This window comes from Mesotoga sp., assembly GCF_035363035.1.
Classification (GTDB): Bacteria; Thermotogota; Thermotogae; order Petrotogales; family Kosmotogaceae; genus Mesotoga.
Genome location: NZ_DAOSEH010000005.1, coordinates 1 through 57,671 on the forward strand (window position 1 = coordinate 1; position 57,671 = coordinate 57,671).

Below are 57,671 nucleotides of genomic sequence, written 5' to 3' on the forward strand. Positions count from 1 at the left end.
TGCTTGCCAGGCAGGGAATAATCGATTCGAAGACCGCCTCGGCACTCAAGAAATCAATGAGTGAATTAGATTCGACTATGAAGATACCCGGAGAGTTCCCCGAAGGGGTCGAAGATCTCTTCTTCTACTACGAGAAGCAACTCGAACTCCTCCTGGGAGAAAAGGCCGGATCGCTTCACACAGCCAGAAGCAGAAACGATATGGATACGACGGTTTTCCGATTGTACGTGAGAAAGTTGACGATCTCGCTCATGAAGCAGATGCTGCTCCTGGCAGGAACCTTGATTGAGAAGATCAAGGCATCCAGAGAACAGTTGCTGGTCCTGTACACCCACGGCCAGCCCGCACAGGTATCGACGCTCGCCCATTACCTCTCGTCTTTCCTGATCGAATTTCTCGAAGGCCTCGACGGGTTGAACGCCTCCATGCGAGTGGTGAATCAGTGTCCTCTGGGAGCCGCGGCGATCACAACGACAGGCTTCAACATAGACAGGCAGCTGGTCTCGGATCTGCTCGGATTCGAAAGGCCGGTCCCGAACTCTTATCAGGCAATCGTTACCTCGCACTGGCTAACCTATCCGTCGATGTGGTTCAAGAGCATTCTCTACGATATAACTCGCCTCATGGCCGACATGGGGCATAAAGCCTCTTGCGAAGTCGGAATGTTCAGCTTTCCCGATGAACTCGTGCAGGTTTCCAGCATAATGCCTCAGAAACGAAACCCGGTTATAATCGAGCATATAAGAATCCAGTCCGGGATGGCCGCCGGCGACTTTCAGGGCCTGATTGACCTCTTCCACAACGTGCCATACCAGGATGTGAACGAAGTGGCCGATGCTCCGGTCACCGTCTTCACCAGAGGCTGCGAAACACTTTCGGGACTTCTGGAGCTGCTGGAAGAGACGCTTCTGAAAGTCTCCGTGGATGAGCGGAGGGTCGACGATATAGCGATCTCCACAGGTACTACAACAACGGAACTGGCCGACGAGCTCGTAAGGAGAGAAGCCATCTCTTTCAGGACGGCTCACGGCGTGACGAGCGCTTTCGTTAAATCGGGATACTCTTTCGAAGCCCTCCGCGGAAAGTTTTCTGAACTGGTGGGAAGAGCCCTTGATATGAGCGATTCCGAACTCAGAAATGTTCTCTCTCCCCGGCATTTCGTACAGGTACGTAACATCCCTGGAGGACCCTCTGTTTCCGCGATGGAAAGTGTTATAAATTTGATGGAAGAAAAAGTGAAAATAATCACAGACTCGCTGGACGGACTAGTCAAAAAAATCGTAGAGAGCGAAGAACATCTATCGGTAGAGTTCAACGGTCTGGGTTGACGGGGTGTAACTTTGATTCCGGCAGGAAAAATTATCGAAAGACTCGAAGAGGCTATTTCGAGGGCGAACACGGAGATGGATCCGGCGATCGTCGAGTTGCTCGACCACTACGAAGGACCCTTTTCGAGCGTGTTGAGGGAAAACGCCATCGCCGCAAAAGAAACGGGGCTCCCGATATGTCAGGATACAGGTTTTCTCGAGTTTTTCGTCTTTCAGGGCAACGAAGTCGCTCTGGAAGAACCGATCATCGAAACACTGAATTCGGCAGTCAAAAAGGTTTACAACGACAAACCCTACAGATACTCCATAGTGTCCGATCCCCTTAAGAGGGTAAATACCAGAGACAACACGCCGGTCGTATGCCACCTGTTTCCGGTGAGGGGAGACAGGCTAGAAATCCGCTTTCTCGTTAAGGGAGGGGGAAGCGAGAATCTCTCCCGGCTTTTCATGTTGAATCCCACCGCAACCGTGGACGATCTGGTCCGGACCGTCGTCGAATCGCTCAAGGAGAGTGCGGCCAGAGGTTGTCCACCGTTGAAAGTGGGTATAGGGATCGGCGGGAGTTCGGACAAGGCGATGGTGCTTGCCAAACTCGCTCTCACCAGATCTTTCGACGAGAGACATCATGATAAGGATTACGCGGCCCTGGAAGAAAGAATACTGGGAGAAATCAACGATCTGAAGATTGGCTATCAGGGTCTGGGAACGGGTATAACCGCTTACTCGGTGCACATAGAGACTTATCCCTCGCACATCGCCATAATGCCGGTGGGACTCGCAACGGACTGCTATATCGCAAGAAAGGGGAGAGTAATCCTTGAAGATTGAAGAATTGCGTGCCGGCGACGAACTCCTTTATTCCGGCGAATTACTTCTAATGAGAGACGCCGCTCAGAAACGTCTGAAGATGCTGCTTGAGGAAGGCGAAGAACTACCGGTTTCTCTTGACGGGGCTATAATCTTCTACGCGGGGCCGGCCAAACCGACTAAGGATTCTTTCGGGGCTATTGGACCCACGACTTCGAACAGGATGGATGCATTTCTCGAAATGCTTTATTTGAAAGGCGTTCTGGCAACGGTGGGAAAAGGAAAGAGGGGCCAGCAGGCCGTTTCGCTCTGCAAAGAGTACGGAAGAGCTTACTTCCTGGCTCCCAGCGGCGCCGCCGCCGCTCTGGCCGGGAGAATCTCCAGCATGACGGTTGTGGCTTTCGACGATCTCGGTACGGAAGCTATATTCAGGGTCAGGGTGAAGGACTTTCCGCTCTACGTCGCTATCGATTACCTTGGAAACGATGTTTTCATTAAGAATAGAGGGTGATTGTTTTGAACGAAGAGGCACTGAAACTACACAAAGAATTACGTGGCAAGCTCGAGGTGAAAAGCAGAGTCAGGGTTGATAGCATGAAGGCCATGTCGCTGGCTTACACTCCCGGCGTCGCCGACGTTTGCCGTGTTATCAACGAAAACAATGAGCTGGTCTATGACTACACCAACAAATGGAACTACGTTGCGGTCGTATCGGATGGAACGGCAGTTCTCGGCCTTGGAGATATCGGTCCCGAAGCTGGAATGCCCGTTATGGAAGGCAAAGCCTTGCTCTTCAAGGAGTTCGGTAATGTTGATGCCTTCCCTCTCTGCATAAACGTTCATGAGCCCGATGAAATAATCGCATTCGTTCAGGCCCTCTCTCCAACGTTCGGTGGGGTGAATCTGGAAGACATATCCTCTCCGAAGTGTTTTTATATCGAACAAGAGCTTCAGCGAAGACTCGATATACCGATCTTCCACGACGATCAACATGGAGCGGCTATCGTGGCAACTGCCGCGTTGAGGAACGCTTTGAAAATAGTGGGTAAAAAGATGGAAAATCTGAAGGTCGCGACGGTCGGCATCGGGGCGGCCGGTGGAGCGACGATCAAGATGTTGTTTGCGGCCGGCGTTAGAAACATTGTCGCGGTCGATAGGAACGGTATTCTCAATAAAAACGACCCAAAAACCCTGCTAAACGAGTTTCACCGCGAGATAGTCGAAGAGATCAATCCCGACAACCTTTCCGGTGATCTTGCGAAGGCCGTAAAGGGCGCCGATGTTTTCATCGGCACCTCGGTCGGTGGGATAATCTCTGCCGAAATGATTAAATCCATGGCGCCCGGAGCGATCGTTTTCGCCCTGGCCAATCCCGTACCTGAGATCATGCCCGATCTGGCCAAAGAGGCAGGGGCAAAGATCGTTGCCACTGGCAGATCGGATTTTCCCAACCAGATCAACAACGTCCTGGCCTTCCCCGGTATATTCAGGGGTGCGCTCGATGTGAGATCAAGAGAAATCAACGAATCCATGAAGCTCGCGGCGACCGACGCCCTCGCCGATGCCGTAGGCGACGACAGGCTGTCTGTCGACTACATACTCCCGAAGGCTTTCGAGCCGGGAATAGCGCGCAGAGTAGCGCTCGCCGTTGCAAAAGCCTCCCTGGAGTCTGGCTCGGCAAAGTTGAAGATCTCGCCCGATGATGTCGAAGCGATAGTAGACACAGGATTCAAAAAAGTGGGTTGAATATGATATCAAAAAAGAGGCTGCTCGCATGGCGGCCTCTTTTTTGAGACCACAGATTCTGGCTGGCTCTATATAAAGTATAGAACACCAGCGGGTCGTAAATAATTCCGATAAATTTAATCATAATCTTTCATACGAGTAATTTGTCGTGATTCTAAATAAGTGATAATTCAATTGAGAAGATTTGCAATTTGCCAGCCTGGAGGAGATGCGATGAGATACTGGATCAACGTTTCGATTTTTATAGCCGTTTCCGTGACTTTGATGGCACTGGTGAGCGACTGGCACAGGAATAGACCTGTTGAAGTCCCCAAACCGGTCGAGGCAAGACCCTTTGGGGAGTTGCAAGACGGCATTTACACAGGAACAGAAGGATACGCAGTTGTGCAGGTCGAGATCAAAAACGGTACGATACTCTCCGCGAAGGTTCTCCAGAATAAACCAGGAAGCTATTCTAAAAGTGCTGAAACCGTTGTCAACAGAGTTATAGAGGCTCAAAGCCTCGAGGTGGATATGATCACCGGCGCCACGGCTACGAGCAGGGTAATTGTCGATGCCATAAGAAACGCGTTTGATACTGTCGAGTGACCGCCACCCACATCATTCAGGCAATTGAGATGCCGGTTCATAAATACTGAGTATCGGATTGTTCCACTCTCCGGTTATTCTCCATTTTCGGTTCACTTTCGAGAGAGAGAAAGACGTTTGGGCTGACACAGAGTAATCTCTATCGTCGCACCGGAAAGTGAGCGTGAAGCTAGCATAAATAACGGCCTGACCCGATGAAGGCTTTTCAACGCTTTCGACGTCCAGAGAGTAGCTCGAGATCTCTCGTGCTGCCAGGAATTGGTCGTAATAGTACCTGAGATCAATCTTTGTAACGGACCTTCCGGCAGGATTGGCCGTCGTCGAGAGCTCCACGGTTTCAGCGTAAAGCTCCAGAATTCTGTCGACATTTCCCCTCAGCACTTCTTTTTCGAGTGATTTCAAAATCGATTCCGGTCTACCCGCCACATTAAGACATCCGGAAATAGCAAATACCAGCAACGGCAACACAAACAAGAGAGTCTTTTTCAAGACCACACCCCCGAGACTTACGAATCTAATCAATAATACCAGATTTGGCCCTCATCTTTGGCCGGCGATAAACTCTATGGCTAGAAGATACCCTGTAAAGCCCAGCCCGGCGATCGTACCGGTACAAACAGGCGATACAACGCTTCTGTTCCTGAAGGCCTCTCTGGCGTGTATGTTTGAGATGTGTACTTCTATCTTCGGACCGGTGAATATCTCCAGCGCGTCTCTCAATGCGTAGCTGTAATGTGTCAGCGCTCCCGGATTTATGACGAGTGCATCGAAATCCAGTCCATGGATCCTGTCTATCAATTCGCCTTCGTGGTTAGATTGAAAGAACTCACATTCCACTTCTAGATCTAGGGCTCTGGCCTTGATAATGTCTATCAAATCTTCATAAGAGAGACCACCGTAAATGTCGCTCTTCCTTTTTCCGAGCATGTTGAGGTTCGGACCGTTCATGACGAGTATCTTCATACCACCACCGCCAGAAGTTCGTCGAACTTAACCTTCAAAAGTTCATACTTCCCGGGCGATCTCAGGAGCGGTATCTCTATTTCGGCCTCGTCGCAGGCCGTCCCCTTCTTGTCGTTTCTCAACAGGCGTAAGGCTTCCTCAATGGGAAGAGGTGGCAGATCGAGACCGAATATTTCCGAAAGCGTGTCGCATACTTCGTTGTACACAGATTCCTCGACGAGTCCGAGGTTCATGAAATAATACATCTCTCGTTCCAGTCCCCAGGCAACGGCCCTTCCGTGAGACACACCGACTATCGGCTCGTAAAGATGGCCGAGAGTGTGTCCCAGGTTGAGTATTTTTCTGACTCCCTTTTCGTGGACATCTGAAGCCACTATCCTGTCCTTCAGAATTACGGCCTCTTCCATCATCTTGTTCAGGGTAGCGAGATTTCTGCCCTTCAACTTCCCGCATAGAGATCTGAATTGATCGTACCACTGTCCGGTTATCAGGAAGATCTTGAAGGCCTCCACTAGACCCTCCTCAAACCTTCCCGGATCCATCGAAAGCGTTGTCACCGGATCGAGAACCGTTTCGGTTGGAAAATAGAAGTTGCCTATCATATTCTTTCCACCCCGAAAGTTCAATCCGTTCTTTCCGCCTATGGAAGCATCAACCTGAGAGAGAAGAGTCGTGGGAAAGAGAGTCAGGGGAACTCCCCTCTTGAAGGTGGAAGCGGCGAATCCAACCAGATCAGTCACAGTACCTCCCCCGGCGGCCGCAAGAACGTCGCTTCTCGAGAGTCCCCGTTCCATAAGAAAGTCGTAGATCTCGAAAAGCGTGTGAAAACCCTTCGCCTCTTCTCCGTCTTCTATTGGAAAGGCCGATGAGGGAATCCACTCGGAAAAGACCTTGAGTACCCTGTGTGAGACAACTGCGTTCTGCATTCCTCCGATTGCTTTGAACCCCCCGTTGGCAAGGGTCACCGGATGGGTTCCGTTGATTATTCTCTTCTTATCTCCCGGAAATAGCCTCATGCAGATCGATGCAACCGTCTCCCACTTGGAGTAATTCGAAGCTTCTATCGAGGGAAATTGCTCGTACAGTTCTCTCCTCTCTTCCCATATCCTGAAAATCGCTTCCTTTCCTCCCTTCAAGAGAGGCCTGTTAAGTGTGTCAACACGTTTGAAGAGATCGGCCGGTGGTAGTTTCAGGTATAAGGTATTCTCTTCTTTGAGCGTTCTTCGATTCCCCGAATCGAGTACGATACCGCCGCCTGTGGAGACCACTATGCCGTCTTTTCTTACCAGCTCTTTGAGAAGGTTACTTTCTAGTTTCCTGAAAACTTCCTCTCCCTCGCTCTCGAAGATCTTTTCGACAGTCTTTCCGCTCCTGGCTTCTATTTCGCTGTCCATATCCACAAATTCGAGATCGAGAACCGAAGAGAGGATCTTACCGATGGTGCTTTTCCCCGAGCCCATCATTCCAACAAGGAAGACTCTCATTCTCCAACCTCCCTTTCAATAAATCGAAGTTATCGTTTCCGTATTTCTCGAGGATCGACTCGAGAAGCAAAAGGCCGAGCATACTCTCTCCGACGACCGAAGCGGCGGGGACTGCGGTCACGTCGGAACGGACGTACGGAGTTTTCTCAACGTTCATGTTCTTCAGATTGACCGAGTCTATACCGTTTCCAAGCGTAGGAATCGGCTTCACGCTTGCAACTACGACCACTGGCTGGCCGTTGGATATCCCCCCTTCTACCCCGCCGGCATTGTTCGAACGCCTCGCGACTCTCCCATCGCTGACGGTGAAAGGATCGTGGTACTGGCTTCCTGGAAGACTGACATCGGAATTGCCCACAAACACTCCCTTCACCGAGGGGATGGCCATGAAGTACCGTCCGATCTTCGAATCCAGCCTCTCGAAAAGTTCGCCGTATCCACCTATTCCAGGTGGAAGACCGAACGCGCTGACAGCGAAGATTCCTCCCAGAGTGTCACCTCTATCGATCGCCTTTTCTATTTCGGCCACCATCTCACAACTCGCCAGCGGATCGTGGCAGTAGACCGGTGAAGCATCACGCGCCACAACGCAAACACTTTCCGGTATCGAGCAATGAACCTTTCCTATTGCGACGACCGAACCGACGATCTCGATTCCGAGTTTCAACAGCATCTGGGATGCGATCGATCCGATAGAGACCAGCGCAGCCGTCCACCTTGCGCTGCTGCGTTCGGCATAAACCGTCAAATCGTCGAGCCTGTATTTAGTCCATGCGGCATAATCGGCGTGGCCGGGCCGGGGAAGACTTCTCATCTCCATCTCGCTTCTGGGAGCGAGGTTCGCTATCTCGATCAAAACCGGTGCCCCGGTCGTCAGGCCCTTCCAGAGTCCGGACTTCACGATGGCCCTGTCGTGTTCCAGCCCCATTCTCTTTCCCCTTCCGTAGCCGCGCTGTCTCCTCTGGAGGTTCTTGTCTATCTCATCGATCGATACCGGGAAACCGGCTGGCAACCCTTCAACGAGTCCGTACATCGCCGGACCGTGCGAATCTCCACCTACGCTGAACCTCATCCGGTCACCACCTCGAAGGCTCTTTCGAAAACCTTTTCATCGAAGAGTCTCCAGATCTTCAAATTTTCGCAGGCCTGGAAGAAGAGCATAGCCTTTCCGTCAATTACGTTCTCGACTCCGCACTCTCTGGCGACCTTCTGGAGAGGCGTTTCGCTGTAGATCAGATCGTAAACCAGAGAAATTCCCTGTAAATCCTCTCTTCTAAGGTCAAGACGTTCTCCCTTCATTCCGATCGACGTCGCGTTTACGATGCTCTTGCTCTCTCTCACTATAGGCCGAAGAGAATCTATAGAAAAGGTTTTGACCTCGAAATTGCCGTCGTTGAAATCCTCCGCGACCCTTTCCGCCCTGGCCGGACTCCTGTTGAGTATGTTTACACGGTGGACTCCAGATCTCTTGAGGGCGTAAACCACGGCTCTGGAAGCTCCTCCGGCGCCTAGAATCGTTACGGGTTCTTCTATTTCTATATTCCTGAGTGAATGACTGAAGCCTATCCAGTCGGTGTTGTGGCCCGCTCCCTCGAAAATGCAGTTCACGGCACGCAAAGATCTCTCTATCATACTATCGACATGAGCAACGACCGCTTCCTTGAAGGGTATAGTCACGTTGAGACCGTCGTATTCCTTGAGCAAACCGTCAATAACCGATGGGAACTCTCCAGTCTGTATATCCAGGGCTTCGTAAGTAGCATCAATTCTCTTCATTTCGAAGAAACGGGTGTAGATCATTGGCGAGAGGCTGTGTGAGACAGGATGGCCTATTATGCAGAACCTCATCGACACACCTCCGCGATGTCCTGGAAGAATCGCGGATAGGAGATCCTTACCGAATCGGAGCCGGCGATTTCGATCCCTTCCTCGCTGAGGATACCTGCAACTGTGAAGAGCATGGCTATCCTGTGGTCACCGGCCGAATCAACGCTTCCTCCGACAATTCTCTGAGGCCCTTCAACTGAAAAGCCGTCTTCGAACTCCTCAATTCCGATCCCGAGCTTTCCAAAGTTCTCGATGGTCGATGCAATTCTGTCCGACTCTTTTTTCCTGAGTTCTCCCGCTCCCCTGATAACCGTCGATCCGTGTGCGTTTACCCCGGCGAGCGCCAGAAGGGGAATCTCGTCTATCATCGAAGGAACCAGCCCGGCATCGATCTCCAACCCCGTCAATCTGGAAGATTTCGCCACTATTGTACCGCAGGGTTCGGGCGAGGTTTCCTCGACCATCCATTCGATCTCGGCGCCCATCTTCTTCAACGTTCTCAACAAGCCTGTGCGTCTTTCGTTGAGTCCCACGTTTCTGATGGTAATTGAGGCGTCGGGATGGAGAATTGCGAGTACCACGAAGAAAGAGGCCGATGAGACGTCTCCCGGTATCTGGAAAAACACGGGATTCAATTCGCCACGTTCTATGGAAACGGCTCTTCCGTCGATCTTCATCTTTGCTCCCATCGAGACAAGCATTCTCTCTGTATGGTCTCTGCTTGGAGCGGGTTCGATCACCGTGGTTATGCCTTCAGCCTTCATGCCAGCCAGCAGTATCGCGCTCTTCACCTGGGCGCTGGCCACCTGGAGATCGTGGACGCAACCGCGAAGATCCCCGCCTTTTATCGACAGTGGTAACAGGCTGTCGTCGTTCCTTGCGAAAATTGAGGCACCCATCTTTTTAAGAGGCTCTATCACTCTTTTCATAGGCCGTCTGGATAGAGATTCGTCGCCAAAGAGGATATGAAGGCCCGTAGTTCCGGCGAGAAGCCCGGAAATCATTCTCGCTGTCGTTCCGGAATTACCGCAATCAAGAGGTCGAACGGCCTCTCTCCAACGCGCCGGGAGTATCTCCATGCGCTCGAAATCACCGGAGAACCTCGCTCCAATCTCTTTCATAACTTGAAAAGTGCTCAAGGTATCCCCGCTCTCCAGAAGGTTATGGACGACGCTTCGTTCTCCTGCCATTGATGAGAGAATCAGAGCCCTGTGGGATATCGATTTGTCGGGTGGAACCTTTATTTCTGCCCTTATTTTTTTCGCCGGTAGTATCTTCATCTCTTTCCTCCACCATCAGGTCAGTACGAGCTCTCTGGCACTCACGAGGCTCTTCAATTCGCGCATCAGCTTTTCGAATTCTCTGAAATTCAGACTCTGTTTGCTGTCTGACAGAGCGCTCTCCGGTCTGGGATGAACTTCAACCTCTATACCGTCGGCTCCGACGGCCAGAATGGCCCTAGACAGGGGAATGATCAGATCTCTTCGCCCGCTGGCATGGCTCGGGTCGGCAATTATTGGCAGTGGCGATTGCATTTTTATAAGTGGAATCGCCGAGATATCCAGAGTGTTCCTTGTAGATGTTTCGAAGGTTCTTATACCCCTCTCGCATAGGATTATCGACATGTTGCCGCCGTAGGCAATGTATTCGGCCGAAAGAAGAAGCTCTTCTACGGTGTTCATGAACCCCCTCTTCAAAAGCACCGGTTTTCCGCAACTGGCTACCCTCTGAATAAGCTGGAAGTTCTGGGCGTTACGCGCACCTATCTGAAGGATATCGCTCAGCGATGAAACCGCTTCCAGCGTTGTTTCTCCTATCACCTCAGTTACCGTCTTCATTCCATATCTATCGGCCGCCTCTCTAAGAAGCTCGAGTCCCTTTCTGCCAAGTCCCTGAAAAGAATAGGGAGATGTCCTTGGCTTGAAGGCTCCTCCCCTGATAATTCTCACACCCATTTCGGAGAGGAAGGCCGCGCTCTCTTCGATCATCGACCGATCCTCAACCGCGCAAGGACCGGCCATAACAACGAACTTCCCATTTCCTATCGATACATCTCCGACCTCGACATTGAGATCCTCGCCATGGAACTCCCTGGATACTAACTTGAAAGGCTTCAGTACCCGCACCACCTGCTCCACGCATTCTAGCGCTTCAAAACGTTCAACCGAGGTGTACCGGTCGTCCCCGATGATACCTATCACTATCTTCTCCGCTCCTTTTGAGATGTGGCAATTGAGACCCAGACTAGAGGACAACACCTCAACCTTTTTGATCTCTTCCTCACCGCTCCCGTTCCTTAAAATCACTACCATACTTCACCCCGCATTCTAAAAATGAAAGAGGGTCTCCGGATTGGAGACCCTCTCAATCTTTATCCGGAGTAAATGCGAAAGCATCTACCCGGAGAGCTGGCTCACGAGCAGATGCTCATAATATAATAATAGCTGTTTGCATTTATCCAGGAAAAATCGAATATAGACATATACGCACTCCTCATTGAATTAAGTAGATTCTACACTTTTCCTACGGCACGAGTCAAATTTTCCGGCCGATGGATTGTTATCTCTACGAAACGATTGTATTTTGTATTTTACCGCAGTATGCATCCAAGAGATCAATACGCCTTCTCGAGGTCCACGACGTCGATCGGATTACCCGTGAGAAGGTAATGACCGATGCTCTCCACTGTTTCATCCACCATGGCCTGCATGCTCTCTGTGGTCCAGCTCCCGACGTGGGGAGAGATAACGACGTTCGGCAACATGTGAATCGGATATCTTGATGGGAGTGTAACCGGTCTATCGATAGAAGGATAATCATACCAGACATCTATGGCGGCCCCGGCAAGCTTGCCACTCATTAGAGATTCGGCCAGGGCTCTTTCCTCCACCACTTTTCCCCTGCTTATGTTTATTAGATAGGCGCTGCCCATGGCGTCTAGAACTTCCTGATTCACGATTGCGAAGGTTTCGGAGGTCAAAGGCAGAGCCACGAAAACCAGTTCGGCGCCCGTCACGGCTTGTATGATATCGTTCGTGAGAAAGTCTATGCCTGGATAGTCACCCGTCGGCTCTTTTTTAAAACCATTTATTCTGCAGCGGAAAGCTTTGAGGAAAGTGGCAATTTTCTGGCCTATTTGACCGAGACCTAAAATTGCACATTTTCTGCCTATCATTGAAAACCATGTTAATTCTTTACTTGAGGGTCTTCCCAGCCAAACGCCTCTTTCCAGGTTTTTATGGAGCTCTACCACTCTACCCGTAACGGCCATCGCCAGTGCAATGGCCCTTTCTGCAACCACTTCGGCGTTTCCGTGGTTGTTAGCCAGAATTATGGAACGCTTCTTGAGCTCGGTCAGAGGCAGGCCATCAACACCCGTCCAGGGAACGAAAACGGCCTTCAGTTTGACGGCTTTTGCCAGTTCCTCTTTGCCGAGCGAACCTTTAACCAGTACATCTGCCTCGGGTAGCAGTTCCTTCGGATCCTTGTGATCCAAATATGAGACGAAACTGTGTCCGGGGAAGGCCTTCCTTAGTTGATCTAGTTTTCCATCCCAGTATTTGTCAAATTTATTCAAAAATAGTACCAGCATTCAATTTACCTCCTTGAAGAATTATCTGAAGGATTCACAACAAGTAAATACCTTCTCGACTAGCTGGAAGAGGTCCCGGTGATTCGACCGGTATCGGTCAATTACTTCTCGCACTCTCTCAGGTCTTCCCAGCGAATCGGAAAAAATCTTCTCAAAGCCTTCTCGAAGTCCGTTCTGATCCACTTCGATCATTTCCTCAGTAATTCTCTCGCTTCTTTCGCCTGAGGCGTGTCCGGCGCGTTCTTCAATATCCATCTCCATTGCTCGTAAGCTTTATCGTTGTCTCCTTTTTTCACGAAGGCCTCTCCCAGCTTTAAACGGCTGTTCAGCAAAATATCATCAACCACCGTGTCCTGTGAATACAACTGGATGATTTTTTGAAAATCGGCAATCGAGGTATCGAGTTTTCCGAATATTCCGGGAATGTTTATGTACGCGTTAGCCCGTATAACCAGGACCATGATATTATCGCCGTGATACTTGACCGCTCTGTCGAGGTACTCGAACCCTTTGCCGAGATTGGAGAGCTTCCCGAAGGGGTTCCAGTCGTCCCTGGCCCTCAACAGGTGAGAAGATCCAAGATAAGCAGTTGCCAGACCTTCTTCGTCGTCTTTCACCAGCTTTTCGAGAAGTTTTATGGCCTTCAAAACGTGATCTTTGTCTCCCAGCACCCCGGCGTTGTGGTAGGCTATTCCAAGCTCAAGTGAAAGACTCTTGTCTTCGGGATTCCTGGCTACCAGATTCTCGAGGATTTCAATCTCCGTGGCGACACATAAACACGAAAAAAACACTGTTAGAATCAGTACCGTCACTCTCATTTAACGACCTCCAGATAAATTCTATCACGCGACAGGCGAAGGATTCGGTCTTCGAACAACTGTGAGACTCGATCGAATCTTCACCAGGTTACTAATGTTCGCGCTACAAGAATCCATGACCGGTAGGCTCTAAAGATCTGCGAAGAAAACGGCTATTGCCCTGGCCACACCATCCTCGGAATTTGAAGAAGTTACATACTTACTTTCTTCCTTCACGACATCCATGGCGTTGGCCACAGCCACTGGCATTCCCACTCTCCTCATCAGCGGTATATCTGCCAGATGATCGCCTATGAAGATCACCTCAGATGGGGAAACACTATGGTACTCGACGAAACTGTCAAGAGCCTTTCCTTTAGAAATTCCCGGACCGAAAAGCGAGAGGAGCCCCCAACTTTCGCAATCTTTCTTCACCTTCTCCAACAGAGTCTCGTCTTCGATCGAGTTCCAGTAATACTCCATAAAAGCCGTGTCGTCGTTAGTCTTGATAAGCGAATGGCTGAAACCTCCAGGATACTTGATGGATAACTCCTTCAAGATCGACGATAGGATCTCGTGAGGACCCGTAACGTCGATCTGGAGCAGCTCTCTAGCTTCGGCTGCGACATGGAGGTCCTCGATGTATTCAATCCTGTGCGAATAAGCCTTTAAGAAGGGCAAATAGGGATTCATTCTCAGCTCAGCTACTCTGAACCAGTCTGGTGGTTTTATACTCGCCTCTCTCAGAACGATATCGCAACCCCTCACATTTGCCATGTTGATCACTGTGTGCGCCAGATCGGGAAAGACCGTGGTGCGGCCAATAATTTCGCCCTTTCCTGTGATCACTAGCGCTCCGTTTTGAAGAGCGTGCGGGCCTTCTGCGGATATCAAATCGAGGTATCCGCGGGCCATCTCAAAGTCCCTTCCGGTAAAGACACCGACCGGTATTCCCTTGAGTCTGAGACTGTTCAAAGCTTCGAGATTCCCACTTGAGATTTCTTTGTTATCGTTCAGAAGCGTTCCATCCAGATCAAGGATCAGTGCGACGTACCTATTCATTTTTTATCCTCCGTTAGACTCCTTGTCAGAATTCGATTCCCTTTCTCGCCTGAACCCCTCTGGCGTAGTAATGCTTTATCTCTACCATTTCCGTTACCAGATCGGCCCTATCTATGATTTCCTGTGGAGCTTTTCTTCCAGTCAGCACCAGTTCGGTGCCCTCACTTCGCATGTTCATGAGATTTAGAATCTCCGAAGATGAGATCAATCCGAAAAAATGCGCGATGAAGATCTCGTCGAGAATTACCAGGTCGTAAGATCCTCCTGACAGAATATCTTCTGATCTAACGAGACCTTCTCGTGCAAGGCGGAAGTCCTCGGGAGAGGGGGTCTTGTCTATGAAGCAACCGCGCCCAAACTGCTCCAGAACAACGTTCGACATCAATTGAGCGATCTTCATCTCTCCATATTCCATACCCTTTATGAACTGACCTATAAAAACGTGCATACCGCTGGCGGCGGCCCTGAGGGCCATGCCGAAGGCCGCTGTTGTCTTGCCCTTCCCGTTTCCTGTATAGACGTGTACGAATCCCGATTTTACGAATTCCATGCCGACCTCCATAGATTTTATATCGGAAATGCTCAGTGCGATTCTAGCATCCTGCCAAGAAAATGACCCGACCAGGGGAGAAAGATTTCGTTCAAACTCATTACCTCCGAAACTGCACCTTAATTTACCAAGCTGTCATAAACGGTCAAATATTGGGTAACTGTGGGAGGTTATCATTCTGTTGTACCGACCTTGAATTCCGTTCAATTTTCAATTGCCAGGTTGCCCATGAGATTTTATTTTTAATATCATAATGTGAATTATTTCACACCAAACTGGAGGTATGAATATGGCGAAGTATGCTGTAACAAAGTCAATCGATGTAAGAGGAGAAGTCTGTCCCGTACCGGATGTTGAAACGAAAAGAGCTCTCAAGAAGATGAAAGCCGGAGAGATTCTAGAAGTCTGGATCGATTACGCGATGTCGAAAGAGAGAATACCCGAAGCCGTTAAGAATCTCGGTCATGAGATTCTCGAAATCGAAGAAACAGGCACCAGCGAGTGGAAGATCTACATAAAAGTCAAGTGATAGACGGGAGTGAATGACTATGGCTTGGACGGGTCTCTTAGTAGGTGTAGTATTCGGTATCATTCTTCAACGTGGAAGAGTTTGTTTTAACTCGGCTTTCAGAGATATTTTGCTGTTTAAGGACAATTACCTGTGGAAACTGGGATTTCTCGCGGTAGGACTTCAGGCTATTACAGTTCTCTTCGTTGCCCAGATGGGCTGGATAAGGATAGCTCCCCCGACTTTGAACTTTTTTGGTAATATAGTGGGAGCTTATGTTTTCGGTCTTGGTATGGTTCTTGCCGGTGGATGCGCGTCTGGAGTCACGTACAGGGCCGGAGAGGGAATGACCACCGCGATGTTCGGAGCCGTTTTCTACGGTCTAGGCGCACTCGCGATGAGGGGTGGAGTTTTCTCAGGTATAAGGACATGGGCGGCCGGGTTCAACATTACCGTTGCTGGAAACTCCCCGGTTTACTTCGATAAGGTCGGCCCGACACTGGCAACGATATTCAACATTAACCCATGGATACCTGCAGCTATCGTTGCGGCTTTGTTGCTCTGGTACACTCTGGGTACGAAGACCACGGATAGACCGACGAAGTTCAACTGGAAAATGGCCGCGATAGCGCTCGCCATACTTTCGCCTATCGCATGGATAACGAGCGAAGCGGCTGGCAGGAACTATGGTTTCGGGATAACGGGCGGCTGGATATCTATCTTCGATACCTTCATATCCAACCAGCCTCTGAGATGGGATGGCTATGAAATAATCGGTATAATACTCGGTGCCTTGATCGCGTCTCTTCTGGCCAAAGAGTTCAAACTGAGGATGCCGAAAAACCCAAAAACGTATCTTCAGGTCATGGTTGGAGGTATAATGATGGGGGCCGGTGCCAATCTGGCCGGTGGCTGTAACATCGGGCACTTCCTGGCCGGTCTCCCAACACTTGCGATTTCATCCATAGTTGCCAGCATCTTCCTGATTCTCGGTAACTGGACGATGGCGTACATATTGTACAGAAAGTGAGGCGGAAGTTTTGAAGATAACAATACAGGTATTCGTTCCTCCGTACACTTACGAAGATCTGGATACGGCGATCAAGTTAGCGGAAGCGGCCCTGAACAGAGGTCACGATGTAACCATATTCCTGTTCGCCGATTCTATTCTCTCGATAAACGGTTCTGTGAAACCAATCAGAGTCGATAGAAACATTCCGGAGAAACTGAAGACCCTGATAGCCGAAAAAGGTTTGAAGGTGGAGATCTGTGGAATCTGTATGGACTACAGGGGAGTTACCAAGGATATGATAATCCCCGGCTCCAACCCCAGCGGACTGCCCGAGCTTGCGACCCTTATTTATAGCAGCGACAGGTTCGTGAACCTTATGGCATGAGGTGATGGTGATGAAGAAGATACTTTTTGTTGTTTATCAGGCGCCGGGAGGCTCCATATGGGTAAACGAGGCCTTCAGAACTGCGTTCGGGATGTACGGAGAAGATATCGAACCTTCGGTGCTTCTGGTGGAAGAGGCGACTGTCGCACTGTCGAAAAAAGCCCAGCCGGAATGTCTCGGTCTGCTTCCGATATCGATCTGCTTCAGATTCATCAAGAGGTACGAGACCGAGGTTTACGGTATCAAAGAACATGTGGAAAAGTTCAAAATAAAGGATATTGAAGAGAGTTTCAGCGTCAAATTAATCGATGAGAAAGATACAGGCGATTTCCTCCACGACTTTGATAACGTAATTTTTATGTGAGGTGTTTGATATGGCCCTTATTGTAATAAAATACGGCAAAAACAACGTTGCAGAGACTATAAAGTTTAAGGCCGCAAGGAAGGGAGACCGCGTTGTCCTGGTTCAGGACGGCATATTCTGGGCTTTAGACGATATAGAAACCGAGGCCGAGGTTTTCGCGGTTATCGACGATGCGACGGCCAGAGGTTACAGCGCTGAAGAGCTGACCGTTCCCTCGATCACCTACGAGGGGTTTGTAGAGATAATCGAAAAATCTGAAAAAACTATCGGTTAGTTGCCGATTTTGAAATCCGAGAGGTGCTCTTCCTGGAAGGGCACCTTTCTTCGAAAGGTGATAGTGGATTTCTATGATGAATCTCAAGTTACCTGATCTATTCAAAGTCTTCGCCAATCAAACGAGGATAGAAATTGCGACTCTGATCGTTGATAATTGTATGACCGCTTCGGAGATATCGGAAAGACTTCAGACGGATCTTTCCACAATCTATAGACATCTTCAACACATGAAAAAACTGGGAATATTGAACTCAAACTTCTCGAAGGGAGTCGAGAGATTCGACTTCAGTTCTCCCAGGATATACAGATTGCTCGAAGAAGCGATAGCCTTCATCAGCGAAAAGAAGGAGTACAGGTCCCTGGACTGTTCGGAAGGTATTTGTCGTTATTATCTCGGGGAGACGGGTGTAGATGTAAAACCCGATCTTCTTCTCGATATGCGCGGTGAGTCCTGCCCGGTCCCGGATATGCAGACGAAAGTGACTCTCTCAGAGATGGAAGAGGGTAAGGTTCTACTGGTCATAGTGGATTACCCGCTTTCCGGCGAGAGAATTCCCGTATTCGTTCAAAGGGAAGGTCACGAGTTTCTCAAGAAAATCGTCGATGACTACGGCGACATAAAGATTTATATAAGGAGGAAATGAGATGTACGATGCAATCGTTATAGGGGGGGGACCCGGAGGGTACGTCTGTGCCATAAGATTGTCCCAGCTGGGAAAGAAAGTGGCGCTTGTGGAGAAGGAATACCTGGGAGGCACCTGCACAAATTGGGGTTGCATACCGACGAAGGCCATGCTGACCTCGGCCCATTTGTTTTCCGAGATAAAGGATAAGTCGAAGAGACTGGGCGTGGATGTTTCCGATCTCAACTACCGCCTCGATGGAATCATGTCACACATGAACAGGACGGTGACCACTTCACGCAAGGGAATCGAGTTGCTGCTAAAGAAAAACGGTGTCGATTTTTTCAACGATAAAGCTGTTGTTAAAGACCCGCACAATGTACTCCTTGAAAAGAACAACTCCTTGTTGGAGGCAAAAAACATAGTCCTTGCCAACGGTTCCGAACCATCCATGTTCCCTCCATTCAGCAAGGTCGAAGGAATGTGGACGAGCAACGATGTGTTCAAACTGGCGGAGATGCCTTCGAGTCTTGCCATAGTTGGCGGCGGAGTCATCGGAGTTGAGTTCGCCACTTTCTTCAGTACATTCGGAGTCAAAACGACAATTGTCGAGCTGGCCGATCATATTCTGCCCTACGAAGACACTGATGTGGCGGAGGAGATAAGGAAGGTCCTGAAGAAAAAAGGTGTAACCATCCTCGAAAAGACCAAGGTCGTATCCGTCGAGAAGCTCGATAAGGGCTATCTTCTCAATACGACTGGCGACGAGGAGATCACAATCGAGGCCGAAAAGGTTCTGGTCGCGGTAGGCAGGAGAGCCGTTCTCTCCGATGACATAAAGAATCTGGGCTTGGAAATTGTAAGGGGCGTCGTTACGGACAGGCGTATGAAGACGAGCGTACAGGGCGTTTACGCGATCGGCGATATCAGGGCCGGTATCATGCTTGCACACGTTGCAAGTTACGAAGGGATAGTGGCGGCACACAATATAGCTGGTGAAGAGCTGGAAATGGACTATTCCGCCGTTCCTTCGATAATCTTTTCCAGTCCAGAGGTTGCCTCTACCGGCTTGAAGGAGAGCGATCTCAAGGATAGATCCGATGTAGTCGTCTCCAGATTTCCCCTGAGCGCCAACGGACGGGCACGAACGATACTAGAGAGCTCCGGCTTTGTTAAAGTACTGGCCGAGCACGGCACCGGAAGGGTTTTGGGTATGAGTATAGTCTCTCCCTCGGCCACTGATCTGATAATGGAGGCCGTGATCGCCGTGAAGAACGGATTGACCGTTGAACAGCTGGAGAATTCAATCCACCCACATCCGACTCTGTCAGAAACTGTCCTGGGTGCGCTTGAAGGAATAGAGGGCAAGAGTATCCATATATGAGAAGAGGCCGAAAGGCCTCTTCTTAATTTATTCCCAGCTTTTACTCTCAAAACTGGATATACCTGACAGGGCTACTTCCTTATCTGGAAACTCGGTTGTTTCTTTACCTTCATTCCGGGAGTCAATCGTGTAGTACCCCTCAGCGGGAGCGAAAACACAGATCTGAGCGGCCCTGTAATTCCAGAACCTCATACCGCACTTATCGCAGAGACCTATATCTTCGACGTCTCTTTTGAAGTTGACCTCTCTGTTGTACCTCCTGCAGAAGGAGCGGTTTTGTTCATCGGCGAAAAAGTATATCGCCTGAGGTTGACGAGATCCCTCACCCCCTGCAAGTTCTGCTTCCTCGCTATTCAACCATTTCCAGGAAGTTGAGAGAAAACTTTCAAGATTCAAACCCTTCTTTTCCAAAACTTTCACCTCTAATTGTGACACGCAAAACCCAATGAAATGTTATCATGAATATACCAAATACACGAGGGGGAATCATTTTGAAAAAAGCGATACTGATAGTTTTTCTGGCAATTTTCTCAATAACGATCCTGGCCGGCGGATACGTCGCCCAGCTCACCAGGGCTGGCGTAACTCTGTCCGAGGAATTCTGGATATCATCTGAGGAGCTTCAGCAAGCCCTCGAAGCAACGATAGCCAACGCTCGTAGCCAGGGTGTGGAGCTCGATCCTTACTTCGACAATATGTATCTGCCGAGCGAGATCGCTTTGAAGCTCATGCTGGTTTCATATATCGTTGACGAAAAAGTTGTCGATATCTATGCTCTGGAGAACTCGTTGCTGCCAGACGAAAGCGAAGTCGAAAGCGAGACCGACGCTATGCTTTCTCAATATGCATCGAGCCCTGAAATGGTTGCACAGATAGAAGCGATCTACGGGTCGATGGATAATTTCAGAAAGGAGATAAGAAATTACATTTACCAGTCTCTAAAGGCCGTTGTCGTTCAGGATAACATAGCACCATTGAACGAAGAGGCACTGTCGACCTATTTCGAACAAAACAAGGAAAACCTGAAAAACAGCTACGAATATATAAGGCCCAGACATATTCTCTTGAGCGACGAGGCCACCGCGACCGGTCTCAAGAACAGAATCAACGCCGGTGAAATCACTTTCGCCGAGGCAGCCCTTCAGTATTCAATCGATTCCGGTACGGCCGCCAACGGAGGCCAGCTCGGCACTATTCAGAGAGGTCAGACCGTCGCGGAGTTTGAAGAAGCAATACTGACGGCCCCCATAGGCGTACTGTACGGACCGGTTAAGAGTGAATTCGGTTATCATCTCATAATAGTCGAAGAGCGAAAGTCGATCGAATCGTTGAACGATATCGTTTCCGATCCCCAGATCTACAACGATTTTGTTTCCGCTTATCAGAACGATACCTACTACGCCTGGATTGAAAAGTATATAGCAGATAACGCTTTCGACTACGAGATACTCGATCCCGAGCTGCTCCTGTACGATGATTACACAAAGGTCATGAACGATGAGAACGGTGCAACGGCGATGGTTGTGACTCTGGCGACAAAACTCTTCGGACCTTCGGCAACCGAAAATCCGTTGCCGGTGGAGTACGCGGTCTTCATTCAGCTCTCCGATTCTCTGGCCCTGACGGAAAGTCCCAACTACAGGCTGGCGATAGAAAGACTTTACGAGATCGGTGAGAAGCGTGGAATGATAATGGAGTTGATTTTCCAGCTCAAAGGAGATGACCCCGCAGTAGCAACCGATTATTACAACGGCTGGCTTGTCGAGTTAGAGAACATCTTCGCCGATCCTCAGCTCCTTCAAACGCAACTCAGTCAGTATGGGGAGAGTTTCGTTCAGTATGTTTTCAGTACAATAGACCAGATCGACGCGGTTCTCGGCCAGCTTCTGGCCGGTGAAATGAAAGTGGAGACTCGAAAGACCGCTCTCGATGTTCTGCTGAGAAACAACAGTCTGGCTCTCGATCTTAATTATGATCCAGTCTGGCAGAAAGAGAAGCTTACCTCAAGGCTCGCATATCTGAAGGATTATGCGTCCATAGAACCTTCCAGCGATATTCAGTACGAGATAGATAGCATCGCATCTCAACTTGAGGGTTTGGAAACCCAGGATTCAACACCAACTGATACCCAAGAAGCCACATCCACAAATTGACAGGATTAGAATAATTTTATGGCGGGGACCTCGTAAAAAGAGATCCCCGTTTTTATGTAATCTTTACGTATCATCGCTTGACTGAAGAGGGTAAAAAATAGTATAGTTAATCATGCGAAGTAGAATCGATGTGACTGATTGTTTGAGTTCTTACATACTGAATAAGTTCTGGTGGTGGGTTAGCCCCTTTGATGGGGGTTAGCCTTTTGCTATAAAGGTAAACCCATTGAAGGGGCTCTCATGATGAGAGCCCCTTTATTTTTAGGAGGTAAAGGCATGAAAAAGAGAATCGTGGTTAATCTACCTGTCGAGGAACTTCCAAAGAGCTGGTACAACGTGAAGGCCGATCTGCCTTTCAAAATGGATCCGCCGCTCAACCCGATGACGAAGGAGGTAATGAACCCTGCCGATATGACGGCTATCTTTCCAAAAGCCATCGTAGAACAGGAGATAAGTGAAGAGAGGTTTATCGAAATACCGGAACCTGTATTAGATGAATACGCCGTGTACCGTCCCAGCCCATTGATAAGGGCAACTTTTTTAGAGGAGTTTCTTAGAACCCCTGCCAGAATTTACTACAAATACGAGGGCAACTCCCCCACTGGAAGCCACAAAACCAACACCGCCATAGCGCAGGCCTATTTCAACAGGGTCGAGGGGGTCACCGAACTGACGACAGAAACAGGCGCCGGTCAGTGGGGCAGCGCTCTCTCTTATGCCGGAAGAAAGTTTGGATTAACCGTGAGAGTCTTCATGGTAAGGAACAGTTATGAGACCAAGCCTATGAGACAGCATATGATGAGAATGTTCAACGGAACAGTGGAACCGAGTCCAGGAGAAAACACAGAAAGCGGAAGGAACTTCCTCAAGAACGACAAAAACTATCCCGGTTCTCTTGGAATGGCCATAAGCGAAGCCGTAGAAATCGTACTGAATTCCAAAAATAAAAAGTACTCGCTGGGTAGCGTGCTCGATCATGTACTACTCCATCAGACCGTCATAGGACTTGAAGTTGAAAGGCAACTAGAGATTTTGAACGAAAAACCGACCATTATGCTTGGCTGTCATGGTGGGGGTTCAAACTTTGGAGGTTTTGTTCTTCCATTCATTAAAAGAAAGCTTGAGGGAGAGAAAATCGAATTCGTCGCCTGTGAACCGGAGTCCTGTCCCTCTCTCTCAAAGGGCGAGTTCCGGTACGATTATGGTGACAGCGCAGGTTTGACGCCCATGTTAAAAATGTACACACTGGGCAGGGATTTCGTGCCACCGACCATCCACGCCGGAGGACTTAGGTATCACGGAGCGGCCCCCTTAGTCTCCAGATTGGTTAAGGAGAAGATAGTCACACCGGAAAACTTCCCACAGGAAGAAACTTTCAAGGCAGGGATACTCTTCGCGACGATCGAGGGCATAATACCTGCTCCGGAATCATGTCACGCAATTGCCGGAGCGATTAGAAGAGCTATCAGTGCCAGAGAGAGAAGAGAGGAAGAAGTCATCGTCTTCAACCTTAGCGGGAGCGGTTTATTAGATCTCTGGTCATACGCGAATATTATTGAAAGCAACGAAAGACTTCTCGAGCTTGAAGGGGTCAAGGGTTGATCGGAAAAGGATGGGTTTTCTGAATGTATTTTATTCAGAGGATTTGCGCAGCGCAGCCCTTGCAATACTTCTCCATAAGATGTTAGAATATTGATGACATCTGAATTCTAGCCAGGGGGTGTTTACGTGAATAAGAAGGAACTTATCAACGAGCTTTCCACGAGGACCGGTTATACGAAGAAGGTTTCAAGCGATCTGATCGATACCTTCGTCGATATCGTCGGCGATAAGCTCGCTGAGGGAGAAGAGGTCAAGTTAGTCGGTTTTGGCACCTTCGAAGTGGTGGAGAGAAAGCCGCGAAAGGGAGTCAACCCGAGAACAAAAAAGGCAATAAAGATCCCCGGTGCAAAGGTTCCAAAGTTCAGAGCCGGGAAAGAACTCAAGGAAAAAGTGCAATAGTCATAGAAGGTGGAGCTAGTCTCCACCTTTTCTTTCTATCCAGTTCCGAACTTCTTCTACCGCTTTTCTGTTCTTTAGAATCGCGTAAAGATCTTCTTCCGAGGCCTCCATTATTCCCGGGATACCTCCAAACGCTTTGAGCAGAGCCTTTTTGCGTTTTGGACCTATTCCCTTTATATCGTCGAGCTTGGAACTTCGGTACCTCTTCTCTCTCAATACCCTGTGATAATTCACGGCGAACCTGTGAGCTTCATCGTCTATCGAGATGATCATTCTGAGCACCGGATGGTCCTGCGGAAGCAGTATTCTCCCTCTTTTGTCGGGGAAGACCAGTTCATTGAGCTCTTTGGCGAGCCCGACGATTTCGTACCCGTCTATTCCGATCTCCGAAAAGGCCTTTTCGACGGCCCTCACCTGAGGTTCGCCGCCGTCAATCAGCAGGAGGTCGGGCAGAGGATGTTTCGAATACCGTCGCTTAACTACCGTTGCAAGCGATTCGAAGTCGTTCGGTTCGGTGATCCCGCTTATCCTGTACCTTCTGTACTCGGTTTTGTTCGGTTTGCCGTTGTCAAAAACGACGACCGATGCCACCGTATATAGCCCCTGAGTGTGCGAGATATCCATGCCTTCGATACGGGAGGGGAATTTGCCCAGACCCAGAATCTGCTGCGCCTGCTTCAGCGAATGCGATGCGTTCAGGCGCATTTTCAATTCTTCATCGATGTTTTGATAGGCTATCTGGAGCAACCTGGTCTCCTGGTCGTCCCTGGGTTCTCCGATGTACGAGAAGTCCTTCTTGAAAGGCTTAAGGTCGGACTTGTTCAACCCATAAACTATGAGACTTTTCGGAAGTCTATTACCTTTCGCGTAGTAGAATTGCGATATGAAATCTACCGGAGTGCCGTCTGGAAAATCGAAAACGAGCTTTCCAAGTAACATCCCACCGCGAACCTGCAGAAGCGTCGCCAGTCCTGATGAAACGACCAATACATCGGCTTTTAGATCGTAAGAGGCCTCCACGCCCTGAAAGGCATAAAGCTGGTCCATCGAACTCAATATATCCCTTATCTCTGCTGCGCGCTCAAACTGGAGAGTTTGGGACAGGATGTTCATTCTCTCAAGCAGAGCATGACGAACCTTCATAGTGTCTCCTTCCAGGAATTCTTTGAGAGATTCCAGCCGGTTAGCGTACTCTTCCGATGTTATCTTCCCCGCGCAAGGAGCTGAACACATCTTCAAATGGTACAGAAAGCAGGGCTTTTTGACCTTCGAAAGATCAAACGTGCAGCCCCTGATGCCGAAAATTCGCTGAAGCAATTCCAGGATACGCCTGACCAGCCCGGTGCTGGTATAGGGTCCGAAGTAGGTGCCAGGCCTAGTTTTGATCCTCGTTATTTCCAGGTAGGGATACCCGTCGTCGGACAGGTAGATGTAAGGATAGACCTTCGAATCTTTCAGCAGTACGTTGAACTTGGGCTTCTCTTTGAAAATGATATTCGCTTCCAGTAAGAGCGCTTCTCTTTCCGAAGTTACGAGAATGAACTGGAGATCGGAGGCTTCGACGGCTATATTCCTGACTTTTTCGTTTTTCGACCAGGTGGATTCTCTGAAGTACGACTGGACACGGCGACGGAGTTTCTTGGCCTTTCCGACGTATATCGTTTCGTCTTTGTCGCTTTTGAATATATAAACGCCCGGTTCTTCGGGCAGCTGCGACACTCTTTCGAGCAAGCTATCGTTCATTTCTCCTCAACAACTCCAGACAGATGACTCTTTCACCACTACATTCCTTTTCGCCCAAAGATTCCCAGACATCTCTTCCAACGGGGTTTGAAACCCCGCCAAGATAATTGGCCAGTTGCAGGTGGAGACACTTGACCTTGAGCAGATTGGCTATACCGCCTATTCCACTCCCGAACAACTTCTCTTTCTGCCACTCAGAAAGCTCCAATCCCTCCAGGCTCTCTCTTTTCATGAGAGCTGTTTCTTCGTGGGCTTTCAGATACCTTTCGCGGTAGACGCTCTCTCTCTCGATCCTGTATTCGAATTCTTGAATCAATCCTCCGCTTTCCATAGTCGAGACCAACCTTCTCAACAGGGGACAGGTCAGCCAGAAAAGAGTCGGGAAGGGTTTCGCTCCAGATATCAGCTCCGACCGAATTACCTGTGGATATCCCCACTTGCAGAACCTGGCAGTTGAGAAGTCGTTCTTCAATTCTCTATCCAGCTGGAGAGATACTATCTCTCTTTCAGGAGAAGCGCTTTCCAATCGCCATCTTCCTCTGTATCATCGATTGTAAAATCTTCATCGATGAGTTTCGAAATCGATCGTATCTTCTCTCTGTAAATTCCTGAGAGCACTATCGAACCGCTTTTCCTCAAAAATTTCTTCATGTCTCCGGCGAAGCGCTCCAGAAGTTCGGCGATCATGTTGGCGATTATCAGATCGAAAGACTCGCCTTCTGAAAGCGCCGAAAGGAAATCGGATTTAACGACTTCGACGGAAACCCCGTTTATCCTGGCCGTCTCGCGCGTCTTCTCCAGCGCGTGTTCATCTATATCCAGCGCGATAGCTTCCGAAGCGCCGCATTTCATGGCCAGTACCGAGAGTATTCCCGTCCCGCACCCCACATCTAGAACACGGTCACCGGAACGAACGACCTTTTTTATCAGAGAGGCTGCCAGTCTGGTGGATTCGTGAAGTCCCGTCCCGAAAGCCATTCCCGGTATCAGGCCGATTTCGCTCAAGCTTTCGACCGGTCTCTCCTCCTCCATCGGGACTACTGTGATCCCACCACAGAGAGAAAATGGCCGCAGAGTCTGACGCCACTTTTCGTACCAGTCCTCTTCACTGGAAAAGCCTAGATCTACGAACTCCACCTCTGTGAGAAACTCCGGCAGTTCCTCGCCCTCAGCGAGTATAACGTGAAGCGTTACTGTCATGTCGGGCAATTCCTCGAAATAAAGATTCATGAAGCCCTCTTCCCAGCTCCAGGCTTCGAAAAGATCCCGCTGTTCTTCTTTGATTCCGACAACAAGATGCCTGTACTTCATGGTGAATTCTCCCGATCTATCTCTTCCTTAAGGAGCGCCTCAAGAGCCTTCCTTGCGGCCGACTGCTCGGCGGCTTTCTTCGTCCTGCCTTCCCCAACTCCTAGAAGCCTATCTTCTACTACTACCTCCACTTTGAATAACTTATCCTGCGGTGGCCCGTCTTCCTGAATCGTCGTATAAGAGGGCCGCGAGCCGAAACTGGCCTGTGTGAACTCCTGAAGAGATGTTTTGTAGTCCAGTACCAGGGCGCCTTCCAACGCTTTATTCACGTAGCGGTACAACCGCTCTCTGACGAAATTCAGGGCCGTTTCTATGCCATAGCTCAGATATATCGCCGCCAGAAGCGCTTCGAAAGCGTCGGCGAGTATCGATTCCCTGTCTGCCCCACCGGTCTGTCTTTCCCCTTTTCCGAGAAAGAGGTACTCACCGATCCTGAGCTCTCTGGCGACTTCGGAAAGAACCTTCTCACTGCCAACCATGGCCCTGATTTTCGACATTTCGCCTTCCGAGAGGGCAAAATTCCTGTAAAGAAGCGTCGCGAGAGAAAACTCCAGAACGGCGTCTCCCAGAAACTCCATTCTCTCGTTGGATTCGAGTATCCTGGATGTGTTCTGCGCAAGCTCGTTGGCGAAAGATGAGTGGCACAATGCTTTGAAAATCAATTCGCGATCGGCGCTTATCGAGTTGATCGAACAGAATTCAATCACCTTTTTCTCTTCTTCCTGGTTCATCATTGTCTCAGGATTTCCCTCACCTTTTCGACGATACTGTCTCTGGAAAGCCCCACCAGATCGTACAGCTTTTCGTTGTCGCCGGAGTACATGTATCTATCGACACCGATCTTGACGAACTTCTCTGGTAGAAATCCCTCTCTCACAAAATACTCTTCGACTATCGAAGCCAGTCCCGTGTTGACGTTGTGATCCTCGAGCGTTATAACTGTTCCCACCAGGTAGTCTCTAGCACTATCAAGATCGGAAGCCAGCGGGGCGCTGAGATTCAACACCGTGACTTCCAGACCGTCCTTCTTCAGTTGATCGGCCGCCAGAACTGCCTGGTGCGTGACCTGGCCGGTCGATAGGAGCGTTATACCCTTTCCTTTTCTGATAACATCTATCTTGCCATATTCGTATTTGTAACTGTCTCCAAAGAAGGGTCCGCCCTTCTCATCGGCTATGGGATTCATGGTTGACCTTCCCATGGCGATTACGCAGTTACCCTGCGTTTGGCTCATATACCTCACGGCCCTGTCGGTCTGGTTGGGGTCGGCGGGAACGATCAGACCGAAACCGAAGAAGTTCCGCAAAGCCCCTATGTAGTCCAGGCAGTGGTGGGTTTTCCCGTCCTCACCGACATCGATTCCCACGTGCGTGACGGCCACTTTAACGTTGGCCTTGTTTATATCGTTCAATCTCTGCTGGTTGTAGGTCTCGTCGATTCCGAAGACTCCAAAATCTGCGAAAAAGCTGAGAGTGCCGCATACAGAGGCGGCGCCTGCTACGACTGCCGCGTTGTGTTCCTGCACTCCTATCTGTATGAAGTTCTCTGGCCAGACCTTCTCGAATTCGTTCACCTTGGTCGAAGGCTTCAAGTCGCAGTCGAAAACCACCACGGGGGTGCCGTTTCTGTTGGTCTTTCCGATATCGGCCAGCGCCTTCCCGAAAGCCGATCTGTTGTCTGTCTTCTTGTCCACGGGATAAGTGATCGGTGTGCCGATAGCGGGCTTTATGGGCTCATCGACCGGCTTAACCGGTTCATGGTGGGAGGGTAAAGCCTTTCTCATTTCCGCGTATCTGTCAAGATCATTTTCAAGTCCGAGCTCTTCGAGGGCTTTCGCGGCCGTTTCAAAACTGAGAGGTTTTCCATGATAGGAGACATCGCCCTCCATGAAGGAGATCCCCTTTCCCATAACAGTTCTGCAGATCACTGCAACTGGTTTTTCGCCCCCGAAGGACCTCGAAAGAGCCTCCATTATCTGGTGATAATCGTGTCCATTGACTTCTATCACATCCCAGCCATCGGCAAGATAATTGGCCTTGATATCGACGTACATGATATCTCGTGCTCTGCCGGATATCTGGGCATCGTTGTAATCTATGACCACGACCAGGTTGTTCAATCTGTACTTGACGGCCGTTCTTCTGGCCTCGCTCACCTGTCCTTTGGCCTGTTCGGCATCGCTCATGGCCACGAAGACCCTGAAGTTTCTGCCGGTCAGCTTCGAGGCCAGAGCCATGCCGACACCTACCGAGAGCCCCTGACCGAGATTACCGGTCGTCCATTCCACACCGGGAATTCCCCTGGTGATATGTCCTTCGAATATGGAACCTGCGTGCCTGAAGCCAGATATGACATCGTCGATGTTAAAAAAACCCAGTCTTCCTAAAGCAGCATAAACTCCCGGAGAGGTGTGGCCGTGGCTCACGATGACCCTGTCCCTGTTCGGATCGTACGGTCTTGAAGGATTTATATTTGCTTTATTGTATATAGACAGGTACATATCTATTGAAGACATCGATCCCCCGGGGTGACCGGAGTTGGCGATCGTTGTCATCTTTATTATGTCTCCCCTGCATATCCTTCCGAGTTTTTTGAGTTCTTCTATTCCCCTTTCAGCGTTTCCTGTCATTTCACACCTCCACTCAATTCAATCGTCCATTGAAATATCTTCATCTCTGTTCTTTATGAGCAACTCGGCGTTGGCGTCCTGTATTATGGATTTCTGACTCTTGCGAAAATCGTCGAACTGGACCTTTATCATCTGCCCATCGTCGGCAACCAGAGTTATCACCTTCATGAATATATTCACCGTCAACACCTTGCAGGTCTTTCCCTCGTAATCCACTAGAGAACCCTCGTCGGGTATATCCATCAGTTCATGTTCGTACAACTCCTGTTCATACGAGAGACAGCAGAGCAATCTACCGCAACGGCCCGATATCTTCGCCGGATTTATCAGTAGTTGCTGTTTCTTCGCGTGTTTAAGAGTTATACTTTCGAACTGCCTTAGGAACCTGGCACAGCAGGCCGTCATGCCGCAAAGGCCTAGACTGCCGGTCATTTTGACTTCATCTCTTATGCCGACCTGGCGAAGTTCTATTCTCGTTCTGAAAGCTCTTGCCAGGTCCTTGACCAGCTCGCGAAAATCCACCCGGCTGTCGGCCCCGAAGTAGAATACGATACGCGAACGATCGAACATGTACCTCGCCTCCAGCAGGCGCATGGGCAGAGAGTGCTTCTCGATCAAATCCTGACAGATTCGCATGGCCGAGATCGCCTCCTCCTTATTCTTGTTGTACGTCTCCCAGTCTTCGTCCGTCATCATCCGCACGATTGGTCGCAGTTCTTCTTTAAGCTCATCGATACGCATATCAACCGGGCCAAATCTGACTTTTCCAACATCCAGTCCGAACTCGCTCATAGCCAGAACGAAGTCTCCAGTTTTCAAAACCCCTTCGCTCGAGGAGTATTCGTACATTTTTCCGACCGTATGAAATTCAACTCCGTAAACGGTTCCGTATATCTCAGGCATTCATTCTACCTCCAGCAGCGTCTCTATCGAAATTCCTCCTGACCGAATACATAGCCCTGAAAAAGACGAGTGTCGGGTTAAGAGAGGCGGTGCGTCTTCTCAGGAATCTATCGCACCAGAGGAAATCTTCCAACGTATTTGGTCCCTCCCTGTATTCCATAAGCCATTCTATCAGATCTATGTTGACAACTCGACTCCAGAGCGAAGTCCTCGAGACGACCAGCAGATCTCGCAGAAGTCCTCTCGCGTAGAACACCAGAAGACGACACTTTTCGAAGGAACCAACGCCGCCGAATCCTGGTGCAATCCTTCCGGCGAGCGCGAAAAAGTCGTTCTCCGCTATGAAGCGCTTTATCAGATTCATATAAGCCTTTCTTCTTTTGATTTTGAAGATGGGGTCTTCATTTTCCACGTCTTCCAGATACTCGACACAATTTTCACCTTCCGGGAGCTCGAGAGCATCGACAGTCAAAGCCTCCGCTTCGAGGTCTCTGAAGTAAGACAGGATCGAGTAATCTTCTATAGAGCCGGCGTAGATCTCGATGACTTTATCTCTGTATTTCCTTTTTATTTCCTCCATTATCACGTCCGGCACTTCGATGTTTATGGGGATTACACGGCTGCGTATAGTCGCAAGCAACGAGTTCCAGGAAGTGGTGTTGAGGATGATTCTCCCGAAGTCCGGAGGCTCTTCCAGTATCTTAAGCAAAGCGTTGGCGCTCTCCGGGGTCATTCGCTCGCACTGAGTTATGAGGATGAACTTTCGCCGTCCCGCGGGCGGCCTGTGGAGAAAATGAGCTTCGATCTCGCGAACCTTCTCTATACCGATATTTCCGTTCTCCGGCGCAATCAACAGAAAATCCTCTGTCAACCTTTTTCTGTCCCAGGAAAAGTCAAGACCAATCAAATCCTCTGAGAAGGTCTTGAGATAACGGCAATCTCTTCCAGTAAGTGCTATACTTAAGCCCGCACTTCCCGCCAGGATACGGGAAAGTCTCTCTCTTAAATCTCTATTGGTAGAGTCCATGATTTAATTATAGCAATGAATGGTTCAATTATCCCGGAGGTCGAAAAGATGGAGAGAACATTCGCTTATCTAAAACCGAACGCTATCCAGAGGGGTCTGGTCGGCGAGATAATCACCACTCTCGAGAACAAAGGTCTTAAGATAGTAGCCCTCAAAATGATAGAAATGGACAAATACCTGGCCGGTGAGCTTTACAGAGAACATGTCGGCAAAGACTTCTTCGAACCGCTTATGAAGTTTGTTCAATCGGGACCTGTCGTAGCTATGGTGCTCGAGGGTGAGAACGCCATAAAGAGGCTCCGCCATACAGTAGGAAAGACCGACCCGCTGGAGGCCGACGCGGGAAGCATAAGGGGCAGGTACGGAGTATCGGTCCGAAAGAACCTTATTCACGCTTCTGACAGCCTCGAGAGCGCTTTGAGAGAGATAGAGCTGTTTTTCGAAGAAGGAGAAATAATGGATTACACCCTGACCCTCGAGGGAGAGCTTTGATGATCGTCGCTCGCTTGAAAAAGGGAAAGGAAAGAATGATACTCAACGGTTACCCGTGGGTATTCAGGGATGAACTGCTTTCAATTGACGGTCCGCAGCGGCTAGGAGAGGTGAATGTCTTCTCGTACGATTACGGCTTTCTGGGAAGAGGCTTCTACAACCCCGAGTCGAACAGAGCCGTGATGGTCCTCACGAACAGAGATGAGGATATAGGCAAAGTATTGTTCAAAAGACGGATAATGAGGGCACTGAGAAAGAGAGAGGCCCTGTACGAACTCCCTTACTACAGATTGATTCATGGAGAGGGAGACAAACTGCCCGGCCTGGTTGTTGACAGGTACGGCGAAATCCTCGTCGTTCAATTCAGGAACCGGATCGTGCAGAGTCTTAAAGAAACAATAATCGAAACGCTCGTAGAGGAGACATCCCCAGCGGGTATCTATGAACGGAGCGATTTCGAAATGGGCGTCGAAGATAAAATCGACAGAAATACAGGGCTGCTCTACGGAGAGGTACCCAAAAGAATAGAGGTGATTGAGAACGGATTGAAGTTCCTGGTGGACATCGAAAAGAGTCAGAAGACCGGGTTCTTTTTCGATCAGAGGGAGTCTAGAGCCTTTTGTTCTTCGCTGGTGAAGAAATTGTCTCTCAAAAAGGGTCTCGATCTTTTTTCCTTCACAGGCGCTTTCGGAATCAACATGGCGGCCGCGGGCGCGGAGGTGATCTGTGTAGACAAGTCTGTGGAGGACCTGAAGCTGGCGAAGTTGAACTCGGAGTTGAATGGACTGGATAAATGCGTTCAATTCGCTCAGAGCGATGTTATTGACTTTATAGGTCGGTTTGAAAAAGATGATGCATTTGATATAGTTGTTTTGGATCCACCCTCTCTCGTTAAGCACAGGAAGGAGCTATCGACCGGGGTCGGCCTCTTCAGGGACATGATAAAGGGCCTGCTGCCCCTTGTCAGAGACAGAGGGGTACTCGGCATTTGCACATGCGCGTACAACATCGGTCTGGAGCACCTTGTCGAGGCAGTGAGGAGGTCAACAGAGAACAGCGGGATCACATTCTCGCACCTTGCGGTTACTCTTCAATCTCCGGACCACCCTTGGCTTATGCAGGTTCCAGAGAGTCTTTATTTGAAATGTTTGTGGGGCACGATTGAAAAGGAGTGAAGTTCTTGCCCGGGTTCTGGACTCACATCATCTTTGGAAAGGACGTTCTCCAGGAGGTTGGACTGGATCCAGACAGCGAGAGAAAGGGAGAGTTCAACCTCGGGTGCCTTTTCACAGATATAGGCAAGTACTGTGAAAAAAACTCTCCTGAGTATTTGCTCTGGAAGTTATCACACACAACCGGGTGCGACGCCTTTGCCGGTGTTCTATGCAGGGAGCTCGAGGGAGTTTCGAGGTTCTATGTTATGGGGGTTTTCTGTCATTTTTTTCTAGATCTTTCCGTCAGTCAGTACATCATGGCGCGGGCCGGTACCGGGTACAGAAGCGGACAGCTCGAGATAATGATAGACAGAACCATTCTCAAGGAGAGATTGACTGCGGATATACTTAAGTTGAGACCTCTGGCGGAGCTTCCACCCTCGATAGACGAAGAGCTCGAACGGACCATTCAAAGAACGGCCGGTGAGGTCTATAACATCGATAGCCCTTCGATCACCAGGGCCGTTGATTCCATGAAGGATATTTTTGACGATTATTACGGTAGATCCAGGTTGTTTCTCTTTTTTAAAGCTCTTTTTCTGAAGGGTGAAAGCATCGAAAGCGCTTTTTTCAGAGATACGCACGATGATCCCATGAACTTTGGAATGAGGCCCTGGTTTCACAGCATAGCGGGCTGGGAAAGTCGGTTGACTTTCAGGGATCTTTACGGGAAGGCGGTTTCCGATGCGGTCAGGTTTCTTCACAGATACCTAGATGGAGAGGAAGACTGGTCGCTTCCGGCAATGTCGTTGATGACCGGCTTGCCTCTTATGGAACAGGAAGACAACAAAAATGTTGAAGGGAGGGAAACCACGGCCCGACACTAGATAAGGGCGCGTGGTGAGAGAATGAAGGTACTCGGGATAATCTTAGCAGGCGGCAGGGGTGAATACTTGGGACCGCTGACACAGGTTCGGACGAGTGCTGCCCTGCCAGTGTTCGGTAAATATCGCTCTATCGACTTCACTCTCAGCAACATGGTAAATGCTGGAATTTCAAAAGTTGGAATAATAACTCAGTACAGCCCCAGAAGCCTTATGGATCACATAGGTTCTGGCAAGGAATGGGATCTTGATAGAAAACAGGGTGGTCTCTTCATCCTGCAACCTTACTATTCCCCATACAACCCGTCCATGGGTTACAAAGGAACGGCCGACGCTATATTCCAGAACATCAACATACTGAGGAGGGGTAACGAAGATTATGTGATGATAGGTTCTGGCGACCATATCTTCAAAGCCGATCTCAGCGAAATCTTCCGCTACCACCTCGAGACCGGTTCCGACATCACTGCCCTGACGGCGAGCAATATCGAGAATTACAATTTCGGAAATGTATCTCTCCTGAAATGCAAGGACGGCAGAGTTGTCGAGTGGATCGAGAGGGAAGGACCGCTCGAAGACCTCGGAGGCTCCAACTGCGTGGCTCTGGGAGCCTATTTCATGAACAAGTTCCTGCTTCGCGAACTCCTCTACTCGACCGTGCCCAACGGGGAGAATGAGCTGGTGAAAGGAGTGATAATTCCCAACCTTGGCTCCCTAAACGTGAGAGAATACAGGTACAACGGTTACTGGCGAGACATAAAGCAGAGCAAGAGCTGTTATTACCGCACCAATCTCGATATTCTCAACCCCGAAATCAGACGTGAGCTTTTCTACGAGCATGGGAGAGTCTTCACGAAGCTGAAGGATCTTCCGCCGCCAAAGATAACCGGTACGGCCTTTATTAGCAACTCCGTTATCGCCGACGGATGCGTGGTCGGTGGAAAGCTAGAAGATTCCGTGCTTTTCAGGGATACACGGGTTCTGGCAGGTGCCACGGTGAAAGGTTCAGTACTTCTGGAGGGCTGTATCGTCGAAGAAGGGGCTTATGTGGAGAACGTTATACTGGACAAGTACTGCACAGTCAGATCGGGGAAGAGTTTCGTAGGCGAGCAGTCCGATCCCACAGTGATCGAGAAACACGGCGTTATATAGGGTTTGAGGTGATAATATGGCGAAAAAAGTGGTTGCTTTAATACTGGCTGGCGGCCAGGGTACCAGACTCGGTATTCTAACAGACGAGATCGCCAAACCGGCCGTTCCTTTCGGCGGAAAGTACAGAATAATCGATTTTGCGCTCAGTAACTGCGTCAACTCGGGTATTTACACCGTCGGAGTGCTCACACAGTACAGACCGCACGTTCTTTCGAGGCATATAGGTATAGGAAGGCCCTGGGATCTCGACAGAAAAGACGGCGGGGTGGTGATTCTTCCACCTTACGTGGCGCAGGACGATTCTAACTGGTACAAGGGGACGGCAAACGCGGTCTATCAAAACATCGACTATATTGATGCTTACAGCCCCGAAATAGTGGTCGTTCTCTCCGGCGATCACATTTACTCCATGGATTATAACGAAATGATAGACTACCATCTCTCCAAAGGTGCAGACGGCACCGTGGCATGCATGCGCGTACCTCTTTCAGAGGCCCATCGCTTCGGCATGATGGTCACCGATTTTGAAAACCGAATCATCGATTTCCAGGAAAAGCCGGAAAAGCCGCGATCGGATCTAGCCTCGCTCGGCATCTACGTTTTCAACTGGAGTTTCCTCAAAGAAAGGTTGCTAGAGGACGAACAGACTCCGGAAAGCAGCAACGATTTCGGTAAAAACATACTACCCGAAACAGTTGACAGGGATCTTGGAAAGCTTTTCGCCTTCGTTTTCGAAGGCTACTGGAGAGACGTAGGAACTCTCCAGGCTCTCTGGGAATCCAACATCGAGCTGACCAGGCCGATTCCGCCCCTCAACCTCCACGACCCGGCCTGGAGGTTCTATACGCAGACCGAAGAATACCTGCCGGCCTACGTCGGGAGGAGTTCGAGGGTCAGGAATTCTCTTATCAACGAAGGAGCAGAGATCTACGGACGTATAGACAGTTCGGTGATCTTTCAGGGTGTGCAGATAGGCGAGGGTTCGGTCGTTCGCAATTCCGTGATAATGACCAACACCAGGATAGGTAAAGGCGTGATTATCGACAAGGCAATAATCGGCGAGAATTCGGTGATAAATGACGACTGTGTACTGGGGTACGGTGAGGAAGTTCCCCACGAAACGCATCCGGGTATATACGATTCCGGTATCGTCGTGGTCGGATACGACGCCGTCATCCCGGCCGGAACAAAGATTGGGAAGAACTGCGCGATCGCAAATCATGTGAGGGAAGGAGATTTTTCGGGCGATGTACAGGGCGGAAAGACGATCGCTGCGAAGGAATGATGGCTCTCTCTCTTTAGGTCTGCTGATCGCGCTCCTGTTTGTGGCGGCAGCGATGACGTCCATGATGACACCCTTGAGTCTCGCGACCAGTGCTTTCAGAGAGTGTTTGTGGGAGTTCAGGCTGGCAATCACACTGAAATCGATCTACCTATCGGACTTCGAAGAGGTGGAAATGAACGGCCTGAAAATCGAAAAAAGCTCGAGAAGTGTCTTCTCAGATAAAACAGAAATCGAGATTATCCATTACCATATTACTGAGGGGAGCAATTCCTTTGATTTCGAGAAAGTGGGAAAGATAACCAACATTTCTTAAAAGGAGGTTCGATATGAAGAAGTTTCTGTTAATCGCTCTGATAGTAACGCTATCGATTTTTGCACTCGCCCAAAGACTCACCATTCTCCACATCAACGACACCCACGGCCATATATGGCCCGAGGGAGAGTTCGGCGGGTTCGCCGCCATCGCGACTCTAGTGAATCAGGCTATGATGTCCAATCCGAACACTATCTTTTTGCATGCTGGAGACATAAACACCGGCGTGCCTGAATCCGACCTTCAGGATGCCATACCGGATATAGTCGTCCTCAACCTAATGAAGCTCGATGCCGTGACATTGGGAAACCACGAGTTCGACAACGACGTGAACGTTCTGGCCAAGCAGATGAACATTGCAGCCTTCCCGTTCCTGAGTGCCAACATATACAAAGACGGTAAACCGGCCTTCACACAGTACATAATTAAAGAAGTCGGAGGAATCAAAGTGGCGATAGTCGGCTTTACCGCTCAGGAATCCGAAATACTCGAGTATCTGTATGCAAAGGATTATGAGTGGAAAGAAATAGTTGAAGTGGCCAAAGAACTGATACCTCAGCTAGAAGCCCAGGCCGATATAATCGTCGCGTTGACACATATGGGGAGCAATCCGGTTATAGTTGGACCGAATTCCTGGGAATTGGCAGCGGCCGTCGATGGAATCGACGTGATCGTTGACGGTCACAGCCATACTTTCTACGAGAGACCGGAAGTTATAAACGGTACGTTGATAGTATCGGCCGGTGAATGGGGAAAGTACCTTGGAAAACTGGATCTGGACGTAGTCAATGGAACTATAACATTCGTCTCCTTCAGACCGATCAAGGTGGAGAACTCGATCACTCCGGATTTCGCAGTCGCCACTGTACTCGATTACTTCAAGAAAGCCGGCGGAGAGGCCCTTAACGTTGTGGTCGGCGAAACGACCATAAAGCTCGAAGGTGACAGAAATGTCGTCAGGGCACGGGACACAAACCTCGGCTACTTGATTTGCGATGCCATGATCTGGAAATCCGGCGCCGACATCGCGATAAGTAATTCAGGGGGTATTAGAGCCTCGATAGCGGCCGGTCCGATAACTTACCGTGATATTCTCACCGTTCTTCCGTTCGGCAATTCTCTGTACGTTATCGAAATAAGTGGCGCCGATTTCATGAAAGTCCTGGAATTCACCGCTACGATATCAGCCGGACAGGGAGCGATGCCACAGGTCAGTGGTGTCAGTTATACGATTGAAAACGGTACCGTCAAAGATGTTTTAGTTAACGGGGAACCGATCGTGATGGATAAGATCTACAAGGTTGCCACAAACAACTACCTGGCTTCCGGCGGAGATGGCTATACAACTCTTGCCAACCACCCTGGTTACGATACGGGATTTGTTCTCGCTGATGTAGTAGTCGAGTATGTGAGCCAGATAAGCCCGATCACATCTTACCAGGAGAGTGGAAGGATCAATCGCGTGAAGTAGTCGTTTCCCAGCGACTGAACATTGTACTATAATAGGAGCGGAGCGATCCGCTCCTATTGTTTGTAAGAATGTTTGCGGGTAATCGTGACTGCAGCTTCAGTGAGCTGTAAGGTTGTTTTTTTGCGGGATATTATCGAAAACGAAGTCAGTCATTGCCAAAACCGTTGAGAGGTGATACGATGAAGTTGCCAACCTTCAGAGGGGGCGTGCATCCGCCAGAGAGGAAGGAACTGGCTAAAGATGTTGCGTTGAGAATCCTTCCGCTTCCAGAAAAAGTCTACGTTTTTCTTGCAAATCATGCAGGTGTTCCGGCAAAGCCCGTCGTCGGTCCGGGAGAGAGAGTTAAGACCGGTCAGTTGATAGCCCAGTCGAACGGTTTCATCTCCGCTAATCTCCATTCTCCACTCACGGGCGAGGTAAAGGAAATTGGAAAATACTACCATCCCACCCTGTCTAAACCCGATGATGCAATCGTCATCGAGAGGACCTCGGAAGATGATTGGGAACTCCTGGGGCCCGAAACTTCTTTCGAGAAGCTCTCGCCCGGAGAGATAACAGAGAGAATAAAGCAGGCCGGAATCGTCGGTCTCGGTGGAGCCATGTTTCCAACCAGTGTAAAGCTTTCGCCTCCAAAAGATAAGAAGATCGATCTGCTTGTGATCAACGGCGCCGAGTGCGAGCCTTACCTCACTATAGACTACCGGTACATGCTGGAACGCGCCAATGGTGTCGTAAGGGGAACACTGGCAATCATGAAGGCTCTGGGGGTTCAGAGAGCCGTTATAGGAATAGAGGATAATAAACCGCAGGCTGTAGCGAAGATGAGCGAAGCCGTGAAAGGAACTGGGATCGAAGTCAGAAAACTGATAACCAAATATCCGCAAGGCGCGGAAAAGCAGTTGATATTCGCGCTTGAGAAGAGAGTGGTCCCTTCGGGCGGTCTTCCGCTGGACGTTGGCGTGGTCGTCGATAACGTGGGAACGGCCTACGCGGTTTACGAAGCGGTCGAAAAGGGCAGACCTCTTATCGAGAGAGGAATCACCGTCACGGGCGAAGGCGTAAAATCACCCGCGAACTTCGTGGTCAGAATCGGAACCATGGCTCAGGAATTGATAGCTTTCGCCGGAGGGAGCGACGAAGAGACTTCGAAAGTAATCTTCGGCGGTCCGATGATGGGAATGACCGTTCCAAAGATAGATGTCCCTGTTGTAAAAGGCACATCGGGAATAACTTTGATGAAAGATACCCTGCCCGAAGAAGAGTTTCCCTGCATAAGGTGCGGCAACTGTACGTTCGTCTGCCCCATGGGGCTTCAGCCGTTTCTTCTAAACCTTTACGGATCGGCAAGACAGTACGACATAGCCGTCGAAAACGGCTTGATGGACTGTATAGAATGTGGGAGCTGTTCTTACATCTGTCCGGCGAGAATCGAACTGGTGAAGAACTTCAAGTTGCACAAAAAGATATACCGCAGTCTGAAGGGAGGGGCAAAAAAGTGAAGTTGACAATGACGGCCGCGCCTCACCTGAGGTCGGGCAACAGTGTAAGAAGCATAATGCTGGATGTCCTGATAGCGCTCACTCCCGCTGCAATCTGGGCAGTAGTTACTTTCGGAATCAAGGCCCTGGTGCTGATTCTGGTCTGTACCGCAGGGGCCGAAGCACTCGATTTCTTCATTATCCGCTTCTTGAGAAACAAAAAGAGTTTCAGACCGGACCTGAGCGGCTCCGTAACCGGTCTCCTTCTGGCCCTGAACCTCTCTCTGGCTGTGGAGTGGTGGCAGGCCCTCATCGGAGTCTTCGTATCCATAGCGATCGCCAAGGCAGTATTCGGAGGACTTGGGAAGAACTTCTTCAACCCCGCTCTAGTGGGCAGGGTCTTTCTTTTGATATCCTTCCCTGTTCAGATGACAAGCTGGTTCAGCCCCTTCGATCTCCAGACCAGCGCGACGCCAATGGCGATCCTCAAAGAGGGTTCGTCAAGGATCTTTTCACTACAGGAGATGTTCCTCGGAACCATTCCCGGTTCTCTGGGCGAAATCAGCGCTCTTCTGCTGCTACTGGGATTTGGCTGGCTGTTGCTTCGCAGAAGAGTCTCTCCGGTGATACCGGTTGCTTACATAGGTACTGTGGCCCTTATGGCCGCGATCTTCAACGGAGTCAATCCGGCTTTCGGATCGCCACTGTATCACATACTTGGAGGCGGACTTATGCTTGGAGCGCTCTTCATGGCTACCGATATGGTGACAAGCCCTATGTCATTCAAGGGACACTTGATATTCGGAGTGGGATGTGGAGTCATCACAATGGTGATCAGATTCTTCGGCGGATATCCCGAAGGCGTCTCCTTCGCGATTCTGGTCATGAACGCCTTCGTACCCCTGATAGATATGGTTTCCAAGCCAAAGATCTTCGGGAAGGTGAAGTCCAATGCGTGATTATTTCAAAACTGGAATCACACTGATGATAATTACAGTAATAGCAGCTTTCGCCCTTTCTGCGGTCTATTCGATCGTCAAGGAGCCCATCGCGAACGCCGAACTTGGAGCGAAATTACTGGCAATAAGAAGCGTTTTGAAGGATTCTACCAGTGGCGGATCATTGGTGAGCGATGAAAGGATTCCTTCAACCGCGGGCGATCTTGCCAAATTCGAGTGGTCTCCTTCGGGTTTTCAAGTTGAAGACGGGATAATATACAGAAGCGACAACGGAAGGGGAAAGGTAGACAATCCCGTTTACAGGTTCACATCCGACGATGGGAGGGAGATCTATATAGCCATCGCAAGTGCTGTGGGGTACGGCGGAGATGTCAAAACGATGGCGTCATTCATTTCTACCGGCACCGGATTGAAGTTGAATGGAATAAAGGTTCTCGAATATTCGCAGGAGACGCCCGGTCTGGGAGCGAACATAGCCAATTCCGATATTCAAAAGAGATTCTATCCGGTGGAACCTTCCGGCCTGGAGAGAGAGCTGAAAGTCAACAAAGACGCGGGTGTCACTCCAATCGGCGAGGAGATCGATCTGAAAAGAGAGACCGAAGGAATTGTTACGGTTACGGACGTGATGACCGGCGCGACGATAACTCCGAGGGCCGTCACCGTATCGATCAACACGATGTATCAGTTCCTGAAGAAGGCAGGTGTGAAGTAATGGCCGAATCGAAATTTACGATACTGACCAATGGGTTTTTCAAACAGAATCCGATTTTCGCTCAAGTTCTTAGCATGTGCCCGACGCTGGCAACCACAACCAGCGCCGAAAACGGCCTGGGCATGGGACTGGCAACTACAGCCGTACTGGCGATGTCCAACATAACAATATCGCTGGTGCGGAAATTCATTCCAGACAAGATCAGAATACCTGCGTATATCGTTATAATAGCGTCGTTCGTCACAATAATCGATTTGCTTATGCACGGCTTCATTTACGATCTCTGGAAGACGCTGGGACTGTTCATTCCACTGATCGTGGTCAGCTGCATAATTCTTGGTCGTGCGGAGGCTTTCGCGTCCAAGAACAACGTCTTCGATTCTCTTCTCGACGGCCTGGGCATGGGATTGGGTTTTACGGGCGCGCTGGTCTTGCTTGGATCGGTGAGAGAGTTCCTCGGAAACGGTTCTATCTTCGGGGCACACCTGTCAGACGTCAAGATGTTCGTCATGATCCTGCCACCCGGTGCCTTCATAGCTCTTGGAATGCTTATCGCCCTCTTCAATTACCTTGGGATAAGACGCGAAAAAGCGAAGAAAGCGACTAAGTGAGGAGGTTGAAGTATGGCGACCAGACTGTTGTTCATATTCTTATCTGCGATATTGATTAACAACTTCGTTCTCTCTAGGTTCCTGGGGATCTGTCCCTTTCTAGGAGTTTCCAAAAAGATCGATACAGCCATCGGTATGAGCCTTGCCGTTATATTCGTGATGATCCTGGCATCGATAATCACATGGCTGTTGAATATTCTGCTGGTCTCTCTGGGACTTTCCTTTTTGACGACCATCGTCTTCATACTAATAATAGCGACGCTCGTGCAGTTTGTGGAGATAGTGCTGAAGAAGACTAGCCCGGGTCTTTACGAAGCTCTAGGTATCTATCTGCCGCTTATCACAACCAATTGCGCAGTCCTCGGGGTTGCTCTTTTAAACGTTCAGGAGAACTACACCCTGATCGAAACGGTGGTTAACTCAGCAGGTGCCGCGCTTGGATTTGCGCTCGCACTTATTCTTTTCTCTACGATAAGAGAGAGGATGGAACTTTCAGATATCCCCGCCCCCTTCAAGGGAACGGCGAGCGCACTGATAACGGCGGGACTTCTATCAATGGCCTTCATGGGTTTCCAGGGCCTTGTGAAGCTGTGAGGTGTGAGCTATGACGATAGTTTATTCGGTACTCTTAATGGCGATTCTTGGAGTGGGCGCCGGTGTGTTCCTCGCTTTCGCCTCCGCAAAATTCGCCGTCAAAGAGGATCCTAGAGTTAAACTGATAGAGGCAGCACTGCCAGGCGTCAATTGTGGAGCGTGCGGTTTTCCGGGATGTCCGGCCTTCGCGAAAGCGATGGCCGAAGGTAAGGCAACTCTGGATGGCTGTTTGCCCGGAAGAAGATCGGGAGTCCCCGAAAAGTTGAAAGTCATAATGGACAGCGAAACTGAAAAGCTCGTCGCGCTTTACGAGGAAGCGGGCGAGGATCCGCAGAAGGCACTCGCTAAACTTCTGGAGAGCTCGGGCAAAGAGATAAAGCAGGCTCCCCAGAAACCGGTGAGACCCTCCCAGGAAGAGATAGACACCTACAAAGAGAAACTGAGGGACGATAAAAGGGCTACACTGATTTACTCTGTGTTGCCAAACATCAATTGCGGAATCTGCGGTTCCCCGGGTTGTGCGGCCTTCGCACTGAAAGTAGCGGCAAAGGAGGAGCAGGCAGAAAAGTGCGTCCCGGGAAAGAGGCAGAGCGTTCCCGACAGAGTGGCAAAGATCATGTCGCTCAAGGACGAGGAAGTCAGCAAAGTACTGGAAGAGACTTCCGGAGACCCGGCCGAGATAAAGAAGAAATTCGAGGTGTGAAGTTGAGAAGACTTGCCATATTGGGCTCAACGGGCTCAATTGGAACTCAGACTCTGGATGTAATTGAAAAGATCGAAGGACTGGAAATTGTGGCCATGAGTTGCGGCCACAATTTCTCTCTCTTCACCAAACAACTGGAAAGGTATAGGCCGGCTTTCGCGGCTTCCCTCTCCACCGAAGAAAATCCCCTAGCGCTCTCTTCAGTCAAAAGATTCTTTCACGGGGAAGAGGGAATCGAAGAGATGCTGGAGAGTTCAAGGCCAGACATGGTTATTGTGGGCGTTAGCGGTGCGGCAGGTTTACGTTTCAGCCTGAAGGCGATCGAAATATGCAAACGCCTCTGCCTGGCCAACAAAGAATCGATCGTTTGCGGCGGAGATCTTCTGATCGAGGGATGTAAAGAGAAATCTGTAGAATTGATACCCGTCGATTCGGAGCACAGCGGTCTCTTTCAACTTCTCGGCGAGGGACCCCGTCCAGATCGGATATTCATCACGGCCTCGGGCGGAGCTCTGAGAGACTGGAGCGTTGAAAGATCTATAGACGCCACTCCTGGAGATGTCTTGAAACATCCAGTATGGTCGATGGGGCGAAGGATCACCATCGACAGTGCTACAATGGTTAATAAGGGTCTGGAAGTGATCGAAGCGCATTATCTGTTCAGATACGATGAAGAGGATATTGAGACCTATATATGTAGAAACAGCTATATACACGCAGGTATAGTTTACAGAGACGGGGTCGTGAAACTGCACAGTGGAACGCCGGATATGAGAATTCCGATCGCCTACTCGCTAACTTATCCTTTCAGGGAGCGGGTGATTGATAGAGGGGGGATCACAGGGATTCCCCTACTGCTGGAAGAGATCGACGGCGATAAGTACCCCGCGCTTGAACTGGCACGGAACATCTGCGGAAAGCAGTCGAAACAGATAGCCTACAATGCGGCCGACGAAATAGCCGTCGAGGCTTTTTTAAGAGGTGAAATAAAGTTTGGAAGAATTTACAATATAATCGAAAGAACGGTCTCCAGAATAGATGATCAAAGACGGGCCGACTACCGTCAAATACTGGAGATCGATAAGATTTCCCGAGAAATCGCGCTGGAAGAGGTGAGCAAATGTTTTTGACGATAATCTACTTTCTTTTGATCCTAACCGGGGTCGTCGTAGTCCATGAACTGGGGCACTACCTTTTTTCGAGACTTTTCGGTGTTAGGGTGATAGAGTTTGCAATAGGCATGGGACCGAAGATCTGGTCCAGGAAAGGCAAGAAAACCACTTTCAGGATAAATGCCTTTCCCATCGGCGGCTACGTCAGACCGGCCGGAGAGGATCTCGACGCCGTCGATTCATCGATACCCGAGAATGAACAGATACAGAATAAACCCGCGTGGCAACGCTTCATAATATACCTTGCCGGGCCTGCCTTTTCGTTGATACTCGGTTTCGTCATTTTATCGCTTGTCGCTGTAGTATGGGGTTTTCAGGAGATCAAGATCGATAAAATAGAGCCGGGATCTCCTGCCGAAATTTCAGGCATAGCGCCGGGGGACAGAATAGTCTCGGTGAACGGGAAGATACTGATCGACAACACGCGGCTTGGAGAGGCGATCGCGAAAGGTGACCCGATAGATCTGGTGATAATGAGAGACGGCAGAGAAATGGGAATCACTCTCGTGCCGGAAATGCTTCCACAGGAGACCATGATGATTATCTCCCGCGCTCAGGGGGGCGCAGGTGGAGAGATCGCCTCGATTAATGGAGCCACATTCAGCGGTGACTATGTGGGCTACGGTAAAGTGCTTCAGCCGGAAAGTTCCATTAAAATCGGTTTTTCCGATGGACAGACCCTGTCCGGTACTCTGCTCAATTACTCGCCGGCCGAGGAAAGATACGCCATGGGGATTTACTACGCCAACTTCCAGCCGAGAATCGCCAAAGACCACGGGCTCTTCAAAAAGGGAGATATGATAGTTTCAGTGGGTTCTTTAGAGACGAAGACAAGCTACGATCTTACCATGATGAGTCAACTGCTCGCGATAGATCCATCCGATCTTCTGATCCAGTTCACCGGAAGGGAGGTAGCCTACCAGAATCACGGTTTCGCCGAAGAGATTCCCGTGAAGCTCGAAAGGGACGGAAAATCAGTCGAAATCACCGTGGGTAAGCAAGAAATGATTTCGCTCGTGAGCGAGGCCGGAGTCTTTTCCCAGGGGAGCGATTACTGGTATCCCGACAGTGTCTTTCAGGCCGCTGGTCTGGGTTTACAGTGGGCTAACAGTATTCTTGTGACCATGGTCAGGGTCGTGGGAAGCCTCTTCACAGGCGGAGCCAACATAAATGAATTCACCGGCCCGATAGGTCTCATGACAATCGTGGATCAGGCTATAAGCCTAGGTTTGAGAATAGTCATCTTCATCACGGGCTTCATATCTTTGAACCTGGGCGTGGTCAACATGATTCCCTTTCCGGCTCTCGACGGCGGAAGGATGCTGCTGGCTGTTCTTGAGATGGTAACCAGAAGGAGGCTCGATCCCAAAATCGAAGGGTTGATAAATGTTATCGGGTTCATGGTTCTTATGGGCCTGATGATCTACATAACTTTCGTGGATATAGGTCGCTGGTTCTGATGAGCAAGGCTGTAAAAGTAGGTCCGGTAACTATTGGTGGTGGAAACCCCGTTTCGGTCCAGTCGATGACAAACACGAAAACCGTAGATGCACAGTCCACTCTTGAACAGATCGAAAGGTTGGCCGGTGTGGGCTGCGAGATAGTGAGAGTGTCAGTTCCAGACAACGACAGCGCTGTCGCCCTGAAAAGTATCACACGGGAATCCCGGCTTCCAGTCGTTGCCGACGTACATTTCGATTATCGCCTGGCCATCGAATCTATAAGGAATGGAGCCGCGAAGGTGAGGATCAACCCGGGGAATTTCGGACAGGAATGGAAGATAATTGAGACAGTGAAGGTCGCCGAAGAGTACGGCGTTTCAATAAGAGTGGGGGCCAATTCCGGCTCAATCGATCAAGACTTCTCGCATATCGGTCGAAGTGCCGCCCTGGCTGAGAGTGCCCTGGCACAGGTGAGGTTGCTCGAAAAGGCTGGATTTGAAGATATCGTCATCTCCGTGAAAGCCTCCCGTGTGAGAGAGACTGTAGAAGCGACGCGATATGTGAGTGAGAAGGTAGATTATCCGCTTCACCTAGGGGTTACGGAGGCCGGATTCGGATTGGACTCGATAGTGAAGTCTTCGATCGGCATAGGTGCGCTCCTGCTGAACGGGATAGGCGACACAGTAAGAGTGTCCATATCGGGCGACCCGATACAGGAGGTAGAGGCCGCCTTCTCGATTCTCAGAGCGCTCAACCTCAGGCCGGGACCGGATATAATCTCCTGTCCGACCTGTGCCAGAACGGAAATAAACGTCGAAGAACTGGCAAGAGAAGTCAAGCAATGGCTCAAAGGCATCGACGACGATATTACCGTGGCCATAATGGGCTGCGTCGTCAACGGTATAGGAGAGGGAAGGGAAGCCGATATAGGGATCGCCGGAACCCGTGCGGGCGGAGTAATCTTCATGAAAGGCCGTGTTGTCGAACAGACGGCTAGAGGGGAACTTGAAGAGAGGTTCAAATACTGGCTCGATAAAGCTATGGGTAAGGGCGAAAACTGATTGTGGAAGAAAACCGACGTTGCCGTTAAACGCGTTAATCAAGTCTGCAGGCAAATTGCCGCAGCAATAAAGGAGGAGGAAAGAGAATGAAAAGGCTTGCGCTCTTTGTAATCGTTATTATCGGTATAACAGCCTTCGCAACTTCGATCAGTTACGATCCTCAAGGTCTCATGTTCCTTAGCAGACCGGGTGCGGGTATCAACGTTACTGTCAATCTGAACAAGGGTACCGGAGCGACCTATTACGGTGGCGAAACCCTGGGAATTTCCTTTTCCGTGGATAGAAGCGCGTATGTGGCCGTTCTGGACATCGATCCTTCCGGTCAGGTACAGGTTCTGTTTCCAAACGTCTATGATCAGGATAACTACATGATAGGTGGTAGAACCTACACCCTGCCAACGGAAAAAGCTACGACAAAGTATAACCTACAGATTCAATCTCAAAGGGGCAGAGAAACGATCGTGGTAGTGGCCTCATCCTCGCCGCTGGGCTTTTTGGGAAATGTCTTTTCGCTTTTCGACAGATACCCATTTCCGTATCTCAGCCAAACTGTCAATAACCTTTCCATAGCTATAAACCCGGTCTTCAGCACCAACTGGGGTATGGGATACACTTACTTCTACAACAGCTACGTTCCATTCACCGTGAGAACCACGATCAATGCGGACAAGAGAGATGCCAGTGTTTACGTGGACGGGATATACATGGGAAATGCGCCGGTTACAACCACTCTCGAAGTTGGAACGCACACGATCTATATTTACACCAAGAGAAACCTCGTTTACGGTCCGTCGGTGGTCAATGTTCAGCCCGGCTCCAGCGATTTCCATTTCTCACTGCTGCCCAACTATATATATGGCTATCTGGAAGTCACGTCGATCCCCGATGCACAGGTTTACGTGGATGGCGAATACGTTGGCGATACGCCCTACAGGGACTTCGAAAAAGTCGGGAGCCACACAGTCACCGTTTCGAAATGGGGTTACAGAGATTCCAAGCAGAACGTATATATAAACCGCGATATGACCACCTCGGTCGATTTCAGGCTTCAGGAAAAGACCGAAGAGGAGAAGAGAACCGACAATATCATCCTCTTCTCGGTCATAGGCATACTGGTGGTGGGCATAGTGCTCGCCATAGTTCTTATCAACTGATGGCGGAAAGTTTGCTTTCATGTCGAAAACCAAGTCTAAAGCCTATGTCAATCTCTTACTGGTAGTTGTTTTCTGGGGACTAACCTTTCCCATGCAGAAGGATATTCTGCATGGGCTTTCCCCGGTTTTCTACAACGTCGTTCGTTTTTCTTTCGCAGTACTTTTGTTGATACCTCTGAGAAAAAGGCTGGGACTATCCTTCTCCAGTAGCGGATTCAAGAAGGGCGTGGTTCTCGGCCTTTTTCTTTCGGGCGGCTACGTCTTCCAGACCTGGGGTCTCGTTTTCACCAGCGCTTCTAAAAGCGCTTTCATTACGGCCCTCTACGTAGGGCTCGTCGCAATACTCTCTCCACTGATCGAGAGAAAGATGCCAACGGTCGTACAGATCGCTTCTCTAGTTATTTCGCTCGTCGGGCTCTACTTTCTTACTTCTCCGGAGGGCGGTTTCAACTTCGGCGACTTTCTCACAACTCTGTGCGCTATGTCTTTCGCACTGCACGTAGTTCTGATATCTCACTTCACCAAAGTAGCCAGCGATAAGGAGATGGAGCTGCTCCTTCCGCAGTTCGTGGTGGTTATTCTGGTGAACCTTCTGCTGACTCCCTTTGTTGAAGGCTCTATATTCATCAATTACAGGATTCTGCTGGTTGCACTCTTCACGGCCGTGTTTGCCACCATATTCGCGGTGGTGGTCCAGCTCAAATACCAGAGATATCTCGGATCGGTGGGCGCTTCTCTTATCTACGTGGGAGAACCGGCCTTCGCCCTTCTCTTCGCCATGATAATTCTCGGTGAGTCACCCAGTAGAATGGAGATACTGGGACTGTCGCTGATGACTCTGGGAATGGTTTTCGGTGGAGCGGTATCTTTGATCCAAAAAGAGAGGGAGAGCTGAGTATGAAAGGAAACGTGGTCGTGGTAGAGGACGATGTCCACATAGGTAAGCTTCTTCAGATGGAACTATCACACGAAGGTTACTCCGTTGAAGTGATAACCGAAGGAGAAACAGCTTTGAAAAGGCTGGAAAAAAAGTTACCCGATCTCCTCATACTGGACGTCATGCTTCCCGGAGCGAACGGTTTCAGAGTTTTGAACAAAGTGAGGGAGTACATATCTACAGATCTTCCAATTATCATGTTGACGGCCCGGGGAGATGTTGAAGACCGTGTACGCGGCCTTAAAGGCGGAGCCGACGATTATATACCCAAACCCTTCGTAATAGAAGAACTGCTGGCCAGGATGGAGGCGATATTCAGACGGAGGGGAATTCTGGACAGGGTGAGTTTTCACGAAATATCGATTGACAATAATACAAAAGAGGTAACGGTTGGCGGTGAACCAGTTCAGTTAAGTAAGACGGAATTCGAACTCCTTTTCGCGCTTCTGACGAACGCCGGAATAGTGATGTCGAAGGAGAGACTCCTTGAGAAAGTCTGGGGCAGCGAAGAATGGGGAAACCCAAACGTGGTGGAGGTGTACATCAACTACCTGCGCAAAAAACTCGGACAGTCGGGCGAGAGAATCAAGACTGTGAGAGGTTCTGGTTACGTTGTCAGATAAGAGGTTATTTTCAACTTCAACACAGGTGGCCTTCAACTCCGTGGTTTTACTGGTGGTGATTCTATCTGTTTCGGCGCTTTTCATATACAGGGTGTCGGAAAGTGTTTTCATTCGCAACTACTCAGAAGAGATGAGAAAGATCTTCATGGACTCTCCCATGGGTAGGGGTATGAGAATGGGGATTGGCCGTATTATCGGTCGCGGTGGAACGGAGTTCTATGTGAGGATAGAGGGAATAGTCGTGCAAAATCCTAACGGTCTGTCGAACGTACCTGATGTGGAAGGTTACATGAAGACAAGAATCGGCGGGAGCTCTTACCTGTTCTACGGCTTCACCAACGGAAACGATAAGATTCTGCTTGGTGCGCAGATGGACGATCTGGACTTCTTCCTGCAGAGTCTTTCCACCACGCTGGTACTCTCGACGATCATCGGAGTAGCGCTGTCCATACTGAGCGGCTATCTGCTCGGAAGGAGGGTTTCGAAACCGCTGAGAGAGGCAACCTCGCTACTGAAAGAAATAACGCTGGAAGACCTGTCAAGAAGAGTGGAGATAGATCCCAAGACTTCTGAGCTTGCAGAGCTTAAAAAAGCCCTGAACACGGCGCTAGATAGGATCGAGGACGGTTACAAAAGGCAGGAGCAGTTCTCTTCAGATATCGCCCACGAGATACGCTCGCCTCTGACGTCGATACTCGGCTTTTCAAGAATGATACAGAGGTGGGGCTCTAAAGATCCGGATGCTCTTAAAGAAGCCGCCGAAAGCATAACGGCTACTGCCGGCAAGATGCTTACCATAACCGAAGGATTGCTCTTTCTGGCGCGCCCGGTAATTGAAACGAACAGAGAGAGCTTCAACCTCGGGGAGTTAGTCAACGAGCTGGTGCAGTCCACCCCCGTACCCGGCAACATAACCGTCGAAGTCGATGTTGAAAATGTGCAGGTCACGACCGACAGGGCTCTGCTTAAAATAGCGCTAAAGGTGTTGCTCGAGAATGCGATGAAATATGGAAAAGGAAGACCCATCGTTTTTTACTGGGCCGATGGTTCACTTCATGTTAGAGATCACGGCGACGGTATCAATGAGGGGGAAATAGATAGAATATTCGATAGATTCTACCGGAGCGATTCCTCAAGAAGCGGTGGAGGTCATGGTCTCGGTCTTTCGATCGTCAGAAAGATCTGTGATACCCTTGACCTGACAATTACGGCTGAAAACAACGAAGACGGAGGGGCCGTCTTTTCGATCGGGAGGTTATTATGAAAACCCTGAGCTATATCGCAGAATCAATATTACTTTGGGGTGTGCTCCCTCTGTGGATACTGTCGGGAAGCGCTTCCGGTATCGGATTTTTGGCCGTGGCCGGCCTGGTGACGGCGGTCGTCTCGGCAGCATTTTCGCTGTATTCTACGCTGGTCGCTTTCTACTGGACGGGAAAGTTCCCGGGATTGTTGACGGTTCAGAATCAAACGGTCACCAGTGGTCCGTACCGTTTTATAAGACAGCCACTTTATGTAGGATACTCTCTCTTTCTGCTTGGTGTTGTGCTGTTATCGGGGAAGTACCTTTTTCTTGTACTCTGGGCCGGTATCTGCTGCTGTCTTCTCCTGTACACGCTTTTCATAGAAAAAAAACTGGTGGATAGAGACGAACGATACGCCAAATACAGAGAAACCGTACCGTTGCTCCTGCCCGGACGCGGCAAGTATATACCCTTCGACTTCACTAGATGTGTTCCGTGGCTCTTCATAGCAACTTCTCTCGTGGTGAAATTCCTTGTACTGGTGCTGCTGCCCTCGAAAGTGAAGAACGCCAGGGTGCTGAAGGAGAGAAAACCCTTCATTATCGCACTTGCGCACCAGACTCACTACGACGGCCCCTTGCTATTTTACTCGACCTGGAGGTATATCAGATTCGTCGGCACGGCGATCTACGTGGACAGGATGAAGCTACTGAGAAACTTCGGAACGATTCCCGTGAAACGCTATACAATAGATACCTCTGCTATAAGACAGATGCTGTCAACCATAAAGGAAGGTATTCCCCTCGGTATAGCGCCCGAGGCGGCCCGTTCATGGGACGGCAAGTTCCTGAGTGTAAAAAAGGAGATCTGGAAACTCTTCAAGATGCTGAAAACTCCCATCATCCCGGTCAAATTCTACGGAATACAGAGACTGTGGCCCCGGTGGGCCGGTATCTTCTCCCCCGGTTTCTCCACAGTGGAGTTCGGCGATCCCGTGCAGCCTGACGATCCCGAAATGGAGCGCAAGATAAGCGACTTCCTCTCAAAAGAGGATCCCACCTTTGATAAGCCTTACAGAAGTTACAGGCATATCGAGAGACTCATCTGGAGGTGCCCCTCGTGCGGCAAAGTCGGCTCTATCGAGAGTTTTCGTAGGGGCTTTTCCTGCAACTCCTGCGGAAAGAGCTGGAATAGACCATCGGTCAATGAGGTAATCGAACTTCACGAAAAAATCAAGCCCGGCAATATGGGGCTTTCCTTTCCCGTGAAAGACAGGGTCTTTTTCAGGGGTGAAGAAGTAGATGGGCTGATAATGGAAGATTCGGCGATGATAGGAGATTTCTCTCTCAAGTACAGCGATATAAAGAATTCCAGCATCGAGAAAAGCATTGAACCGGTCTTCGGAACGGCCGACGAGATGGTGATCTTCAAATCGAATAGTAGTGCACTCATGTGGCAGGAGATAATCGATTTCCAGATAAAGTTCCGTCTCAAACGCGGCGATTATCATACCGATCTCTGGGGATAGTTCCATCAAACAGCTTCTTATGGCTCATCACTCATGATCTTGAGTCTTTCTCCGTTTGCCAGAATGCGTAAGCAGGGTGATATGTTAAAATTTAATAAGTAACATTCAAGCGTGTGGTGTTTTCCGAATTTTTTATTCAATGCTGAGCGATCACGAGAGCGGCATCTCACGACGGGTGAGTGATTATCTTTGAGATGGTACGGGTCGGCAAAGGGTGTTTCGCTTGTAGAAACCGTGATGAATATGTTGTTGACTGCGATAGTCATATCGATAGTGATGGTTATGCTGTCAATAACTTTCAAGATCGGTTTTCAGATTCACAGTCAATTGACTATCGACGAAGAGATCGTGAAGTTGAGCAGCAACCTGAAGTACATCGTCTCCAGGAACTGGACCGGGCTTGATTTGAGTGAAGGACTCGACGGTGATACTATAACTCTCGAATCGAGATTTCCACTGATTCCCGAAGCCAGTGTGGCAACTATCACATATCTCGACGGCAGGCTGATGTTCATATATAGGGAAAGTGAAAACACTCTTGCCCGGACGGTTCTGGCCGAGCATCTTGATCAGTTCACTTTTTACGACCTCGAGGGGCAGTATCTGTATTACCGGGCGGTATTTGAGTACAGAGGAGCCACCAAAGAGATCGACGGGGCGGTGAGGATCTATTAGAAAGGCTTTTTCGAGTGCGGAAATTCTTGTCGTGCTTGCCGTGCTGGCCATGCTGATCAGTTCGGGGATCGCCCTCATTCTTCAGTACAGATCCATGTCGGCGACTCTCGAAATCTCCACCAATCTCCATTCAGCCAAGCTGCTGGTGGAAGGTATCGTGAGGAGTGCCAACCGCGTGAGTGAAGAGAACATAATCGATCGAATCGAGCAGCTATCTAATTATCCGGGCTTTCAAGACGTTGAAGTGGCTTCGGTCGAGGCGACCAACATCGAGGACAGCCCTACGAGAAGGATTTTCGAGGTCGTCCTCAGGGACAGAAGAGTCGGTGTGGAGGAGGTGTTTCATGTATTCAGATTCGATCCCTTCGCGGAATAGAGGTTTCGTTCTGGCGTTGACACTAATTCTGATGACCTTCGCTACTACTATGATAATAGCCGCCAGTATAATCATCCAGCGCACCTCCAGGAGACTCAACGAGTATTCTTTGCTTTCAGACCTGAGGGTAGCTTCGAACAATCTGGTGGAGGGAGCCGCCATGGTCCTCGCCGAAAAGTGGAACCAGGACAACTTCAATTCCGCCTGGGAAGGTTTCGAGGAGTTCCTTCAGTTCGTTTCCTCAAGGGGCGGCTATGAGGGAGACCTGTGGTCGGAAGTTATCCAAACTCTCGACTCTGAAGGATGGTGGTTGATCAACGGAGATGAAGACTTCGCTTCTCTGCTAGAGGACGCATCCTTTTCGGAGTTAACTTCCATAGGGGCGGCGGTAAACCTCACCGGCGGTAAGTATTCGATAGTTTCGTGGGTGGAGAAAGCCGGCGTGAAAAGATATTCCTACGGTCTGGTACTTGCCGAATCGCTTCTGGAGCATGCGGCTTTGAGATTTGGGGATATATCCAGGGTTTTCTACGAAGTCACCACGGGTGAGAAGAACAAAGACGATATACTGACAGGGCGGGGCGACGTGGTAAACGGACAGGCGATCGTGATCGGAGGAGTAGCCGTGAGCGACTCCAGCATAAACCTCGAGCTGGTCTTCCCTTACGGCCTAACCGCCAGGAGCATAACCCCCGATGGATCGTACACGTACACACAGACGGCCTCCGATTCGGAGCAGTATTTTTCAACTCTCCTTGCAGACCACGAAGACTGGCTTGCGTCCCTCTCTCCTGTGGCAACGTACACGGCGCCTTTCAACGACGAAATCACAGCCAATGAAGACGGCTTGATCGTTTTCAAACCCAACGACAGCAGCGGCGCACCCTACACCATATATTTTCCCGACGCCGCGGGGAGTGAACACAGGTATCTCATACTAAAATACAAAACTGAGAGCGGAGTATTCACCACAAAAATTTATGCCGAGGACTTCCCGGTGCACATCGCCATTCACGGAAACCTGTTTATAGGAGATTCACAAAGCGATCCCCTCAAGTTGTACTATATAAACGGACAGTACAGCATTACCGTCTATGGTTCGATTACCGTGAATTGCCAGCTGATGTACGGCGATTTCGACGACGAGTTCGACGAGGCCAGAACGCAGGGAGGCAAGGTCAACAACCAGGAGATCAACACCTGGAGCAAGGTCAAGGAACTGCTGAATGACTTCTCAGAGCGCGAGGCAGAGGATCATCTCTCGCTGGTCAGTATAGGTGGAGACATAATAAACACTTATGTGATCGGTAACTCTGGCAAGGGCACCCACGCTATCAGGGCTCTAGCGGGGGAGTTTTCAGCCTTCAAGAAGAATGGAATCGGCGGTGCCTTCACCTTCCCCGATCTGGGCACCGTTGTCAAAAACGAAAGGACCAAGCTGGGCCAGCTTTTCTTTTTTGGATCTATCACGGGTAACCGGTTCGGCACCATAGAAGAGATGAACTATCTGGACAACCTCTTTGTAAGCTCCACCAGGGGCATATCTGGGGGAACATTCGGTAAACGTTTGATTCTAGCCGGTTTGAGAGCATGGTAGGAAATGGGATTGGTCTATATGCCAATGAACGCCTTCGCCGCCGATAGGAAACTATACAGACCTTCGTTATCGCCTTCCTCTCTGACAACCACAATGAAAAGGTGGGGTCTCCCCCACCCGTATCAGATTTGCCACATCAAGTCTTTCGTTCTCTCGTAGAGCTGGCGGAATAGCGCGTAAGATTTTTCGTATATCTCGCGATTGTTCGGGTCGGGATTGATCGGTTCTCTGAACTTCACCCACTCTTTTATCTTCTCAGGTCTGTCGATCAATCCCACGCCCAGCCCTGCCAAGAAGGCATCTCCGAAGGGAGCCTCCACAAGGCTGGATACCTGTCTCATCTTGTAGCCGGTGATATCGGCGAAGATGCTGTTCCAGGCAGAGGATTTAGCCACTCCGCCGACTATCCAGCATTCATCGTTCAGTTTCAGGCCGGCCTTGATTCCCTCCTCGATGTTATGTCGCAGGGCGAATGCCGCTCCTTCCATGAGGGCTTTGTACATGTGGCCCCTCGTGTGCACGAGGGTCACTCCGAAAAAAACCCCTCTGGCAAAGGGATCCCAGATCGGCGATCTTTCGCCCATGAAGTAAGGGAGTACTATTATTCCGTCGCTTCCGGCCGGTATCGTCTCGACTTCCCTGTCAAGAAGCTGATACGGTGAAATACCCGTTCGCAAACCCACAGACGTTTCGCTGTCCGCGAATTCCTCTTTGAACCATCTGGCGAGCGCTCCGGTAGTGGCAGAACCACCGAAGGAGTATATCCGCTCGGTATCGTGAACCACATACGGAAAACTGACGAGCCCGAAGGGTAGCTCGCTGCCGTCGTGGACGGTTCCCCAGCAGGTAGAGGTGCCGACCATGGCGACGTGTTCGCCCTCTTCGAGCGCCCCGGCCGAAAGCTGGGCGACGGGGGCGTCGATTCCACCGGAAACGACGGGCGTTCCCTCGGGCAGGCCGCAGAGTTTTGAACTGGCCCGAGTGATCTTTCCAACCACATCGCTAGATCTCACGATTCTCTCGGGAAGGTATTCGATCGGGATTCCCAGAGCTTTACACATATCTGTAGACCATGTAAGTTTTCTTATGTTGAAAACACCGCCTATATTCCCTGCCGATGAGTAGTCGATGGCATTTTCTCCGGTAAGCTGATAGACAACGTAATCTTTCGGCGTCACGAACTTGTATATCTTCTTCCAGATCTCGGGTCTGTTGTCCCTGAGCCACATCATTTTGGTGAAGCCATAGTAGGAATCGACGTAATTGCCGGTTATAGAAAAGATCTCTTCTTTAGGTATGTTATCCTTAACCCAGCCGGTTTGATCCGTCGCACGTCTGTCCATCCATATGAGACAGGGATAAAGCGGTTTCATCTCCCTGTCCACCGGTACACCGGAGCCGCCGTAGAGACCGCTGATCGCCAGAGCGGCGATCTCTTCCTTCGCCACTCCCGATTTTTCTACCACTTCCCCCATCGTTTCGAAGGCAGCCCTCGCCCAGACGTCCGGCCACTGTTCGGCCCAGTTTGAGCCGGGTTTGATGACATCGTACTCTCTCTGTGCCTCGACGAGAACACGACCGCTTTCGTCCACCATAACGCTTTTCGTACCCTGAGTCCCAATATCGCACCCGATCAAATACATATCCTACCACCCTTTCAGATTTCATCGATTTCATGTCTCAACCAAGATTGTACCTCATCTATTCCAGGCTCGCCAGGATCCAGCTCGACGCCCTTCATGTATTTGACGGCCTCATAGATTACAGGCATTATCCTGTCGTGGACGCCGGCCACATGATGAATGTAGGGGCCGCACACCAGTTTCTCTTCGAGCTTTGGCCAGTTCCTGAATTTCGCCCAGACGTACGTTCCCTTGTTGAAAGGCCCATCAGTGCTTTCGGCGTGAGATACGAAAAGCTTGTAATTCGAGAAGTCTCCGTCGAATCTGAGAACGCTGAGTTTACCCCCCTTTATCTCCCATTCCGATACCCCGGGACTGTGGCTGTCGAGTATGAAGTGTTTTCCGATGTACGGTTTTTCCTTCGCGAGCGAAAGCGGGAAAGGCCCGCAATGCCACAGCAGCTCGGCATTGTCGTCGGTCGGATGTCTGATAGTAAGATCGGCCAGAAAGGAAGGTTTTCGATACATGGTGGCCGCCTGGGCCAGTTCCATGCTTATCGCTCCGTGAACGTCGGTTTCGCAGGCAACGGGGATTTTATTATCCGATAGTAGAGAATGGGCAAAACAGGGCATTACGCCATACGCCTTTTGCAGAGCGTTCCAGCATTGAATGGCTATTCCGCTCAATCTCTCTTCGACCGCCCACCTCTCCATCACGATCTTGAGCGTCAACACCTTCTTGAAACTCTCTTCACCCGCACTGGAGTAATCGACTCTGTCCCTTAGTCCGGCCAATTCCCGGTCGAGCTCTTTAGAGTCCAGATATTTTTTCGCCTCTTCCACAATATCTATCAGAGTTGTCGGGATGAGTTCTATGCCGAACTTTTCTAGAAGCTCTCCTTCGTTGTTTATGACGGTCCAGAAGTCTCTCGGCCTGTTGCTTATAACTCCGATTTTCATATTGCGAAAAGCCCTGACCACCGAAGCAGCGGCGAGGAAGTTTTTGAATCCCCTTTCGAAGAGGGGATCATCGACCGAAGAGTTCACTATGTATGTGAAGGGAACACCGAAGCGTCTCAACAACTTGCCCGTCGCAAAAAGGCCGCACTGGGTGTCACGGGTACGACTTCCATCGGGCAGCGGGGCATCATCTCGTGGCCCCCAGAGGAGAAGGGGCACATCGAGTTCTCTGGAGAGCTTGGCAACGGCTTCTTCGGTTCCAAAATTTACATGAGGCGCAAAGATGGCGTCCACTTTGGCCTTTTTGAAATGTTCCGCCACCGCTGGTGAATCCTTGGGATCGTAAATGAGCCCCTCTTCGTTCAGCCAGTCGAGACCGACGTAATCCACATTCCAGGCCTTCAGCT

At 49.9% G+C, this 57,671-nt stretch carries 60 protein-coding genes (1 of these 60 running past the window's edge); 39 read left to right on the forward strand and 21 right to left on the reverse strand.

Annotation, left to right across the window (positions count from 1 at the left end):
- From PKX57_RS01600 to PKX57_RS01620, 5 genes are all read left to right on the forward strand, one after another.
- Window positions 1–1,328: lyase family protein (locus PKX57_RS01600; protein ID WP_472415872.1), on the forward strand; the 1,328-nt coding region annotated here is incomplete at its 5' end.
- Between the two features lie 12 nt (window positions 1,329–1,340).
- Window positions 1,341–2,156, forward strand: coding sequence for a fumarate hydratase (locus tag PKX57_RS01605; RefSeq protein WP_470745077.1), 816 nt, complete (start codon window positions 1,341–1,343; stop codon window positions 2,154–2,156).
- A complete protein-coding gene (locus PKX57_RS01610; protein ID WP_213922144.1) occupies window positions 2,146–2,646 on the forward strand; it encodes a FumA C-terminus/TtdB family hydratase beta subunit in 501 nt (166 codons plus the stop codon). The genes PKX57_RS01605 and PKX57_RS01610 overlap by 11 nt, the downstream gene beginning before the upstream one ends.
- Window positions 2,646–3,881 carry an NAD(P)-dependent malic enzyme gene (locus PKX57_RS01615; RefSeq protein ID WP_470745087.1) on the forward strand — a complete coding sequence of 412 codons (1,236 nt, stop codon included), beginning with the start codon at window positions 2,646–2,648 and terminating at the stop codon, window positions 3,879–3,881. Before PKX57_RS01610 ends, PKX57_RS01615 begins: the two co-directional genes overlap by 1 nt.
- A gap of 213 nt (window positions 3,882–4,094) precedes the next feature.
- The gene (locus PKX57_RS01620; protein ID WP_213922143.1) at window positions 4,095–4,469 is read left to right on the forward strand and encodes an FMN-binding protein; all 375 of its coding nucleotides are present in this window, start codon (window positions 4,095–4,097) and stop codon (window positions 4,467–4,469) included.
- A 12-nt stretch (window positions 4,470–4,481) separates the two neighbouring features.
- Here PKX57_RS01620 and PKX57_RS01625 read toward each other — a convergent pair whose 3' ends face one another.
- The 11 genes from PKX57_RS01625 to PKX57_RS01675 form a co-directional block, all read right to left on the reverse strand.
- Window positions 4,482–4,958, reverse strand: coding sequence for a hypothetical protein (locus PKX57_RS01625; protein ID WP_214047801.1), 477 nt, complete (start codon window positions 4,956–4,958; stop codon window positions 4,482–4,484).
- A gap of 51 nt (window positions 4,959–5,009) precedes the next feature.
- Entirely contained in the window at window positions 5,010–5,432 is a 423-nt protein-coding gene (aroQ, locus tag PKX57_RS01630; RefSeq protein WP_213921256.1) for a type II 3-dehydroquinate dehydratase, read from the reverse strand.
- Window positions 5,429–6,916, reverse strand: a complete 1,488-nt coding sequence (locus PKX57_RS01635) for a shikimate kinase (RefSeq protein ID WP_213921257.1) — start codon at window positions 6,914–6,916, stop codon at window positions 5,429–5,431. The genes aroQ and PKX57_RS01635 overlap by 4 nt, the downstream gene beginning before the upstream one ends.
- Window positions 6,864–7,988 (reverse strand): chorismate synthase, encoded by a 1,125-nt coding sequence (gene aroC, locus PKX57_RS01640; protein WP_213921258.1) that lies wholly within the window; start codon window positions 7,986–7,988, stop codon window positions 6,864–6,866. The genes PKX57_RS01635 and aroC overlap by 53 nt, the downstream gene beginning before the upstream one ends.
- Window positions 7,985–8,764 (reverse strand): shikimate dehydrogenase, encoded by a 780-nt coding sequence (locus tag PKX57_RS01645; protein ID WP_213921259.1) that lies wholly within the window; start codon window positions 8,762–8,764, stop codon window positions 7,985–7,987. Before PKX57_RS01645 ends, aroC begins: the two co-directional genes overlap by 4 nt.
- Window positions 8,761–10,023 (reverse strand): 3-phosphoshikimate 1-carboxyvinyltransferase, encoded by a 1,263-nt coding sequence (aroA, locus tag PKX57_RS01650; protein ID WP_213921260.1) that lies wholly within the window; start codon window positions 10,021–10,023, stop codon window positions 8,761–8,763. Before aroA ends, PKX57_RS01645 begins: the two co-directional genes overlap by 4 nt.
- Before the next feature lie 15 nt (window positions 10,024–10,038).
- Complete coding sequence (gene aroF / locus PKX57_RS01655) at window positions 10,039–11,055, reverse strand: 3-deoxy-7-phosphoheptulonate synthase (protein WP_213921261.1); 1,017 nt, start codon at window positions 11,053–11,055, stop codon at window positions 10,039–10,041.
- Window positions 11,056–11,357: 302 nt separating this feature from the next.
- Complete coding sequence (locus PKX57_RS01660; RefSeq protein WP_214047802.1) at window positions 11,358–12,335, reverse strand: NAD(P)-dependent oxidoreductase; 978 nt, start codon at window positions 12,333–12,335, stop codon at window positions 11,358–11,360.
- Window positions 12,336–12,523: 188 nt separating this feature from the next.
- The gene (locus tag PKX57_RS01665) at window positions 12,524–13,153 is read right to left on the reverse strand and encodes a tetratricopeptide repeat protein (protein ID WP_213921263.1); all 630 of its coding nucleotides are present in this window, start codon (window positions 13,151–13,153) and stop codon (window positions 12,524–12,526) included.
- A gap of 129 nt (window positions 13,154–13,282) precedes the next feature.
- Window positions 13,283–14,194, reverse strand: coding sequence for an HAD-IIB family hydrolase (locus tag PKX57_RS01670; RefSeq protein ID WP_213921264.1), 912 nt, complete (start codon window positions 14,192–14,194; stop codon window positions 13,283–13,285).
- Window positions 14,195–14,219: 25 nt separating this feature from the next.
- Window positions 14,220–14,744: a cob(I)yrinic acid a,c-diamide adenosyltransferase gene (locus PKX57_RS01675; protein WP_213921265.1), complete on the reverse strand. Its 525-nt coding sequence runs from the start codon at window positions 14,742–14,744 to the stop codon at window positions 14,220–14,222.
- Window positions 14,745–15,033: 289 nt separating this feature from the next.
- On the opposite strand from PKX57_RS01675, the gene PKX57_RS01680 reads away from it, so the two are divergent.
- From PKX57_RS01680 to lpdA, 7 genes are all read left to right on the forward strand, one after another.
- Window positions 15,034–15,273 carry a sulfurtransferase TusA family protein gene (locus tag PKX57_RS01680; RefSeq protein WP_213921266.1) on the forward strand — a complete coding sequence of 80 codons (240 nt, stop codon included), beginning with the start codon at window positions 15,034–15,036 and terminating at the stop codon, window positions 15,271–15,273.
- Between the two features lie 19 nt (window positions 15,274–15,292).
- Window positions 15,293–16,282: a thiosulfate transporter TsuA gene (gene tsuA, locus PKX57_RS01685; RefSeq protein WP_214048558.1), complete on the forward strand. Its 990-nt coding sequence runs from the start codon at window positions 15,293–15,295 to the stop codon at window positions 16,280–16,282.
- 10 nt (window positions 16,283–16,292) lie between these two features.
- Window positions 16,293–16,649 (forward strand): DsrE family protein, encoded by a 357-nt coding sequence (locus PKX57_RS01690; RefSeq protein WP_213921268.1) that lies wholly within the window; start codon window positions 16,293–16,295, stop codon window positions 16,647–16,649.
- Window positions 16,650–16,659: 10 nt separating this feature from the next.
- A complete protein-coding gene (locus PKX57_RS01695; protein ID WP_470745076.1) occupies window positions 16,660–17,013 on the forward strand; it encodes an intracellular sulfur oxidation protein in 354 nt (117 codons plus the stop codon).
- A 10-nt stretch (window positions 17,014–17,023) separates the two neighbouring features.
- The gene (locus PKX57_RS01700; protein ID WP_213921270.1) at window positions 17,024–17,287 is read left to right on the forward strand and encodes a DsrH/TusB family sulfur metabolism protein; all 264 of its coding nucleotides are present in this window, start codon (window positions 17,024–17,026) and stop codon (window positions 17,285–17,287) included.
- A gap of 73 nt (window positions 17,288–17,360) precedes the next feature.
- The gene (locus PKX57_RS01705) at window positions 17,361–17,933 is read left to right on the forward strand and encodes a sulfurtransferase TusA family protein (RefSeq protein WP_472414616.1); all 573 of its coding nucleotides are present in this window, start codon (window positions 17,361–17,363) and stop codon (window positions 17,931–17,933) included.
- 1 nt (window position 17,934) lies between these two features.
- Window positions 17,935–19,296, forward strand: a complete 1,362-nt coding sequence (lpdA, locus tag PKX57_RS01710) for a dihydrolipoyl dehydrogenase (protein ID WP_213921272.1) — start codon at window positions 17,935–17,937, stop codon at window positions 19,294–19,296.
- Window positions 19,297–19,323: 27 nt separating this feature from the next.
- On the opposite strand, the gene PKX57_RS01715 is transcribed toward lpdA, so the two are convergent.
- On the reverse strand, window positions 19,324–19,707 hold the full coding sequence (locus PKX57_RS01715; RefSeq protein WP_213921273.1) for a hypothetical protein: 384 nt from the start codon (window positions 19,705–19,707) through the stop codon (window positions 19,324–19,326).
- 80 nt (window positions 19,708–19,787) lie between these two features.
- Between PKX57_RS01715 and PKX57_RS01720 the strand changes: the two genes are divergently transcribed.
- From PKX57_RS01720 to PKX57_RS01730, 3 genes are all read left to right on the forward strand, one after another.
- Entirely contained in the window at window positions 19,788–21,449 is a 1,662-nt protein-coding gene (locus PKX57_RS01720) for a peptidylprolyl isomerase (RefSeq protein ID WP_213921274.1), read from the forward strand.
- 276 nt (window positions 21,450–21,725) lie between these two features.
- On the forward strand, window positions 21,726–23,051 hold the full coding sequence (locus PKX57_RS01725) for a TrpB-like pyridoxal phosphate-dependent enzyme (protein WP_472411548.1): 1,326 nt from the start codon (window positions 21,726–21,728) through the stop codon (window positions 23,049–23,051).
- Between the two features lie 126 nt (window positions 23,052–23,177).
- A complete protein-coding gene (locus tag PKX57_RS01730) occupies window positions 23,178–23,450 on the forward strand; it encodes an HU family DNA-binding protein (RefSeq protein ID WP_213921276.1) in 273 nt (90 codons plus the stop codon).
- A 15-nt stretch (window positions 23,451–23,465) separates the two neighbouring features.
- Here PKX57_RS01730 and uvrC read toward each other — a convergent pair whose 3' ends face one another.
- From uvrC to PKX57_RS01765, 7 genes are read right to left on the reverse strand one after another with little or no spacing between them, the layout of a single operon-like run.
- Entirely contained in the window at window positions 23,466–25,193 is a 1,728-nt protein-coding gene (gene uvrC / locus PKX57_RS01735) for an excinuclease ABC subunit UvrC (RefSeq protein WP_213921277.1), read from the reverse strand.
- Window positions 25,183–25,719: a DUF501 domain-containing protein gene (locus PKX57_RS01740; protein WP_213921278.1), complete on the reverse strand. Its 537-nt coding sequence runs from the start codon at window positions 25,717–25,719 to the stop codon at window positions 25,183–25,185. Before PKX57_RS01740 ends, uvrC begins: the two co-directional genes overlap by 11 nt.
- Window positions 25,689–26,504 carry a 50S ribosomal protein L11 methyltransferase gene (locus PKX57_RS01745; RefSeq protein ID WP_213921279.1) on the reverse strand — a complete coding sequence of 272 codons (816 nt, stop codon included), beginning with the start codon at window positions 26,502–26,504 and terminating at the stop codon, window positions 25,689–25,691. Before PKX57_RS01745 ends, PKX57_RS01740 begins: the two co-directional genes overlap by 31 nt.
- Window positions 26,501–27,235 (reverse strand): ribonuclease III, encoded by a 735-nt coding sequence (rnc, locus tag PKX57_RS01750; RefSeq protein WP_470745074.1) that lies wholly within the window; start codon window positions 27,233–27,235, stop codon window positions 26,501–26,503. The genes PKX57_RS01745 and rnc overlap by 4 nt, the downstream gene beginning before the upstream one ends.
- Window positions 27,235–29,133: a transketolase gene (locus PKX57_RS01755; RefSeq protein ID WP_213921281.1), complete on the reverse strand. Its 1,899-nt coding sequence runs from the start codon at window positions 29,131–29,133 to the stop codon at window positions 27,235–27,237. Before PKX57_RS01755 ends, rnc begins: the two co-directional genes overlap by 1 nt.
- A gap of 18 nt (window positions 29,134–29,151) precedes the next feature.
- Complete coding sequence (locus tag PKX57_RS01760) at window positions 29,152–30,036, reverse strand: regulatory iron-sulfur-containing complex subunit RicT (protein WP_213921282.1); 885 nt, start codon at window positions 30,034–30,036, stop codon at window positions 29,152–29,154.
- Complete coding sequence (locus PKX57_RS01765) at window positions 30,029–30,943, reverse strand: hypothetical protein (protein ID WP_213921283.1); 915 nt, start codon at window positions 30,941–30,943, stop codon at window positions 30,029–30,031. Before PKX57_RS01765 ends, PKX57_RS01760 begins: the two co-directional genes overlap by 8 nt.
- Before the next feature lie 168 nt (window positions 30,944–31,111).
- On the opposite strand from PKX57_RS01765, the gene ndk reads away from it, so the two are divergent.
- The 24 genes from ndk to PKX57_RS01885 all read left to right on the forward strand — a co-directional run bounded on the left by ndk (window position 31,112) and on the right by PKX57_RS01885 (window position 54,683).
- On the forward strand, window positions 31,112–31,555 hold the full coding sequence (gene ndk, locus PKX57_RS01770; RefSeq protein ID WP_213921284.1) for a nucleoside-diphosphate kinase: 444 nt from the start codon (window positions 31,112–31,114) through the stop codon (window positions 31,553–31,555).
- Window positions 31,555–32,730, forward strand: a complete 1,176-nt coding sequence (locus PKX57_RS01775; protein WP_214050230.1) for a class I SAM-dependent methyltransferase — start codon at window positions 31,555–31,557, stop codon at window positions 32,728–32,730. The genes ndk and PKX57_RS01775 overlap by 1 nt, the downstream gene beginning before the upstream one ends.
- A 5-nt stretch (window positions 32,731–32,735) precedes the next feature.
- On the forward strand, window positions 32,736–33,596 hold the full coding sequence (locus tag PKX57_RS01780; RefSeq protein ID WP_213921766.1) for a hypothetical protein: 861 nt from the start codon (window positions 32,736–32,738) through the stop codon (window positions 33,594–33,596).
- Between the two features lie 21 nt (window positions 33,597–33,617).
- Window positions 33,618–34,745 carry a glucose-1-phosphate adenylyltransferase subunit GlgD gene (glgD, locus tag PKX57_RS01785; protein ID WP_472415876.1) on the forward strand — a complete coding sequence of 376 codons (1,128 nt, stop codon included), beginning with the start codon at window positions 33,618–33,620 and terminating at the stop codon, window positions 34,743–34,745.
- Between the two features lie 16 nt (window positions 34,746–34,761).
- Window positions 34,762–36,030, forward strand: coding sequence for a glucose-1-phosphate adenylyltransferase (locus PKX57_RS01790; RefSeq protein ID WP_214047966.1), 1,269 nt, complete (start codon window positions 34,762–34,764; stop codon window positions 36,028–36,030).
- Window positions 35,993–36,343, forward strand: a complete 351-nt coding sequence (locus PKX57_RS01795) for a hypothetical protein (protein WP_213921769.1) — start codon at window positions 35,993–35,995, stop codon at window positions 36,341–36,343. The genes PKX57_RS01790 and PKX57_RS01795 overlap by 38 nt, the downstream gene beginning before the upstream one ends.
- A 13-nt stretch (window positions 36,344–36,356) precedes the next feature.
- The gene (locus PKX57_RS01800; protein WP_472415878.1) at window positions 36,357–37,814 is read left to right on the forward strand and encodes a 5'-nucleotidase C-terminal domain-containing protein; all 1,458 of its coding nucleotides are present in this window, start codon (window positions 36,357–36,359) and stop codon (window positions 37,812–37,814) included.
- A gap of 179 nt (window positions 37,815–37,993) precedes the next feature.
- Window positions 37,994–39,313, forward strand: coding sequence for an electron transport complex subunit RsxC (rsxC, locus tag PKX57_RS01805; RefSeq protein ID WP_472414617.1), 1,320 nt, complete (start codon window positions 37,994–37,996; stop codon window positions 39,311–39,313).
- Entirely contained in the window at window positions 39,310–40,251 is a 942-nt protein-coding gene (locus PKX57_RS01810) for an RnfABCDGE type electron transport complex subunit D (RefSeq protein ID WP_472415880.1), read from the forward strand. Before rsxC ends, PKX57_RS01810 begins: the two co-directional genes overlap by 4 nt.
- A complete protein-coding gene (locus PKX57_RS01815) occupies window positions 40,244–40,966 on the forward strand; it encodes an RnfABCDGE type electron transport complex subunit G (RefSeq protein ID WP_213921469.1) in 723 nt (240 codons plus the stop codon). Before PKX57_RS01810 ends, PKX57_RS01815 begins: the two co-directional genes overlap by 8 nt.
- On the forward strand, window positions 40,966–41,577 hold the full coding sequence (rsxE, locus tag PKX57_RS01820; protein ID WP_213921470.1) for an electron transport complex subunit RsxE: 612 nt from the start codon (window positions 40,966–40,968) through the stop codon (window positions 41,575–41,577). Before PKX57_RS01815 ends, rsxE begins: the two co-directional genes overlap by 1 nt.
- Window positions 41,578–41,589: 12 nt before the next feature.
- Window positions 41,590–42,171: an electron transport complex subunit RsxA gene (gene rsxA, locus PKX57_RS01825; protein ID WP_213921471.1), complete on the forward strand. Its 582-nt coding sequence runs from the start codon at window positions 41,590–41,592 to the stop codon at window positions 42,169–42,171.
- A gap of 10 nt (window positions 42,172–42,181) precedes the next feature.
- A complete protein-coding gene (locus PKX57_RS01830) occupies window positions 42,182–42,874 on the forward strand; it encodes an RnfABCDGE type electron transport complex subunit B (RefSeq protein WP_213921472.1) in 693 nt (230 codons plus the stop codon).
- A gap of 2 nt (window positions 42,875–42,876) precedes the next feature.
- A complete protein-coding gene (gene dxr, locus PKX57_RS01835) occupies window positions 42,877–44,004 on the forward strand; it encodes a 1-deoxy-D-xylulose-5-phosphate reductoisomerase (RefSeq protein WP_213921473.1) in 1,128 nt (375 codons plus the stop codon).
- Window positions 43,995–45,506, forward strand: coding sequence for a M50 family metallopeptidase (locus PKX57_RS01840; RefSeq protein ID WP_472415882.1), 1,512 nt, complete (start codon window positions 43,995–43,997; stop codon window positions 45,504–45,506). Before dxr ends, PKX57_RS01840 begins: the two co-directional genes overlap by 10 nt.
- Window positions 45,506–46,549: a flavodoxin-dependent (E)-4-hydroxy-3-methylbut-2-enyl-diphosphate synthase gene (gene ispG / locus PKX57_RS01845; protein WP_213921475.1), complete on the forward strand. Its 1,044-nt coding sequence runs from the start codon at window positions 45,506–45,508 to the stop codon at window positions 46,547–46,549. Before PKX57_RS01840 ends, ispG begins: the two co-directional genes overlap by 1 nt.
- 86 nt (window positions 46,550–46,635) lie before the next feature.
- Window positions 46,636–47,703 carry a DUF4384 domain-containing protein gene (locus PKX57_RS01850; protein ID WP_213921476.1) on the forward strand — a complete coding sequence of 356 codons (1,068 nt, stop codon included), beginning with the start codon at window positions 46,636–46,638 and terminating at the stop codon, window positions 47,701–47,703.
- A 19-nt stretch (window positions 47,704–47,722) separates the two neighbouring features.
- Entirely contained in the window at window positions 47,723–48,598 is an 876-nt protein-coding gene (locus PKX57_RS01855; RefSeq protein WP_472415884.1) for a DMT family transporter, read from the forward strand.
- Window positions 48,599–48,600: 2 nt separating this feature from the next.
- Window positions 48,601–49,263: a response regulator gene (locus PKX57_RS01860; protein WP_213921478.1), complete on the forward strand. Its 663-nt coding sequence runs from the start codon at window positions 48,601–48,603 to the stop codon at window positions 49,261–49,263.
- Window positions 49,253–50,527 carry an ATP-binding protein gene (locus PKX57_RS01865; protein WP_214048553.1) on the forward strand — a complete coding sequence of 425 codons (1,275 nt, stop codon included), beginning with the start codon at window positions 49,253–49,255 and terminating at the stop codon, window positions 50,525–50,527. The genes PKX57_RS01860 and PKX57_RS01865 overlap by 11 nt, the downstream gene beginning before the upstream one ends.
- Window positions 50,524–52,035: a 1-acyl-sn-glycerol-3-phosphate acyltransferase gene (locus tag PKX57_RS01870; RefSeq protein ID WP_213921680.1), complete on the forward strand. Its 1,512-nt coding sequence runs from the start codon at window positions 50,524–50,526 to the stop codon at window positions 52,033–52,035. The genes PKX57_RS01865 and PKX57_RS01870 overlap by 4 nt, the downstream gene beginning before the upstream one ends.
- Window positions 52,036–52,224: 189 nt before the next feature.
- Window positions 52,225–52,710, forward strand: coding sequence for a hypothetical protein (locus PKX57_RS01875; protein ID WP_213921679.1), 486 nt, complete (start codon window positions 52,225–52,227; stop codon window positions 52,708–52,710).
- A gap of 31 nt (window positions 52,711–52,741) precedes the next feature.
- A complete protein-coding gene (locus tag PKX57_RS01880; RefSeq protein ID WP_213921678.1) occupies window positions 52,742–53,086 on the forward strand; it encodes a hypothetical protein in 345 nt (114 codons plus the stop codon).
- Window positions 53,055–54,683, forward strand: a complete 1,629-nt coding sequence (locus PKX57_RS01885; RefSeq protein ID WP_214050235.1) for a hypothetical protein — start codon at window positions 53,055–53,057, stop codon at window positions 54,681–54,683. Before PKX57_RS01880 ends, PKX57_RS01885 begins: the two co-directional genes overlap by 32 nt.
- 122 nt (window positions 54,684–54,805) lie before the next feature.
- Here the strand turns inward: PKX57_RS01885 and PKX57_RS01890 are convergent, their stop codons facing one another.
- Together PKX57_RS01890 and PKX57_RS01895 are read right to left on the reverse strand one after the other, a co-directional pair.
- A complete protein-coding gene (locus tag PKX57_RS01890; RefSeq protein ID WP_472415886.1) occupies window positions 54,806–56,326 on the reverse strand; it encodes an FGGY-family carbohydrate kinase in 1,521 nt (506 codons plus the stop codon).
- 14 nt (window positions 56,327–56,340) lie between these two features.
- Window positions 56,341–57,671, reverse strand: partial view of an L-fucose/L-arabinose isomerase family protein gene (locus tag PKX57_RS01895; RefSeq protein ID WP_472411578.1) — the 3' portion only. The gene runs 94 nt beyond the window's last position; 1,331 of the gene's 1,425 nt are visible here — the last part of the coding sequence; its start codon lies off the right edge, out of view; it ends in the stop codon at window positions 56,341–56,343.

Excerpts from the sequence above, each read along its gene's own strand:
- PKX57_RS01620 (WP_213922143.1), top strand. The coding sequence starts at position 4,095 with ATGAGATACTGGATCAACGTTTCGATTTTTATAGCCGTTTCCGTGACT.
- aroQ (WP_213921256.1), bottom strand. The coding sequence starts at position 5,432 with ATGAAGATACTCGTCATGAACGGTCCGAACCTCAACATGCTCGGAAAA.
- PKX57_RS01635 (WP_213921257.1), bottom strand. The coding sequence starts at position 6,916 with ATGAGAGTCTTCCTTGTTGGAATGATGGGCTCGGGGAAAAGCACCATC.
- aroC (WP_213921258.1), bottom strand. The coding sequence starts at position 7,988 with ATGAGGTTCAGCGTAGGTGGAGATTCGCACGGTCCGGCGATGTACGGA.
- PKX57_RS01645 (WP_213921259.1), bottom strand. The coding sequence starts at position 8,764 with ATGAGGTTCTGCATAATAGGCCATCCTGTCTCACACAGCCTCTCGCCA.
- aroA (WP_213921260.1), bottom strand. The coding sequence starts at position 10,023 with ATGAAGATACTACCGGCGAAAAAAATAAGGGCAGAAATAAAGGTTCCA.
- aroF (WP_213921261.1), bottom strand. The coding sequence starts at position 11,055 with ATGGTAGTGATTTTAAGGAACGGGAGCGGTGAGGAAGAGATCAAAAAG.
- PKX57_RS01660 (WP_214047802.1), bottom strand. The coding sequence starts at position 12,335 with ATGCTGGTACTATTTTTGAATAAATTTGACAAATACTGGGATGGAAAA.
- PKX57_RS01665 (WP_213921263.1), bottom strand. The coding sequence starts at position 13,153 with ATGAGAGTGACGGTACTGATTCTAACAGTGTTTTTTTCGTGTTTATGT.
- PKX57_RS01670 (WP_213921264.1), bottom strand. The coding sequence starts at position 14,194 with ATGAATAGGTACGTCGCACTGATCCTTGATCTGGATGGAACGCTTCTG.
- PKX57_RS01675 (WP_213921265.1), bottom strand. The coding sequence starts at position 14,744 with ATGGAATTCGTAAAATCGGGATTCGTACACGTCTATACAGGAAACGGG.
- PKX57_RS01680 (WP_213921266.1), top strand. The coding sequence starts at position 15,034 with ATGGCGAAGTATGCTGTAACAAAGTCAATCGATGTAAGAGGAGAAGTC.
- tsuA (WP_214048558.1), top strand. The coding sequence starts at position 15,293 with ATGGCTTGGACGGGTCTCTTAGTAGGTGTAGTATTCGGTATCATTCTT.
- PKX57_RS01695 (WP_470745076.1), top strand. The coding sequence starts at position 16,660 with ATGAAGAAGATACTTTTTGTTGTTTATCAGGCGCCGGGAGGCTCCATA.
- PKX57_RS01700 (WP_213921270.1), top strand. The coding sequence starts at position 17,024 with ATGGCCCTTATTGTAATAAAATACGGCAAAAACAACGTTGCAGAGACT.
- PKX57_RS01705 (WP_472414616.1), top strand. The coding sequence starts at position 17,361 with ATGATGAATCTCAAGTTACCTGATCTATTCAAAGTCTTCGCCAATCAA.
- lpdA (WP_213921272.1), top strand. The coding sequence starts at position 17,935 with ATGTACGATGCAATCGTTATAGGGGGGGGACCCGGAGGGTACGTCTGT.
- PKX57_RS01725 (WP_472411548.1), top strand. The coding sequence starts at position 21,726 with ATGAAAAAGAGAATCGTGGTTAATCTACCTGTCGAGGAACTTCCAAAG.
- uvrC (WP_213921277.1), bottom strand. The coding sequence starts at position 25,193 with ATGAACGATAGCTTGCTCGAAAGAGTGTCGCAGCTGCCCGAAGAACCG.
- PKX57_RS01745 (WP_213921279.1), bottom strand. The coding sequence starts at position 26,504 with ATGAAGTACAGGCATCTTGTTGTCGGAATCAAAGAAGAACAGCGGGAT.
- rnc (WP_470745074.1), bottom strand. The coding sequence starts at position 27,235 with ATGAACCAGGAAGAAGAGAAAAAGGTGATTGAATTCTGTTCGATCAAC.
- PKX57_RS01755 (WP_213921281.1), bottom strand. The coding sequence starts at position 29,133 with ATGACAGGAAACGCTGAAAGGGGAATAGAAGAACTCAAAAAACTCGGA.
- PKX57_RS01760 (WP_213921282.1), bottom strand. The coding sequence starts at position 30,036 with ATGCCTGAGATATACGGAACCGTTTACGGAGTTGAATTTCATACGGTC.
- ndk (WP_213921284.1), top strand. The coding sequence starts at position 31,112 with ATGGAGAGAACATTCGCTTATCTAAAACCGAACGCTATCCAGAGGGGT.
- PKX57_RS01775 (WP_214050230.1), top strand. The coding sequence starts at position 31,555 with ATGATCGTCGCTCGCTTGAAAAAGGGAAAGGAAAGAATGATACTCAAC.
- glgD (WP_472415876.1), top strand. The coding sequence starts at position 33,618 with ATGAAGGTACTCGGGATAATCTTAGCAGGCGGCAGGGGTGAATACTTG.
- PKX57_RS01790 (WP_214047966.1), top strand. The coding sequence starts at position 34,762 with ATGGCGAAAAAAGTGGTTGCTTTAATACTGGCTGGCGGCCAGGGTACC.
- PKX57_RS01795 (WP_213921769.1), top strand. The coding sequence starts at position 35,993 with ATGTACAGGGCGGAAAGACGATCGCTGCGAAGGAATGATGGCTCTCTC.
- PKX57_RS01800 (WP_472415878.1), top strand. The coding sequence starts at position 36,357 with ATGAAGAAGTTTCTGTTAATCGCTCTGATAGTAACGCTATCGATTTTT.
- rsxC (WP_472414617.1), top strand. The coding sequence starts at position 37,994 with ATGAAGTTGCCAACCTTCAGAGGGGGCGTGCATCCGCCAGAGAGGAAG.
- PKX57_RS01815 (WP_213921469.1), top strand. The coding sequence starts at position 40,244 with ATGCGTGATTATTTCAAAACTGGAATCACACTGATGATAATTACAGTA.
- rsxE (WP_213921470.1), top strand. The coding sequence starts at position 40,966 with ATGGCCGAATCGAAATTTACGATACTGACCAATGGGTTTTTCAAACAG.
- rsxA (WP_213921471.1), top strand. The coding sequence starts at position 41,590 with ATGGCGACCAGACTGTTGTTCATATTCTTATCTGCGATATTGATTAAC.
- PKX57_RS01830 (WP_213921472.1), top strand. The coding sequence starts at position 42,182 with ATGACGATAGTTTATTCGGTACTCTTAATGGCGATTCTTGGAGTGGGC.
- PKX57_RS01840 (WP_472415882.1), top strand. The coding sequence starts at position 43,995 with ATGTTTTTGACGATAATCTACTTTCTTTTGATCCTAACCGGGGTCGTC.
- ispG (WP_213921475.1), top strand. The coding sequence starts at position 45,506 with ATGAGCAAGGCTGTAAAAGTAGGTCCGGTAACTATTGGTGGTGGAAAC.
- PKX57_RS01850 (WP_213921476.1), top strand. The coding sequence starts at position 46,636 with ATGAAAAGGCTTGCGCTCTTTGTAATCGTTATTATCGGTATAACAGCC.
- PKX57_RS01855 (WP_472415884.1), top strand. The coding sequence starts at position 47,723 with ATGTCGAAAACCAAGTCTAAAGCCTATGTCAATCTCTTACTGGTAGTT.
- PKX57_RS01860 (WP_213921478.1), top strand. The coding sequence starts at position 48,601 with ATGAAAGGAAACGTGGTCGTGGTAGAGGACGATGTCCACATAGGTAAG.
- PKX57_RS01870 (WP_213921680.1), top strand. The coding sequence starts at position 50,524 with ATGAAAACCCTGAGCTATATCGCAGAATCAATATTACTTTGGGGTGTG.
- PKX57_RS01885 (WP_214050235.1), top strand. The coding sequence starts at position 53,055 with ATGTATTCAGATTCGATCCCTTCGCGGAATAGAGGTTTCGTTCTGGCG.
- PKX57_RS01890 (WP_472415886.1), bottom strand. The coding sequence starts at position 56,326 with ATGTATTTGATCGGGTGCGATATTGGGACTCAGGGTACGAAAAGCGTT.